Below are 57,671 nucleotides of genomic sequence, written 5' to 3' on the forward strand. Positions count from 1 at the left end.
GAGTGTACTTCAAATTACTGCTTACAAGGATCATACAAAGCTCGGTAACAGTACAATCGAGATCAAATCTGATGAACACCATAAATACAAAGGAAAACTAACCAACTGACGGAATGTTTAAAGCAATTGAATTATCTCACTTAAGGATATATCCCCTCCTCGAGGAGGAGGATGGATATATACCACTTGTTGCGTTGGCTTCTTCGCTGGTTCAGGTTGTATAACCCTTTCCTTTTTTCACCTTTAATATTATGGTATTAGACTGTAATGTCTGTGTGAAAAAATGGAAAGCAGGACATCCCATGTAGAATTATACCGTATATTGGAGGGGAATTGAACCTGAAGGTCAGCAAACAGATACCGATCGAGATGCGGATTAAGGGGCTCAATTAGTATTCTACGGATGATGCAGTTATAATGCGTTGGTGGATACGAAAACCATATTCCATAGTAGGACGATTGGACAAGGAGAATTTAGCCCGCTAATATGGCCAAACGATTCCGCTCCGTTTTTCCCTGCCCGCGAGGTGATAGTAGAAATAATACCAGAGTAAACAGTAAACAATCGATCAATCGATTAATTAGGAGTTCTTCTCCTAGATGTCCTATAAACTAACGAAAATCAAATCAAGAAACATACAGAGAAAAGTGGCAATTCGTTCAGAACCGAACAAATTGCCACCTACTTAATTTGAGTCATACTTATTGGTTTTAAAATTGAAGCTTTTCAGTGCTTTTTTTAATTATTGGTTCTATTAGCTGGCATGGGGAATTATTGTTCTAATACATGCTTCTTTAGTTCTTCTAATTCTGCCTTATGATTGGAAGTCCATTCATTGAAATCAAGTGTACTTTTAGTTGAGGTTACATTATTTTTATTGTCGCTTAATATTACAAGTGCTTGGAATAAATTTGAATCAACAGATTCAACCTCTTCCAATATAAATGGCATCGCAGGAGTCCCTAGTTCAACGAGTTGGTTTACTTTTTCATCTGTGTTTAAATTATTGTCTGAAGCAATAGATTTTACAGCAGCAGGAATGGTTTTTAAATGTGCTTTCCATTTAGTATTAAATGATTTCGCGGTGTCCCATTGGGTAGATTCTTGTTTTTTTAAGTCTGTCTTGGAGATACGTTCAATAGCAATTGCAATAATATATTCTTGCAAACCATCATTTGGGCTTTGCTCTAATTTCTTTTGTAATATCGGTAGTACTTCATTTCCTAGGAGTACTATTTCGTTGAAATCAGTATTATTTTCGATGTAATCATAAGGATTTGAACTTGTTGAAAGTTCAGTTCTTAACGCGACTTCCTGATTGATTTTCTCGGTAATGGAATTCATTCTGGTATCAATCTGTTGTTCAACTGAGGCACTTACTCCACTTTGTTTCATAAAAAATACCACCATAAAACTACATGCGAATAGTAGCATAAACATCATCACTTTACTTTTCATTATTAATACCTCCTAATTATTGAATAGCCGCTCCGTATCCGGGGTAGATGGGACAAGGCTTTCCTCCCTCCTACTTCGTATGGGGATTTTTAAATTTATTTTTTTAGCATAATGGAAATAATCTCGCATTCTTACGCGAATCAGAAAACCGAGTTGCCCTTCGATCGATTATAAACAAGCGTACTTTTGATTCTCATGACCGGAGGATTCTCGTTAGCATCCATTATTGGCTTTAGTTCTAACCGGACTTCAACTCAGGTTAGAACAGTGTTCGTGATGAATTCTTTAACTGCTACCACTTGTACATGACCTCCGACCGGGACCATTTAATTACGAAAGACTAGCATATTTACGATATGCTGCACCATATGTCCCATTTACTGTATATGGGTCCCAACCCAAACTTTGTAGTCTTTCTGCTGATCCCCACTTTGCATTTGAATAATTTGAGGATCCCACTCGGGCCGTCCCTACTTTAGAAAAATGATTGATACTAGAAGAAGTACCGTAGGAAACTATAGCATAGTCACCGGGAGTGGTACTACCATAAGCTGAACTAATTGTATAGCCTTGTCCAGATAAATAAGTATCTACTTGAGAGGATGTTGGATTGCCGCTCCATGGCCATACCCAGCTTGAATGGTTACCTAGTGCGTATGCCAGGCAGTTATAATTAGGAGTTGCATCGGCTAACCAAGCGTAATTACCTGCAGTTTTTAACTCAGCGTTCAGAATAGTTGCAGGTGTAGTAATCCCCGCGAAAGCTGTTGTTGCACCGCCAACAATTGCAGTTGTAGCAATTATGACCGAGATTAATCCTTTCTTTACCTTTAAACTCTTAAACATTCCCAAAATTATCATCTCCCTAATAGAAATATGAAACTATTTACTATAATATTTTAATAGTTATCATATGTAAAATATTAATTAAATTGGGAGTTTTATACACGACTAATTCATGAACATGACTTATGCAGTTCACGAGATTAACTGGTAATTGTGAGAATCTATGCTTGAATAAACGGGCCACCAAGTCATGAGCAGATTCTTCGGCCAGTATGCGGAAATAAGACTTGCAAAGCGCCGTGCGTCTATGTCAAAATCGATATAGATTCGTTCAATGCCCTTGTGGTTTCTGGTTCGAACCTGGCAACGAGTTTTGAAGAGTCCGCAAACCATTTCGCCGTGGGTGCAGCTCTCATCATTCGTTTTTTCTTTGTTTACTTGCCACAGGGCGTAAGCTAGGAGGGTTTCGGTCGCGAATAATAATTCCATGTGAGCATGCTGATGAGCTTCTGAAGTCGAGTGGCACTTTCCAAATGCGAGATCTTGCTTGGCCATCCGAAAGAACACTTCGATGCGCCAGCGCTTTCCATAGACTTCAAGCGCTTTCTCAGGTACATCATGACGATTGCTAATAATCAGATAGGCTCCTTTGTATACGGCAGGGCTCTCCTCATTTTCTTCTAGAAGGACAATACCATCTTCATCTTCTTTCAATCGAATAGCTGTAATGGCAGCGATTGGCGCGAATTGGAATTTTTTCGTTGCCTGGCCCTTTCGTCCGATCGCTGTGTACGGGAATTTCATATAGACATCGGGTATGGAGACGGCTGTGAGTCCCGTTTTCCCCGTAGAAACGAGTGAAGGATACATCTCCCAAATCAATTGCCGAGCAGAGACGGGAATGTAACGATCTCTTCGCCTGGAACACGAGACTTTTCGATATAGGGCCGTGTTTCGTTTTGCTTTTGTTACCCAGTCATATCCGTGTAATTCTAAGAACGCCATGAATTCTTTTTTCAGATACCACCGATCCATCGCTACCCAGAGACGACACTTCACCGATTCACGAAGCATCAACAAGAGCTGCTGAGAAAGCTCGTATTTGGTCAACCCGGAATCGTCATCGGTCTTCCGCCAGTATCGATAAAGCAAGGGATACTCCAAGCCATTTTGAAGCACAGCTTGAATAACCACGGCATTCATACACCAACTGTAAACCTTGGAAGAGGAATCGAACAACCAGCAAAGAAACGGAAGTTTTTTGGCATAAGGGTGTGCAACATGCGTGTCATCCAAATTAATAATATCGCCTTCCCGAAGCATGGTGTCGCTATCGCATTGCAATCTTTCCACACGCCTAAGACCTAATGTCAGCCAAGCGAACGGGGTAGTGAGAAATCGGCTTAGTGTATACTGCGCCAGCTTGTAGGGCTTGAACATCATGGAAAGCAGCGCATCTTTAGCTGCCAAATGAGACATCTGGTTTACTGAAGTACAGTTCGAAACGAGACCGATCATATACATAAAGCAGAGCATCCAAGAAGGTACACCGTTACGTTTCACAATGCCGGACTGCGTTAACAGCAAAGAATAATCAAATCGATCCCAAAGCGAACGCAAAACAGGTGCTCCTGCACATTGACCTTGATTCAGATCGCGAAATTGAGGTTGCTCCAGAGTTTCCTTCATAAAAATCACCTAAAATCCTCTAAGATATACCTAGTTGGAAAGGTATTCTTCGTGATTATTCTGGTGATTCGAAAAAGTCAAGAGGTTCTCGGTTATTTTGTTCACATCTTTATGACTTTTGATTGACTACCGAGTTTTGGGTTGAACTGCATAAGTCATGAGTAGATTTCATGAAGGTCTGCGTCCGTACACAGAACAATGATGTTCTGTGATGACCTCCATAAACAAGGAAGCACTCCATAAAGTGTAAAGATTCCCCATGGAATCCTCACTTTATGAAGTGCTGGAATATTAACTTTCGAGTATCGCGCTGCTTATCATATCCTTGCGTCGATATACGCTTAGGATCAAGCCAATTGCGGCAAACTCAAAGATCGTATTGATTCCGGAATAGCCGATAAAAGGAAGCGAGATACCCGATATCGGCAGCCATCCAACTGACATCGCAAGGTTCCAAATCCACTGAATACCGATGATGCCGAGCAGACCGATAACAATGGCTTTGGCATGCGAATCCTTCAGCTTAGTAACCATGCCGATCATTCGGCTGATTAGCAGCAGTGTGAAGCCGACAATCACGACTCCTGTCACCCATCCGAAGCTGTATATAGAGTAAGTAAATATCATCTCATTATAAATATAAGGCAGAGAATCGTTCTTCACCCCTATTCCTTGGCCCCACATGCCGGCAGCTCGAATAGCTTCTATTGAATTGTTAAGCTGGTAATTCACATCTCGTGAAGCGCCAGAACGATCAAAGAAAGCAATAATTCTGCTAGAAACGTATTGATAATAGGGATTCCGGAATATCCATATTCCTATAGGAACCATAGCAGCCACGGTCGCTGCCAGTACGCCCCATTTTCTACCTACGACCAAGAGCATAATCACCAGTACGAAGCCATAGATCGCTAATGATACAAAACTTCGAACAGACAATAGGAGTAGTCCAGGAATAACAGCATAGATTGCGATTTCTCTGACTAGCTCTACGATTGTGCGCAGCCAATGGTTGGATACAGATTTCTTATCCGTGAGCATTCCAGCATAAGCGAGTATGAACAAATAAATAGCCATCCACACGGCATTGAAAGTAATCGGTCCAATCTGCAGCCAGCCGCGTACGCCATTCACAGATAAGTCTTCAACATGCGTCATGAATAGAAGAATAATCGCCGCGCCATACAAGTACCAGGAATACTTCTTCAAAATTCGATAATCCATATAGTACAGAGCAACCATAACAACCAAACCAATCGCCGAATACGCCATTTTTTTAGCAAACAGTAAGTTCTGATCACCCATTGCCATTTGTACCGAATACATCACAATGAAGCCAATCGCTAGGAATACGGTCAACAAAGCGATCAGTCCCCACTCCACTCTCGGCTTATGTGCCGCATGCAGCTGTCTCCCGATCTGCTCCGGATCACCCATCTGCTGGATCGCCCACTCTATGGCCTCATCTTCAGTTAAGCTGCGCTCTTCCAGTCTCTCCTCCACAAGCTCCTCTAGATGATTAATGATCTCATGGCGTATGTCCTCATGGACATCCTTCGCTCTAATAGGAACACACACTTGCTTCAAATATTGCTTAACCTTCTCATTGTGAACGATGCTTAGACACATAATTAGGCTTGTCCCTCCCCTATTACGCGGTCTACCGTAGTCCGGAACAGCGACCACTCCCGCTTCTTATCCGCAAGCTGAAGGCGCCCTTGCTCGGTAATGCGATAATATTTGCGTTTGCGCCCACCCTCTTCATTCCAATAGGACTCTACCATATGCTCGACCTCGAGGGTGTGCAGAATAGGGTATAGGGTCCCCTCTTTGAAAGTAAACACGCCGCCTGAGCTTAGCTCTATTTCTTTCGTCATTTCATAGCCATACATTTCCTTCCGCTCCAGCAGCGTCAGAATTAAGATGACCGTACTGCCCTTCATCAGCTCTTTATTAATGGCCATTTGATCTTTACCTCCTCCTCTCAAAATAACAGAATACATCGTATATCTATGTATTGAATATCTAGGTATTAGTATAGAAGCATTTCCCTATTTTTTCAAGCATGAAAAAGGCCCTCTCTAAGGTTTGCTAACCGTTCGAGACAGCCTATATCTAAGCGTCAATCTTTGTTCATCGGATATATCCCGGATTTTCGTATTCCGCACCTTGTGCTCGGCTTGAATCGACCTTATTCCGCCGCAATTGCTGCACGCGCGGCAATACGCGATGTAATAATCTCATGGCTCTCATGAATCGCATCTGGCTCACAGGCCGCCTTAAGCTCGTATACCTTAACTGGCGCTTTCGCGATTATGTCGAGGAAGGAATCAAAGAACTCATTGTCTTTGCTGTGTACATACGGACACCAGTGATCCGATAAGCCAATCGTTTCGTGAATATGAACGCCAACGATGTCATCAATCATAGCATTCGCTTCCTTCACATTGTCATATAAGCCCATCCGATCCATCATCATGCCATGTCCGATATCGTACCACAGACCGACAGGAGCCCCTTTCATACCATCAATGACCGTCTTAGCCTCTTGCAGCGTCGGCATTTGATAACAGCGGGAGCGTGTCTCAATACCGAAGTTCACCTTGAACCCCTGCTTCTCAGTCCGCTCGCATACCTCCTCCAAGCTTTCTCGAATACGCGTTAAGTAATGCTCGCTGAGTGATTCCCGGCGCTCCAGCATTTCCCGCCATAGCTGCTGGTAAGCAGCTGAACCTGCTCCCTGCTCTTTATATATCCCTTTTAGCTCTTCATCTATGTTATAAGGAAACGGCGCCTCACCTGGATGAACAACGACAGCCTTCGCTCCGTAACGATGCGCATATTCTGCTGATAGGACTAGCAGGTCTATCGCTTTGTTCCGTCTGCCCTCATCATCAAAGCCTAGCAGCACAGAGTCCGTACCATAATCCGGATCTGGGACATGCGGGAACGTATTATGCACACTGGAAATGCCGATTTCACCGCGTTCTATCATCGGTTCTATCGTCGTAAGAAGCTCATTCGTCACATTATAATTGAGCTCTACATATTGAAAGCCGAGGGTCTTAATCTCCTCGATCATGTCACTTCCCGTCTTATGCCGCTTAATATTCCAGCAAGTCGAGAAAGAATATTCCCCTTTAGTTGTCATATCTATCAGCCTCCTATTCTCTTTCCTACTATAAAATATGGAAAGAGGCCTGTCCATAAGGCCATGGTTCTCCCTTATCTTAATAGAACCTTGCATTACATCGCCGATATTCATCGCTTGTCGTCCCAATGTGTCGATAAATACTTGATTCCTGTAAGCAAGCTATGACAAACATTGCACAGCTTGTCTGCTAACATAATAGTTGTGTTTCGGAAGACAACAAATAATAGGAGCGATACAATGCAGACCATCTCGAACCAAAATTTCAGCAACGAAACAATCGGGTTTGACGGATTTAGCTTCATCAGCTGCACCTTTACCAATTGTGTCATCATTATAACGAGCTTGGAATTTGATTTCCAGCAATGTTCTTTCTATGATTCAGCTATCCATGTCAACCCTAACCTGCCTATCTTTGAAATCTCGCACCGCCTCTCTCAATCATCCTATGATTCAAGTACGAATTGCTTCAGAGATAACTATGAATATCCTAGAACCGTAGTCCAATTGCCTGTCACTGCTAACAACTAATAAGAAATAAGATAATAAACGAAGGGGGTATCCCAAAGGTCCAATGACCTCTGAGATACCCCATTTTAATTAAGGAATATATTGTTGGATGATTCTTATGATCTGACCATCTTCCACAGTGAAGTGATACGGGAAGTCTCTTAGATTGAAGCCATCATCCTCGTTCAGGATAGAAATAAATTTGTCCAGTGTAATGGGTTCATTCCAGACGATGTCCGCCTCATTGATATTTCCTGTGCGGTTGTAGATCTGCATCAGCACTTGAACATGATCCGCTACTGGCAGCTCACTTAGCTCTGTGTCGTCATTGACGATGTAATAGCCATCCGGTGGACCGTCCAGCTCTAAATCACCCTCATGCGTAAGGAACTGCTCCGTCGCTTGCTCCCCCTCATACCAGTTAATCTCGTCATAGGTTATCACATACTTGCCATTCTTCTCTATAATATCGCCCTCTATATATGCCGTCTTCAGATCATCTGACTTCGGTACTGGCGCGTAATCTCGGCCTCCTGCAATGGTAAAGCTGACTGCTGTCAAGCAAGCTATCGCTACCATAATTCCAATCGTTGTTAATTTTCTGGTCAACCTATTCAGCCCCCTTACTTAGATGTATATCATGTTTGCTCTTCTTATATGATATAACGTCATAAGCTAGCTTAAAGTTACAAAATAGAAACAAGACCAAAAATTTATTTTCTTCTTGTCAATTAACCTTCACGTCTTGGATTGAATCAATAATGCTAGATGATTTTTACGATACTGCGCAGGTGTCTGCCCCATCATTTTCTTGAAAACAGCATTGAAGGAATCAACGTCACGGTACCCTACAAGAGCAGCAATGCTGCTTATCTTCTGCTCGGATATTCGCAGCCATTCGCAGCTCTTGCTGACCCGTGCATGCTGCAGGAATGAGCCAAATGACTGTCCGGTCTGACGATAGAACATCCGCTGCAGATGTCTCGTACTCCACCTGGAAATCGCAGCAAGATCAGACAAGGTAATCGTCTCCATCAGATTGTGTTCCACATACTGAATGACTTGATCGAAGCTCGCGAATTGTGCAGAAGATTTGCTTGATTCGACATGCTGCTGACGATAGATATGAACAATTAATTGACATAACAAGGTGTGCAGCAACGTCTTTGTACCTATCTGAGGAACAGCTATTTCCCGAAAAAGCTTTTGCATCAAGCTCTCAATAGAACCACCATGGTCAATCAGCGAGAGATACGGTACAGCTCTGCTTCCAAGCCCAGTCAGAAATTCAACAATCGGAGGATCCTGCAGGATAATCTCCAATTGATTGACCATATAGGCATCGAATAGACAATTATAAACAAAAAGTCCCATAGAATCAGGCGAGGTCGGACGAAATACATGGGGAACCCCTATCGGAATAACAAAGAAACATCCTTTACTAACGGGAATCGTCTCGCTGCCAATATGATGATAGCCTTTACCCTCAGCGACATAGCAGAACTCCATATAATCATGCTCATGGAATGGAACTGTGAAGTCCTCTGTGTAGCGATTCACGAATAGATGAAGGCTCTCTTGTAAGAAAGCTTCGCCTTTGAATAATTGAGATGTCTGGTTCACGATAGCCCTCTTCTCCATAAATATGTCTTTATTACAGGGTTATTTGGTCCTTACTCTCGGGTGTTCAACGCAAGCCCCTAGCTATAATTATAGTGTAACCATCAGAATAGCGTAAACATAAATCAATCTAGGAGGTTAGCTCTTCGAATGAATATTACTCAATTGCTGGTTCAATATTTACATAACCCACTCGGAATAGAAAACCCACACCCCGTGCTCAGCTATACTCTTGAGTCCGATCAGCAGAATCAGTCACAGAGTGCCTATCATATCTTGGTAGCATCAACGGCTGCGTTATTGCATGCTAACATTGGGGACTTATGGGATTCAGGTAAAGTCGTTCATCCGAATAATTATGCTATCGAATATGCTGGTGTACCACTTGCATCAAGGCAAGAAGCTTGGTGGAAGGTTAAGGTTTGGGACACGCAGGATATTGAATCCGAGTGGAGCAGCATGGCTTCATGGGAGATGGGGCTGCTTAACGAGGAGGATTGGACAGCAGCTTGGATTGGGCAAGGCGATTGGGGCGAATACAACAAATCAGCAGCACCTGATGTAGCCATTGACTTTCATGTGCCGGACTATAATCATATGGTAAAAGCTCGCGCTTATATTAGCGGTTTGGGCTTATTCCAAGCTAGTCTGAACGGACAGCGTTTAGATGATGCTTTTTATAACCCGGGTGAGAGCGACTTCTCTAGGACCGTATATTATGTCACGTACGACGTCACTCCATTACTGAGAGATGGCTCCAATGCGATCGGAATTAGAATCGGCAATGGGCAATATGTGAACTTCATCGTTAATCCCGTTATGATGCTGGATGCTGCTACCGGAGCGCCGGAGCATAGATATCAGAAAAACGACGGAGGGTATGTAAGAAAAGGCATTTATGGGGATAAAAAAACGATAGCCCAGATTGAGGTGACTTATGCAGACGGTCGAACGGAAATTGTAGCGGCTACGGACGACAAGTGGAAGTTAACTGACAGTCCTATCACGTTCAATGACTGGTATGGCGGCGAGGATTACGATGGAACTATGGAGGTTGAAGGCTGGGACAAGCCTGGCACCAACCGAACGAGCTGGATGAATGCAGAGGTGATGAAGAAGCCTCTAGGGCGATTAAAAGGGAGGGCCTTCAAGCCTGTTAAGATCATGGAGAAATTCCCAGCCGTGTCCGTAACTAAGCTGGCTAACGGCAATCTGCTGGTCGATATGGGCAGAAACGTAGCTGGATTCCCTGAGCTCGTGCTGCGGGACATGACGGCGGCCGATAGAGGCAGCACAATTCGCATGTATCCAGCTGAGATGCTGAAGTCAGACGGATCTGGCGTTGATCAGTCTTCTTGTACACAGAGCTGGTCTGAGAAATATCATTGTCAGATTGCGAACAGTTATAGGGTTAAAGGTACCGGGGACGAAACGTGGCATCCTACCTTTTGCTATCAAGGATTTCGGTATGTGGAGGTTACGGGATTTCACTGGGAGGCTAGCGTACGGAATTTCAATTGCTGCGTGCTAAGAGCTGCCAATGAGAAGACTGGCGCTTTTGAAACCTCTAATCCTGTATTGAATCAAATTAATGACATAACGGAGCATGCGATTGAGAGCAATATGTTCTTCTCCTTCACAGATTGTCCGCAGATTGAGAAATTAGGCTGGCTAGAGACCTCTCACCTTATGTTCCGCTCCATATCGGCAGGCTATGATATCCGTTCATGGATTCCGAAGATTGCACAAGATATGATCGATGCGCAGACAGACAGCACGGATATTCAGAATGGCGATCCCGAAGGCTTGGGCTACATCCCTGCTATTGCTCCTGAATATCAGCGTATTGTCGGCTTGCATAGAGATCCCAATTGGGGTGGTGCCTGTATTCTAACGCCTTGGGAGTATTATCAGGTTTATGGTGATATTGCTGTGCTTAAGAGCGCATATTCCACGATGACAAGCTATCTGTCTTATCTAGATACCCATGTGGAGAACGGTCTATTGCATAACTATGCGCAGATGGGAGATTGGGGACAGTTAAACGAACAGACGCCTATCGCGCTAGTTGAGAATTGTGCTTACTATTATTTGCTGAGCACGATGACGAGCATTGCTTCATTAATCGGGCATGAAGAAGATGCAGAGAAGTTCTCCTCTCAGGCTGCTCTTGTCCAGAATCGTTTCCATAGCAGCAAGATATGTTATCAGCCTGATACGAAGCGTTATGGGAACTCCAGTCAAGCGAGCTACGGATGTGTGCTGTTCAGTGGAATTATTTTAGAAGAAAATAAAAAAGGTGCGATTGAAAAGCTAATAGAAGCTGTTCAACTACGCGATAACCACTTATCCTCGGGCGAGGTCGGCTTGAAACAGGTCTTTGCCTCGCTTGGTGCTTACAAGCGCAATGAAATTGTCTATCACATGGTGATGAATGATACGCAGCCTAGTTATAAATTTTTCGTTGATCATGGGCTGACGACATTGCCAGAGTATTGGAATTATGAGGAGCTGTGGCTGGGTACGATGGTACGTTCGCGGAATCACGCGATGATGGGACATGTGAAGGAGTGGCTTACTAGTCATGTCCTTGGAATTAGAGTGGCTGCCCCAGGTTACAGGCATTTGATAATAGAGCCGGGGTTAACTGCAATAATCGAAAAGGCAGCAGGAACAGTAACCAGTCCGTATGGTGCCATTCGCATGGCGTATACCCGTTATGGCATGGGACTCAGCCTAGAAGTCAATATACCGGTAGGAACGACAGCCGCAATCGGAATGCCCTACATGGGTGCGGGAATATTATCTGAGAATTGTCACCAGTATACTGTAGAAAGACGAGATCAGACGTATTGGATTCAGAACGTCGGCTCCGGAAGTTACCATTTTACGATAAGCTGATTACTTTCTTGTAGTGCTCATCAATAACAAGAATCACAATCTGAACACTAGTCATAAGGGAAGCCATCTGTAAAGACTGAATAATAGGTGCACCAACGAAATAATACATCACAAGCCAAATGGCAAGAAAATAACTGCCTTTCTCTAGAGCTATTCTAAACATAGCATTAAGCCTCCCATCTAATGCGTTATCTACCAGCTTTCATTTGATAAGCTTTAAGATGACATAAGCCGAAATAAAAGAGATTTGAACAGAAATGACGATTGCTAGGATGACTAGTGCGCCACTATCTCCTTCAACCTTTAGAACAACAGCTAACACAACAAAGAGCACTGTTGCAAGCAGAATCTCACCAATGAAAAGGGCAAACAGCCTGAAGGCGCTCAACCTCTTTGAGTTTTTCAACATGCTCTCACCTCATATTCATTCGTTATATATGATACCAACAACAAGAAACGCCAGCATGGAGCTCTTGCAAAAGAAAACTTTTGCCAATGACCTCTCATGCTGACGTTCCTTATCCTTGCTGAGTATTAGAACCAATGCCATGAAGAAAGACTTCTATGGATCTCCGCGACAGCTGGAGCGCTTCCCCCTCGGTCAGCTTCCGGCACATCTCGCCAAGCCCCAGAACCAGACTCTCAAGAATTCGAGCTAACAGCTCCGCGTTATCTGACTTGAACTCCCCTGAATCCATTCCCTGCTGCAGCAAATTCTGATTGAACTTAATATGCTCAGCCTTCATGCTCGATACTCGCTCCTGGACGTCGCTGTCCACCCACTTGTTGTTATCAAAAAACTCATCTGCCGCTCTTGTTAGTGGATGGTTCAGATCACTTATAACCAGATGTTCAGCGAATCCGTACAGCTTGTCGGTTACGGTTGGGAAGAGATGCTGCTTCAGCGCCCATTGCTCCTCCCACTCCCGATTCCATTCATCTAATAAATAGAGGAACAGCCCCTCTTTGCTTTTGAAATGATAATATATATTTCCTTTGCTGCTCCCTGTTGCCGCTACAATATCCTCAATAGAAGTTGCCGCATAGCCTTTCTGCACGAAGAGAGCACGTGCGCTGTCAGCAACCCGCTTCTTCGTCTGCTCACTTTGCAGTTGTTTCTTATTCACTAACTTCACTCCGATACTGGCATTTATCTATATTATAAATGAGTATTCTGCTTGGCGGGAGTTTTTTTATAATTTCTACTCCAAATAATAGTGACAATTAAGCAAATAAATAGCACAACAGCTGCAAAAATATACGGTAAATCCACATTAATATCGAACAGCATTCCTGCTACCAAGGGGCCAATAATGTTGCCGAGACTTGTATAGGATGAATTCATTCCCGCTACAAACCCTTGATCCTCCCCTGCCAGCCTCGATAAAAAGGTACTGATTGTTGGACGCAATATGTCTGTCGCGAGGAAAATAATAAAGGTAACCGCCATAATCATCCAATAGCTGTGAACGAAAATGGTAAGATAAATGAACAGTCCCGCGAAAGCCAGACAGGTAAGAATAACTCTTTGCTCGCCGAACTTGTTCAATAACGCACCGAACACGGTTACTTGAACGAGAGCGCCTAATACGGTACCGAATGTAATGATAATGGCAATATCTTTGGGGGAGAAGCCATGCTTATGATCAACATATAGACTGAATACGGTCTCGAAGTTGGCTAAGCCAAATGCAAGTACGAATACGATAACGAGTCCGATAAAATATGGCGCTTTATAGGATTTGATGAACTGCTTCACCATCCCATTCCCCTTTTCGAACAATGGGCTGCTGCTTCTAGCTTTCAGCTGCTGTTCTTTACTTAGCGATTCCGGCAGAATGGCTATCGTAATGAGACCACCAATAGCTGCCGCCACAGCCGCTGTGAAGAATGGCACTCGAATCCCGAAGTCTGCGATGAAGCCGCCTATGCCAGGTCCGATGATAAAGCCCGATGAGATCGCTGCTGATAAGAAGCCCATCCCTTTTGCTCTTTCTTCCTTGGACGTGATATCGGCAACATAGGCCATTATGGATGGCGTTATGAAGGCTGCGCCGATCCCTCCTAGCAGTCTCCCGACGAGGAGCACCAGCAAGGAATCCGCAAGCCCGAATATTAGTTCAGATAAGGCAAATATGAATAAGCCTATAATGATCATTTTCTTTCTTCCGAATCGATCCGACAATCTTCCAGCCATCGGTGAGAACAAAAATTGTGTTACAGAGAAGGCCGCTACGAGAAACCCTAGTGCTCCTCCGCTTAGTCCCAGTTCATTCATAAACGCAGGCATGACGGGGATAACTAGTCCGATACCTACAAAGGCTATGAAGATGTTGAACATGAGCAGCAGCATAGCACCTTTATTTCTTGTTAATAATGACATGATGAAATTTTCTCCTAATCCATAAAGTTGAGAGCAAGATGAATAATTCTAGAATACTGAACGTTCGTTATATTTAATACATTGAGGTTGCCCTCCGTTTCTCTCATCTATACTGCCCACTAATAATACTGAACGTTCGTTCTGTAATATTAGCAGGTTTTCTACAGGAGTACAATAGTTTGGATTGTTGACTTTTCGTAACTGACCTCAGGTCATTACTGCTCCACTATCCACCATGCGCATACAAAAAAAATTGCAGCTCATCAATAGAAGCTGCAATTTCACCATCACTCTTACCCCTCGAAACCGATCAAACGAACGGAACCGTCCTTGTTGCCAATAATGACTTGATCCGCCATACCGGTAAACAATCCATTCTCCACTACGCCTGGAATTTGATTCAGGGCCAGATTCATCTGTGCAGGGTACTTAACATCCCCGAAATAACAATCGATAATGTAGTTCCCGTTATCCGTTACATATGGCTTGCCTTCAGCCATTCTCTGCTCTGTACGGCAAGGATACAACTTCTCTATTTGCTTCTGCGTCATCTGCCAACCGAACTGCACCACTTCGACTGGAAGCGGGAACTTTCCTAAGTGGTCGACGTACTTACTCTCATCTGCAACAACTACAAATCGGCGTGAAATAGAAGCCACCATTTTCTCTCTAAGAAGCGCTCCTCCTCCGCCTTTGATAAGCTCTAGCCTTGAATTCACTTCATCCGCACCATCAATCGTAAGATCGATTTCATCAATTTCATCTAATCCAACTAAAGGAATACCCAAGCTTAGCGCCAGCTTCTCCGTCTGAATGGAAGTAGGAACACCTCGGAAAGTAAGACCTTCTTTGCTCAATTGACCTAACTTCATAATCGTCCAGTAGACTGTAGAGCCAGTGCCTAGACCTACGATCATATGGTCTTGTACGAGCTGTGCCGCTTGTTCTCCTGCTGCTTGTTTGCCGTCCATGAATGTTCGCCCGCCTTATAAGTTGTATAAATAGTTACCTCGGCATCGTTAGCGTGAACGAGCCCACATCTATTGTAGTCTTAGGCTTCAAGTAATTCAATACACAATAGCACCTGACTCTACCGAACTGTCTATCGCCTGCTAACAGCATTAACGATGTGCCTCATACTGATTCGGCTTGCTCATGAGTTGAATTTGTTCATATTCCTCCGAGGTTAGCGACGGAGCTTCTCCTGCTTCAATGTTGCTGATAAGCTGCTCCAGCGAGCTCGCCCCAGGAATCGCTACAGCCACTGCTGGATGAGTCAGAGCATAACGAATCGCAAGCTTGGACAAGCTTCTCCTCTCGCTCTCACCACTCAGCTCAATCAGACTCCTATGCAGCTCGATAAGCTCCTCGCTGCTGTAGTTCAAATACCCTTTGTCCGCTCTCTCGTAGCCATGATCTGTCAGAATGCCTTTGGCGACTGGACCGCGTGCAATAAGGCTGATCCCCTTCTCTGCAAGCAGGGGCAGCACCGTCTCCTCGGATCGTCTATCCAGTATGCTGTATTGACTCATTACACTAACTATATTCGAACGCTGTGCGTATTCACGAATCACATTCGGACGTATCGAGGAAATCCCATAATAGCGAATGACGCCTTCTCTCTTCAGCTCCTCAAAAGCTTCGATTGTCTCATCAATCGGATCTTCAAGTGTCCCTCCATGTAGCTGATACAAGTCAATATAATCGGTTTGCAGACGCTCGAGGCTTTCTTTTACCGCTGATTTGATATAGCTCTTGGAGGGGTCCCACGTCCAGCCATCCTTGCCAGCAATAGTTCGATTGCCTACTTTTGTCGCCACAATGATCTCTGACCTGCGCCCTTTCATAGCTTCCCCTACGATTCTTTCATTGTTGCCATTATCGTACAGATCTGCTGTATCCAAAAAGTTGATGCCCTTATCTAGAGCTTCATGAATAAGTCCAATAGCCTTCGCTCTATCCGTTCCAAGTGACATACAGCCGAGTCCGATTTCACTAATGTGCAGGTCTGAATGGCCGAGCTGATTTTTCAACATGACTTCACTCCCTTTGTTCATCTATTCCAGTTGGTGTAGGCTTGTCTATTAAATATACGCCAATCCTGCTGCGAGAAGCTAGTGCCATCCAACTTACTGCTGTGCATGTGAACATGCCTAACGTATTATCCAAAATAAAAAGCACCGCTAAGGGTGCTTGCTCTTAATCGACTATAGAAATCTTAAAGGCACTAATATCTGATCTTTTCAAGCTGACGCAATGCTTATTGTCAGCAGATGTCAGATGGAGTGCAATAATATCTTCTCCCTGGAGGGTATGCGGATTAAAGATCAGATCAAATAGCTTTTCATGATATTCTTCAAAGGAATCGGGACTTTCTCGGCGGATTTCTACAACAGCTCCGCTCTTCATGTAATACACTTCATCGTACAAAATAGTGCTCACCCCCTTATTCGACAAATTATACCTAAATTCTGACATTTCATCTATGAGCACAACGAACTAGTCCCTCCGCCTTGTACATCCATATGAACGTTACTATGCAGCAGGATCGTATGATTATTAAGCATGATCGTTACTTCTTATTGCCGGCAAGTCCCTATATACTATAGCTCTAATGCACAGCTGCATGACATTCACACATCGTGACAAGGGGGACACTCTTAATGAATTCAATACATAAGCTGGATGTACAAATGTCTTGGTGGGGAATGACCTCATTAGGAGACAATGGCAGGCTATGGACAGCCGAGGAGAAGGTTAGACAGATAGCAGAGGCAGGCTTCAACGGCATTAACGGCTTCACACCAGCCCCCGAGACTGCCGAGAGCTGGAAAAAGCTTTTGGAGTCATACGGCTTAACCTTCAGTGTCAACGCCTTTCCGAAGACCCCCAGCGATATGGAGCAGGCTCTCCTTGCTGCCAAGCAATGCGGATCTATCAGTTATATCAATACGCAGGTTATGACCCCCTTCTTAACAGGAGAGGCCGCAGTAACGCTATTGCAGGAAATCAACCTCTTGTCCGAGCAATACGACATGCCAGTGTATGTGGAGACGCACCGTGGAACGATTACGCAGGATTTAATTCGAACCGTGCAGTATGTCAAGCAGCTAGCTAAGCTGAAGCTAACGATCGATTTCTCTCATTATGTTGTTGCAGGTGAAATGCATACGGTCTCCGATGAAGCAGAGGAGCACTTGCAGCTCCTGCTTGCACGTACCTCAAGCATTCATACGAGGGTGTCGAATGGTGAGCAGATCCAGGTTGATATCGGAGAATATGGCGAGCATTCCATGGTCCCTCTGTATAGACGCTGGTGGAAGGCTGGTATGCGACAATGGATGCAGCAGTCCGAACCCGGAAGCACCTTGCCTGTCGTTATTGAGCTAGGCCCGCCAGGTTACGCCATAACAACCGATGAATCCGCGGCACGCTCTAACGAAATCAGTGATCGCTGGCAGCAATCGCTGCTGTTCCAGCGGATGATTCGCTCGATCGGGAATGAGCTGACTGAGGAATACTCCGTTATATGAACGCTTACGTGAAGGCAGCTAATCGATTGCGATTAGCTGCCCTCTCCATCATAATTGAATGTTAAGGCGTCCACGAAGTTAAGCTATTGGGCCTGTTGTTAGACTCATACCAATGATAAAAACTTTCAAGATTACGTACATGGCCATCCAGAACGGACTGATAGATGTAAATGGAGGGATACTTCTCTCCGCGCAGCATCAGCGCTTCTTTGATTTCGATAATGGCTTCACGAGTCTCTACAGTAAGAGCATTTAACATGGGAGTCAGGAAATCTCTAGCGGTAGGGCCTGGATGGTTATCGGCTAGTAGCCACATATCTATTTTCCAAAGAGCATCTGAATGCAGGTACTTGATTTGAAAATATAGCCCCTGGTCGGCAGTGTCCATTGCGTTTTTGAATTTTATTTCTTTAATGTTAGGCAGCCTCGAGATAGCTGTAAGGATTGCAAAACCATCTTCAGCTTTCGGTTCATCACAGTAAACCTCAATATCGATGTCGGGGTTCACAACTAATCCGTATGCAGCTGCCCCTACGACAATGGGTGAACCTATTTGAGCTAATCGACTCAATAGCTGAAGTTCCTGCAAGATCACTTTTGCTTCTTCCAGCCGTTTGTCAGCGCGGTCATTACTGGTTTCCATTCCATTCCCCCACTATCATAATGTTTAATCCTCCACATAGTAGCTGCGTACGACGATATCCTGATCATAGTTGCCGAAGCCTTTGCCATACAGCGTTAGTCCGCCACGGCCGCGGGCAGTATCCTCAGCACTGATGCGCAGAGTCCATTGCTTGCTGTCGCCTTGAACATCATGAATAGTTACAGCTGATATTTGCTCACCATCAATGAACGTCCCCTTCTCATTAATGCGAATAACCTTCATTAATCCATATTGGTTCACATCCGTGTGCCACCATTCTGGAGAGAACCGTCCTCTCATCCTGCCGAAATCACCAGGACTTGTCCATACACCGAGCCGCTTATGATTCAGAGTAAATTCAATATCAGAAGGCCAATTGTCGTTCACATGCGGAGCCTCCGACCCGATCTCGAGCGAAATCTCGATTTCCGTCAGCACTTGATCCTTAAATAGATAATTAGGCACTTTATACTCTACAAATCCTCTAGCGAACCACAGAATTCCGGCATGAACGCGTTCCGGGTCCAAGAAATAGGTCGGGTTATCGTAATGTCCAATCATCTTCTCTGTCGTAGCCATACCGCATGTTGGTGTCGCTTCATAGTCTGTATAATGCCCGACAGGAATGGCTACCTCAGTGAACTTTCTAGTTGCTTCTGTGGAAGGCGACAGCTTGATTTGCAAATATTCCGTAGATATCGAGCAGTACTTGTAGGTTCCACCGTTGATACGCTTCATTTTACATTGGACAAGACCTGCCTTCTGCAGCTTATTCACATGCGTACTTACTATGGCACTGCTAAGATACAGCTGAGAGGCCAGTTGTTTAATATGCATTTCTTCGGTAAACAATAAGTCGATAATTTGCAAGCGAACCTCGCTAGCCAGCGCTTCATATACGTGAAGTGATTCTGAATTCGTTGTGAGATACATACGTAACACCCGCTTTTACAATTAGTAATTTACTTAATCCTGAACTTTACCATCATTCAGATATTGATTGTATATAGCTATTATGATAAAAATTATAGTATAAATCAATGAAACACCAAAAATAAGAATTAATTAATTAGTTAATTCTAAATCTGGAGGCAACACATCATGTCTAATAAATCGACTATGTTAATTGATAAGAACTTCAAGATCTCCGAAGTAGATCCACGTCTATACGGATCATTCATCGAGCATCTAGGACGCGCAGTCTATGGCGGCATCTATGAGCCAGGGCATCCAAGCGCCGACGAGAATGGCTTCCGACGCGATGCGCTTGAGGCGATTCGTGCGCTCAATGTTCCAATCATTCGCTATCCGGGCGGGAACTTCGTCTCCGGCTACAACTGGGAGGATGGTGTCGGTCCTAAGTCAGAGCGCAAGCGTCTTCTGGAGCTCGCATGGTGGACTACGGAGACGAACGAGATTGGCACGAATGAATTCGCAGATTGGGCTAAGATGATTGGCTCTGAAGTGATGATGGCTGTTAACCTTGGCACACGCGGCATTGATGCGGCAAGAAATCTGGTTGAATATTGCAACCACCCATCAGGCTCCTACTGGAGTGATCTCCGGATCTCTCACGGCTACCAAGAGCCGCATAAGTTCAAAACCTGGTGTCTCGGCAATGAAATGGACGGCCCATGGCAGATTGGCGCGAAGACAGCTGTTGAGTACGGCAGACTCGCTAATGAGACAGCCAAAGCGATGCGTTGGGTTGATTCCAGTATTGAGCTTGTTGCATGCGGCAGCTCCTCGAGCGGCATGAGCACATTCGCGGATTGGGAAGCTACTGTACTGGATCTGACTTATGATCAAGTCGACTTCCTGTCGCTGCACACTTATTACGACAACAACGAAGGCGACACGTCCAACTTCTTGGCCAAATCGCTCGATATGGATCAATTCATCTATAGCGTAACCGCAATCTGCGATTATATGAAAGCGAAGAAACGCAGCAAGAAGAAGCTCATGCTCTCTCTGGATGAGTGGAATGTATGGAAAACCGTCGGAACAAGCCGCAACTCCGATCTGTGGCAGATTGCACCTCCTGAGTTCGAAGATGTCTACAACATGGAAGACGCACTCGCCATTGGCTGCTTCGTCATTACTCTGCTGAAGCATGCTGATCGTGTCAAAATGGCTTGTCTGGCTCAATTGATCAACGTTATTGCTCCGATTATGACCGAGAATGGCGGCCCGCTCTGGCTGCAAACGACTTATTACCCTTATATGCATGCATCAGTCTATGGAAGAGGCACTGTGCTTCAGCCGATTATCTCTTCGCCGAAATATGATTCCAAGGACTTCACAGATGTTCCCTTTCTTGAAGCGATCAGCGTGCACAATGAAGAGCAAGGAGAAGTAACAATCTTCGCTGTCAACCGTCATCTAACGGAGGGTCTTGACCTGGATATGAACCTTCGCAGCTTCGGTGATATCAGCTTGATTGAGCACATTGTCATGGAGAATGATGATCTCAAGTCCTATAACTCCAAGCTTAACCCCGACAATGTAACCCCTCACAACCGCGGCAATGCTAAGGTTGATGCAGGTCATGTACATGCACAGCTGGGCAAAGCATCATGGAACGTTATTCGCCTCAAAATCAACGAGTAGAATCAAGAAATAAATTAGCAGCAAGAAATCACAAAATAGCGGTTCAGGGATTAACCCTGCACCGCTATTTTCAGAGTGCCAAGAAAGTCCAAGGGACTTTTTGGCACTTTTTTATTTGGTGGTTCTCGTGTCGTCGAAGTGAAATCGATCTAAAACGATCTGGGAGCTACTGGGGATTTTTCTACAGAATGCGGTTGTATGAAATGCAAAATAAGCGGACTTCTAGTGCCGTTTCTGCTAATTTGATTGCACTACTGGACCTCTGTCAAGAAAGTAGACACCCAATCATACATCTGACTTACTGGTTTGTCATACATCGATTCGAATAGAATCAGCGTCAGACAACCCACAGTACCGGCTCATAATGCTGACCTTTGTGCATCATTACATGATTCTAGAGCTCTCTTTCAGTTGATAATGCTGACCATTTGTACTACATACCATGTAGCTCCAACTCGCACAATAATCATCTATCTCGCGTGATGCAGACTGTATTTCATACAACCTTATGGCGATATATGAACAACAGTTTGCTATACACTGTACTCACTGCAACTTGGATTCCTGAAATTTACTTTTATACGCCAAAACAACAGATTTGGTTGTATGAAATGCAACCTAAACGCACTTCTCGTGCCGTTTCCACTGATTTGATTGTACTACATACAATGTAGCTCCAGCTCCGCGGGGGTTGAACAACGTAATGGAACAAGCGTTGATGACCGCCGCAGTTCAGAACATGAAAAAGATTGCTCTCCATCTTGAACGGAGGGCATGAATGGTGAAAACGCTGTAAACCAAAAGAGAAACCCCTCATTAAAAAAACATGAGTTTCTCTACATTCTGAAAATAGCGGTGCAGGATTAACCCCTGCACCGCTATTTTTGTGAATAATGATATGAAGATACTCGACCTCAAGGTCAACTTTTTGCAAGGCCCGAAGCAGGAATCTGCGAAACCCTCGGGTGTTTTTGATTCGGCCAGACGCACTTTCTGATTCATACATCCGTTGACCATGGTATATTCGTTTCGCTTCTTTTTGCTTGTCTATTTAGCTTGTAATTGACAGGTTATAGCAAACGGAGTCATTCGAATGATTCTGGAGAAGCGTCAGCGTTCGTTTTTGTGAGGGGATTCCAACGTTATTTCGTTGATTCAGGGGAATCCCCGAGCAATGACGATCGGAAGAACATTCGAATGCGCAGGCTGCTGTTTAACCCAGGGACTGGTCTATAAGATCAATGTGGATACAACGCTTCGAATTCAATGCCACAAGGTCCGCCATCAGGATTGTTCACCAGATCAACCTGAGTACCGTCACCTTTGAACAATGGACGATAATGGCTGCTAATATGTGTCGCGGATTCATTGGCATAATGACAGATGAATGCCCTTCTGAACCGATCCTTCGACTTATTCCGGTAAGAGCCGTGAATGAGATTGCCATTGAAGAACAGCACATCCCCTTTATCCATAATGGCAGGGAGAGCCTTCTCCTCTTTAGGCGGCTTCACGTAGTGGGTCGTGAACGACTCATTCGAATCGGCTAGCTCAGGACAAGAGATTTCATGCTGGCCTGTCTTAGGAACGACGAGCAGCCCGCCATTTTCCAGATCCGCGCTGTCAACGGCTGTCCAAGCTGCAATACAGTTGCCCGGCTCGACCTTCAGATAGAAATTATCCTGATGCAGCGCTTGGCCGCGTGAGCCTGGTGGCTTGTAATAGAACATGCTCTGCGCAGCCAATGCAGGCTCCCCATACAGATCGGCAAGCACATCCATAACAGGCTTATGCAGCATATATTTCTTAGCCGTTTCGTTGAATCGATGTGGGTGCATGACTCGTGGATACCTGCTTAGCGGATCACTAGAGCCACCGTCTAATTTCGGCTCAAAATACCCCGGCACAGGTGTCAAGCTAATCTGTTCGAAGGTTTCTTCGATCTCTGCCAGGTTCTCAGGTGAGAATAACCCCTTCACTATAATGTAGCCTTCCTTGTTGAACTGCTCCAGCTGCTCCTCTGTCAATACACGTCCTACTTGATTCATAATCGCTCACTCCTATAGCAGTTGTTGTTATTGATCTACTGTTACTGTTATCATAATCATTCACGAAGCTGTACAGAAGTAAGGACTCTGTCATAAACTATCTGGATTCTGCTATCTTGCTTATCAGGAGGAATCGATGACAAACCTGTATCCTTCGCGTTATAATGGTTGAAAATTATCGTCTACAGCTTCAACCATCATCCATAATAATGGAGGAAAACAATTGCCTACCTACGATACATTCCAGCATAGCAATCCACCTAACGATCGTCCCATCTTCGCTGGCCGCTTCAATGAATCCGACGAATATATGACTAGTCGTCCAGCTGGCATGAGCGATTGGCTGCTTACTTACACGGTAGACGGTGAAGGTTATTTCCTTACAGCCTCCGGTGAGAAGCGATGTGCAGCAGGAGATGTGACGCTGCTGCGCAGCCATATCCCTCATCAATACGGAACGGTGCCTGGCTCCCGCTGGAACTTCATCTGGGCACACTTCCCGGGTATGCCCGAGACGAGCTATTTGCCGAATGAGGAGGTGCTGGTTCAACCAATCGCGAACGGACATATCCGCAAGCGCATCTACCGTGCACTCCGCAGCGTGCTGGAGGACTCCCGTGAGCAGCGGACCCTATGGCATCCGCTATGCGAGAATGCGATTCGAGAGGTGCTGCTGCTCGTAGCTGAACGGCAGGTGAAGCAGATCGATCCGCGCATTGAAGCTACCCTCCACCTTCTATCCAGACAAATGAGGGAGCCGCTGCGAATCGAAGATATCGCCAAGGAGGTCAATCTCTCATCATCTCGATTGTCACATTTGTTCAAGAAGGAGACGGGCAAATCTATACTAGACACGCTGAACGGGATGCGCATCCATCAAGCTGCTCTGCTTATTGCCCAATCGGAGAGGACCGCCTCTGAGGCAGCGCTTGATGTTGGCTTTCAGAACTATAATCATTTCGCTGCGTTGTTCCGCAAGCATATGGGTGTTAGCCCTCGAATCTATCGGAACCGACTTACTCCCGATTAATCCTCTCTACACAGCAAAAAACCTTCAACACCACTGCAAGTGGGATTGAAGGTTTTTTGACTGAAATCTCATTTATGAATGAATTAAGAGAACTTAGGAGCTTTGGCCCAATCTGCTGCGAACTTCTCCATCCCTTGATCCGTAAGCGGATGCTTGCTCAGCTGTTCAATAACGCTGTACGGGATCGTCGCGATATGTGCACCAGCCATCGCTACGCGAGTGACGTGATCAGGATGACGTACAGAAGCTGCGATAATCTGAGCATCCAGATTGTGAATGCGGAACAGCTCAGCGATCTTCGCTACCAGCAATACGCCATCCTCCGAGATGTCATCCAGACGGCCAAGGAATGGCGAGACGTAAGTTGCACCAGCACGTGCTGCAAGCAGTGCTTGGTTGACCGTGAAGATCAACGTCACGTTCGTTTTCACGCCTTTTTTAGTCAAATAACGGCAAGCCTCAAGACCTGCAAGCGTCATCGGCAGCTTAATGGTAATATTCTTATCCCCGGCATTAATCTTAATCAATTCATTAGCTTGAGCTATCATTTCATCGGCGGTAATGGCATCAGGAGTTACTTCAGCTGATACCGATTCAACTTCAGGTACTAGCTGCAAAATTTCAGCGATTCGATCCTCGAATTTCACGCCTTCTTTGGCTACAAGCGACGGGTTCGTCGTTACACCTGACAATACACCCGTTTTATATGCTTTCTTAATATCCTCTACGTTCGCAGTATCAATGAAAAACTTCATTATCCATTACCTCCATTTATTATGTTCTATTCAATCTAGCGTTTCAGTAGATCTACTTCGTTTCTACAGCATGTCCGCCGAACTCATTACGAAGCGCAGCTACGACTTTACCTGTGAAGGTATCATTCTCTTGTGAACGATAGCGCATCAACAAGGACATTGCGATAACCGGAGTCGCCGCCTGTAGATCGAAAGCTTCTTCTACTGTCCATTTTCCTTCGCCAGAAGAGTGCATAATCCCTTTAATTTCATCCAATTTGCCATCTTTGGAGAACGCACGCTCCATAAGCTCAATCAGCCATGAACGAATAACCGAACCATTATTCCATACACGTGCTACTTTCTCGAAGTCATAATCGAATTGGCTCTTCTCAAGCACCTCGAAGCCTTCACCAATAGCAGCCATCATGCCGTACTCGATGCCGTTATGAACCATTTTCAAGTAATGGCCGCTGCCTGCTTTACCAGCATACAGGTAACCATTCTCTACAGATGTATCACGGAAGATTGGCTCAACGATTTCCCAAGTTTCAGGATCTCCGCCTGTCATGTAACAAGCGCCGTTGCGAGCACCCTCCATACCGCCGGATGTACCAACATCCATGAAGCTAATGCCCAGCTCTCTCAGCTCATCGTAGCGACGAATTGATTCTTTGTAATGCGAGTTACCCGCTTCAATAATGATATCGCCTTTGGACAATAGCTGTTTCAATTCACCAATTACATTATCCACTACACCATGAGGAACCATGATCCACAGAATTCTTGGCGTCTCGAGCTGTTGCACGAGCTCTTGCAGCGTGTGAGCGCCAGCAGCGCCGAAGCCTTTCATTTGATCAACTGCTGCTGTATTCAGATCGAATGCAACAACCTCGTGTTTGTTATCAAGCAAATTCTGTCCTAAGTTCATACCCATTTTTCCTAATCCAATTAATCCAACCTTCATGTGATTCCCTCCGAAAAATATATTTATGTGTGTTCGAAATGTTAGACTTAGCCTATAGCTGCTTTGCTTTCTCCACGATTGCTGCTGCCGAGAATCCAAAGTGCTCCATCACAGCATTGCCGTTGCCTGATGCACCGAATGTATCAATCGCAACAATTGCTCCTTGCCCGCCTGCATAGCGTTCCCAACCAAGCGATACGCCTGCTTCAATTGCAATACGTTTCGTGACAGCTGCCGGAAGCACGGATTCTCTGTAGCTGGCCGATTGCTTCTCGAACAGCTCCCAGCTTGGCATTGCAACGACACGTACGGACTTATTCTCCTGCTCTAGAGCGGCTTGTGCTTGAAGCGCAAGAGATACCTCAGAGCCTGTTCCGATTAGTATGACCTCAGGCTTGTCATTCGTCTCAGACAATACATATGCTCCTGCTGCAAGCTGCCCCACATTCGCCTTCGTAGCTTCTAGCACAGGAAGGTTCTGACGGCTAAGCACAAGCGCAATTGGACCATCTGTTTGCTGTAAGGCGTAAGCCCAAGCATTGGCTGTCTCATTCGCATCACTTGGCGAATGACTGTCAGTCCAGGAATCGCACGTAGGGCAGCAAGCTGCTCGACTGGTTCGTGTGTAGGACCATCTTCGCCGACTGCAATAGAGTCATGCGTGAATACATACGTAACAGGCAGCTTCTGAATGGCAGCTAGTCGAATCGATGGACGCAAGTAATCATTAAATACGAAGAACGTACTAACGAATGGCTTAACGCCTCCATGAAGCGCCATACCATTGCCTGCTGCGCCCATTGCATGCTCACGAACGCCGAAGTAGATGTTGCGGCCACTGTAGGTTTCAACAGCGAACGTTGGGTCACCTACAATATCAGTCATCGTTGAATGAGACAGATCCGCGCTTCCGCCGAATATGGAAGGAACGATCTTCACAAAATGATTGATCGCCTCTCCGCTCGCAACACGAGTCGATATCGACTTCGATGCATCGAATGTCAGCATATCCTCTGCATTCAGCAGCACTTTGCCAGAGACAGCATTCGCCAGCTCCTTGCCCAGCTCCGGATGCGCAGCTTCATAAGCAGCGAGCAGCTCATTCCATTTCGCTTCTTCACCTGCTCCAGCTTGCTTCAATTGCTCGAAATGAGCTTTTACTTCAGCAGGTACATAGAAGTTCTCGCTGTAGTTCCAGCCATAAGCATCCTTCGTTGCTCTTGCTTCCTCTTCGCCAAGCGGATTGCCGTGCGCTTTATTCGTACCAGCAACCTTCGGACTTCCGAAGCCGATGACCGTCTTGATCTCAATAAGAGTAGGCTGCTCGGTATGAAGCTTAGCCGCTTCAATCGCCTTCGCGATAGCCTCAATGTCATTGCCATCTTCAACGAGCAGATACTGCCAGTTCGCAGATTCTGTTCTCTTCTGAATGTCTTCAGAGAAGGAGAGGTTCAATTCACCATCAAGTGAAATCGCATTGGAGTCATACAGTGTAATCAATTTACCAAGCCTCATGTGACCAGCCATGGACATGCTCTCGTAAGAGATACCTTCCATTAGACAACCGTCACCCACAAGCGTGTACGTATAATGATCAACGACCGGATATCCTTCACGGTTAAACTTCGAAGCCAGATGCGCCTCAGCCATTGCTACACCTACTGCCATAGCAATACCTTGACCCAGTGGGCCGGTCGTTGCTTCAACACCATCGGTATGACCAACCTCCGGGTGACCCGGAGTCAGACTGTTCAGCTTGCGGAACTGCTTCAGATCATCGATAGATACTTGGTAGCCAGTCAGGTGAAGCAGGCTTTACAGCAAGCTCGAGCCATGCCCAGCGGACAGGATGAAGCGATCCCGGTTGAACCACTGTGAATGACCAGGATTATGCTTCATATGCTTCGCCCACAGCGCATAAGCCATAGGCGCGGCGCCCATCGGCAGACCCGGATGTCCCGAATTTGCCGCATTAATAGCGTCAATCGACTACGTACGAATCGTGTTAACCGCTAGCTGCTCAATCACATCATTAGTAGACATATTGTTCTCCTTTTACTTCTGAATTAACAGCCTCTTCTTCATCCAACCACCATTTGTGATCGCCAAGAAGCGTATGTGCGGCTGCCGGTCCGTAGGAGCCTGCTGCATAAGAATGTATAGGCATCTTCCCTTGCTCGATTAGATCGAGAATCGGTTGAACCCATTTCCATGACAATTCCACTTCATCCCAATGAGCAAAGAAGGTCGCATCACCGCGCATGGCATCATAGATCAGGTTCTCATAAGCTTCCGGAACATCCTCATTGGAGTGGAAATGAATCGGAACAGGCTTGAACTTGCCTTCATGCAGCGGATCTTTGCTGTTCAATTGAAGTGTAATGCCTTCATTCGGACTGATCTCAATGACCAGCAGATTCGGGAAGGCCGTCGCATCCTCAGGATGAGGAATTTGCTTCAATGGCTCTTTGAACTCTACAACAATCCGTGTAGACTTCTCTTTCATTCTTTTGCCTGTACGAATATAGAACGGAACATCATTCCAATAATGATCATCGATCCACAGCTTGGCAGCAATGAACGTATCATTCGTTGATGCTGCTGGAACACCCGGCTCATCTGTATAACCAACAACCGGCTGGCCTTTCATCTCACCTGCTCCGTATTGACCAAGTACAATGTTCGATGTGATATCAGCAGCCAGCAATGGCCGCAGTGATTCCATGACCATTTTCTTTTTCTGACGAACATCCTCAGGCGTGCTGCGCTTCGGAAGCTGCATTGCTGTCATCATCAGCACTTGAAGCATGTGATTCTGGAACATGTCGCGAAGCGCCCCAGAGTTATCATAATAACCGGCACGATCCTCGACGCCGACTGTTTCGCTCGCTGTGATCTGAACATTATCGATATAACGGTTCGACCAGATCGCACGAATAACCGGATTCGCATTCTCCAGCACTTCAAGGTTCTGAACCATCGGCTTGCCAAGATAATGATCGATTCGATAAATCTCTTCCTCCACAAAAGCTTCACTAAGCTTCGCGTTCAATTGTCTAGCGGATTCCAGATCTCTGCCGAATGGCTTCTCAATAATGAGTCGCTTCCAGCCTGCTGTCTGGCCTAGTCCGCTGGCGAGAATATTGGAAGAGATCGTCTCGAAGAATTCAGGCCCTACAGATAAGTAGAACATCCGGTTCTGTGGAATGTTCAATTCTTCTTCACGCTGCTTCACAAGCTCTAGCAGTTTGCGGTAATCTTCAACATTACCTACATCTAACACGCTATAGCGAAAAGCACTCAGGAACGCCTGCAGCTTCGCAGAGTCACCGACTGCTCGTCTTGAGAAGGTATGTAGCGATTGCTCCACATTCTTCTGAAAAGCGTCGTCCGTTACCATTCTTCTGCCTAGTCCTATCACGGAGAAAGAGCTTGGCATCTTCTGTTCAAGATATAAATTATATAAGGCAGGGTATATTTTGCGTTTGGCCAAATCCCCTGTCGCACCAAACAAAACAAAGGTCATATCCACGTTAGTTCCTCCTGCAAATAGGTTACTTTTAATCACCAGTTCACTTTCCGTTCACAATCATACTTCTAGAATTTCTATACGTCAATACGATATTGTCGATATTGTGACTATGATTCTATGCTTTATTTGCAAGGGTTTAATGTGATATTGTTATGTAACAGCTTACATTACCTTTAATGATAATCTGTTGATATTAAATAACCTGTATACTTCATTGATTCATTTAGAAAGCGGTTGCACAATGCGGATATGAGGTTTACTATGGTAAAAGGGGGTGGAGGACATGACGGAGGACAAACACCAAAAGCTTGTATGTGATAAGGTCGAGACGGCCCATCAGCTAATCGGCAAAAAGTGGGTAAATCTTATTATTCACACGCTAATGGAGGAACCGAAACGGTTCAGCGAAATACAAAGCTATATCCCAGATCTGAGTAAACGAGTGCTTAACGAGAGAATGAAAGAGCTTGAAGAATATGGCGTTGTTATTCGGAATGTCATTACCGATCGCCCCATTCGTACGGAATATTCATTAACGAGAAAAGGCACCGATCTTGGGAAAGCATTAGTAGCCGTAGAAGACTGGGCCAATAAGTGGCTGTAATGTATTCAGGGGGTGAAGCCATCATGGCTTCACCCCCTTTTCTGTCCTCATAATGAACATCAACAAGTAGCCTTGTGCTGCTCAGCAGTGAATAAAACACTTGACTTTTCACGTAGATCAGGCAGGTACTTGACACCCATATGCTACTATTAAAAAAGATATTTCAAGCAGACCATTAGCTCGTCATAGGAGGACCACATGTTTCAGCATATTAATCAAACCTATACAGGAGTAGACTTCGGTACACAAGACTTAAGATTCGGCGAGCTCATTGGCTGTACATTTAGTCGCTGCTCGTTCTCTAACGGATCACTGGAGGAGCTTACCTCCACCAACTGCCGATTCGTTGAATGCGATTTCCGCGGTGCGCTGTTGAATGGTTCCATCCATACAGAATCCGCGTTCGTGAATTGCAACTTTAACGGAGCCAATCTGTTTGTCTCGAAATTCGATTCCTGCAAAATGACAGGCTCGGACTTCTCCGGCTCTACGCTGGATGGATTCACCATTGTTCAAGGCGACTGGTCCTACACGAATCTGAGAAATACCCGATTAGTGAAACAGGACCTGCGGGGAATTAAATTTCATGAAGCGGACTTCTCTGGAGCGAACCTAGACAAAGCCGATCTAAGAGATTGCGATTTGTCCATGGCCTTGCTCTCCCGAGCCAAATTACAGGGCACGGATGTCAGAGGCGCCAATATGGAAGGCGTCGACTTCAAAACATTCGCGATTACTGGTATGCGGATGGATAGAGAGCAGGCTGTGCTGTTCGCACTCTCTCATGGAGCCAAGATAGGCTAAATTTAGTGAAAATGCTATAGGTGAGTACTGCACCTATTCCGCCACATTACGCTATCCTCGCTCATGCATGCTATCCCCTCACCAATAGTGAAATTCCTTTCGCTGCTGGTGAACCTCGTTTCGCTAATGCTCCCCCACTCGCTTGCCTGCTCATGGGTTAGAGTAACTAATTACTTTATTCGCGCAGCCACTTTCGCTAATACGGTAATTGGGTTCGCTATCCTCGCTCATGCATTGCTATCCCCTCACCAATAGCGAAATTCCTTTCGCTGTTGGTGAACCTCGTTTCGCTAATGCTCCCCACTCGCTTGCCAGCTCATGGGTTAAAGTAACTAATTACTTTATTCGCGCAGCCACTTTCGCTAATACGGTAATTAGGTTCGCTATCCTACCTCATGCATGCTACCCCCTCACCAATAGCGAAATTCCTTTCGCTGTTGGTGAACCTCGTTTCGCTAATGCTCCCCACTCGCTTGACTGCTCATGGGTTAGAGCGATGAAAAAAATGCTCTTCAGGTCGCCGTTCACATGACCCTCTGAGCATCTTAAATGTACAGCGATTTAGTTGGTTTTGAGTGGTTTGAGATTCGCCTCAATGGATTCACGCTTATCCTCTAGGAATGGCGGCAAGGACAGTGACTCGCCTAACGTCTCGACTGGCTCATCCGTTGCGAAGCCCGGACCGTCTGTCGCAAGCTCGAACAGAATGCCGTTCGGTTCACGGAAGTACAGGGAGCGGAAGTAAAACCGTTCCACGAACCCAGAGTTCGGCAAGCCCGCTCTATTCAGAACACCCACCCATTCCATTAGCTCCTCTTTATCCTCTATCCGAAAAGCAACATGATGAACGCCGCCGGCACCTTGACGCCCCACATGAAGATCGCTTCGCGGCTCCACATGCACCTCTGCGCCCGATCCTCCTTCTGCCACTTCCATCACGATGATATCCTCTTGACCTTCAACAAGTGCAGGAATTCGGTTCTTCTCGGTGAATCCAAGCAGACGAAGCGCAGCAATCGTTCCTTCCGGTTTCCTGACCGTTAGCTTAACAGGACCAAGCCCCGTAATGCCGGACTCTACAGGAACCGGGCTTTTAGCCCAAGGCTTACCGCCTTCCACGCCCGTGTTCGTCTCATCAGATACGATGGATAGCTGCTGACCCTCTGGATCCTCGAACTGAATCACCTTACGACCAGCGAACTCAGCAATTGGGGAGTGCTTCACTCCTTTTTCTGCGAAACGCTCCAGCCAATATTGCAGTGCAGCGTCATTAGCTACGCGAAGTGAAGTGCCTGAGATACTGCTGACGCCTGGCAGGTTGCGGCCTACTCCCGGGAAATCGAAGAACGTAAGCTCTGTACCTGGATTGCCGATCTCATCCCCATAGAATAAGTGGTAAGCCGTTGTATCATCTTGGTTGACTGTTTTCTTAATGAGACGCATGCCAAGCACCTCGGTATAAAATGTATAGTTATGCGATGCGCTCCCTGTCATTGCGGTTAAATGATGAATGCCTTTTACGTTCATAGTGAACATCCTCTCCGATTTAGGTGGACCGATATTTTCCCTAGTATGGTCCATCCTTTTGTTTTTAGCCTCTATTTCGATACTGTGCCTTAGAGTTGTAACAATCTTAATATTAAGATATTAGCCAAGCCTTAAGGGACTTAATGACCCTCTCTGCTGCGTTTAATAAATATCTTAAATTTAAGATACTTCAAAATGAGATAAATGTCAACAGTCGAGCTTCAACCTTTTTTAAGAGCACAGTTAGCGTTGACGGTTTATGTAGAAAAAATGTTATTAAAGTCCTCCATTTTCGACAAACAATTATGAACTTGGAAAATTGGGTTGAGCAGGGAGCGTCCGAGCAAGGAGGGCGTATAATTTATGTGCGAAGTTGATTAGAAAATTGATATTCTAATTGAATCCCCTTATAATTGCTTTGATTTCATAGAAAAAACCGCGTCCATGTACGAGGTTTTTTCTATTTCCTATTGTTATAAACTATCCAAATTCAAATCATAAAATACTACTTACTGGACATATAAGTCCAAATACTATGGTCAAAAAATGCTTTAGGCACGTTTAATATATCAGCAGCTGAATTGATAATGTCTTGAATCTCTTTATAATCTAAAGCTTCAATATCAGCTAGTTTCAAAAAGTTCACTATATGACGATCGATTGCGCTAGTGTCTTGACCAACCAATATCCCAAAATAATCTACAGTCTTATCTTTGATACCTTTTATTTTCATAAGTCTATTTTTGTTTTCCGTACTTTCCAGCCATTTACGCAAATCACTTGTGGTTTCTATGCCTTCTAATCTGAAGAAACATGTTACTTCCAATAATCGCATTGGTTTATCACCACCAAAATCCAATAACTTTGATGGAGCAATATCCGAAAGGATTTTTAGAAATTCAGTCGTTTTTTTAGCTTCAGGATATTCGTTCCTTACTTTTTGAACTCTTGGTTTAACAACAGTCTCATACTTAATTCCAGATTGTAAAATTGCGTCTACAATCACACAACCCATATGATCATAGGTATCCAATTCGTCTACTATAACGAAATCTTGCAAGGCTGAGGTAAATTCAATAAGTTGTTGTACCTTCTGATGGTTCACTGTAAGCACTCTCCCATGGTAAGTTGAATGGACTTGTAGGATTCTGTAGTTATTTGTATCATTTTGTATTATATATCCAAAAATAAAAACATCATAGGAGATTTGTATGTACACCGCATCACACGCAAGCTGCGCCCCTATGAACGTCCACTCCCGCATGATGCAGCTCTTCACATCCTACAAGCCCAGCTTATGCCCCTTCTCCAGCCGCTGAATCTGCTGCTCGCCTTCCTCTGCTAATTCACGGAACTGATTAATCGTATCACGCATCTTGGGCAGTGCTTCCTGCTTATAGGTGCTAATGGAATCAAGTGCCGACAGCACATCGGTAAAAGCTACCTTCAGCGTATCTACCGAAATGCTTGCTTCGAGCGATTGCTTATGAATATCTGCACCTTGGTTCTTCAGCATTCTAGACGTGCCGGCAATCAGCTCGTTGGTGGTCTGATTGAGGAGTTCGATTTTCCTCAGAACGATCTTCTGATTGTACAGTGCGCTTGCTACCGTAACCGAAATTTTGAGCGCTGAGATCGTCACATTTTTGGCCCGATCAACTCCACGAATCAGTTCCTTGTTGTTCCTCATCACCACTTCGATCGCCATAATCCCCTGCTGGTTGACGACCAGCATCTGCTGCAGATCCATCACCCGCTGACGCAGGGGGAACAGCACCTCCTCGGTAATGAATCGAACCTTGTCAGGATCTTCATTGCGATACTGTGCCGCCGTTATCTGTGCTTCAATTGATTCGTCCATCAATACGCCGAGCTGAATTTCCTTCTGCAATCTTTTCGTTAGATCCCGAAGCGCCTGCTGCTCGATATCCAGTGTCGTATTATCGTTCCGAAGTGTCGTCTTGCCTTTATCTAATGAAAGGACTATATCCGCAATGACGGCATCTGCTTTTTGATACTTAAGGAAGTACGCACGGAGTGGATTGAACAGCTTGCCTAGCAGCCCTCCTTTGGCAAAATCGACTGCGCTTGGGTCCAGATCCTTCAGCTGAATATGTAGATCAGCGAGCCCCTTCGCCACTTGACCACCCTCGTCACCCGTCTTCGCAAGATTTCCTACCGAAACCTGTAACAGCGCATTTTTATCTGAGGATGATCTCATCGTATTCAGACCGAACGTATCAATCGATTGCAAAATCTCTTTCCTTTTGTCCAATGAATCGATATCCAGCTCCATAATCATCGCCACATTCGATTCCGCAGCCTCCCTCAGCTTCGCAACTTCCTCAGGAACAGGCTTAGCCTCTAGTTCAATTACCGCCTTGATCTCATCGGGACTTACCACTTCCATTGAGAATGACATCGTTATTTATTCCCCTTTCGGATAAGCTACATTTGAACATTGAACAGGTTGCCGATTTTGTAGACCACATCATCTGTATCTGCATTAATACTAGCCGCCTCATTAATGCTCGATATACTCTCAAGCGCCTTAATATTGGCATTATAGCCGATCGTATAGATAGGAACGTTGTAGGTCTCAATGAGCCCCTTAATATCATCCAGCGAATAACCTTCATTCGTCTCCCCATCACTTAGCACAAAAATAACTGGCTGAACGTTAGCATTAAGCGCAAGCTCATCCTCCAGCATTTTGAGCGCGACGACGATTCCGTCGAAGGTAGCCGTTCCCCCGCTTGCTTGAAGACTGTTGACCGTCCCTACGAACATGGACTGCTGGTTCGTATCGTACTTCCCAATAGGGAGATTGATTGTAACACCACTTGAATAAGAGACAAGTCCGATGCTGTTATCTCTTCCCAAGTATTTTTGACCCTTCAATAAGGACTCTTTCAACCGATTCAGCGGCTCGCCTGCCATACTACCTGACACATCGGTGACGAACACAGCCGCAATCGGCTTACTGCCGTTCTTCTTCTCCTTCCACAGCTTCTGTGCCGAAGATAGTAGACTGCCCTCAACCTCTCCAAGCTCCGATTGGTAATCCTCCAGATTATTGAACCCTTTGTCCTTCGCTAAGCTCTGATACTCCGCTTGCTGGACGAACTCAGCGAATCTCTTGATGATGTCCAGCTTATATTCCGGCACATCTCCTAATGCATATAGCGGACTGTCATGTCTAACACCGAATGGAGTGAATACATAAGACCCTTTGAGGTCAGCGGCATTCACGTAGGTTTGGTACTCCAGAACAAATCCGTCAAGCATCCCGGACTTCGCTGCATCTCGCATTTGAATCGTTGTAGAGGCAATGAAAGGTACATTGGCTTGGAATTTTTCGAACCCTTGAACGGCTGTTTCTCCCAAAATATTCGTGCTGTCGAACGTATTCAGCGCTGTTATAAGAAAATTCAATCCCGTCGAGCTCGCGAACGGATCCGTATACCCCATCGAGAACTCGTTGCCCGCTATCGTCTCCGTCACAGTCTTCACATTCACTGATCCAAATTTCTCTATAAGCTCATCGTACTTGGCGCTCGCGATCACGATACCAGGTACATTCCCGACGAGACGCTTCGCTATAAGCTCAGTCTTCACCCCGCTCGCCTTCACCATCTCTCCCCATAGCTCATTAGAGGGTGTGTAGGCATCGGGCACATATTTGCCGGATTTTATATAATCTGCTGCTGTGCCGGAGGCGATATTGCGGAGCTTCACAGAGACAGGTTCGCCATTAATGACGATATTCGCTTGATTGAACGCAGCCGCAACCTCCGTCAACCAGCCGTCCACACCTGTACCTGATTTCTCCGTGGAGGAGAAGATTTCTGCATATTGGGGTGTCGTGTTCTCAACCGATATTGGGAATTTAGATATATCCGGTAGGGACTCGGCAACATCAATGGGATCAAGGTCAATCTGTCCCTTCACGGGGGGCTCTGTCTTAACGGAAATTTGAGCATACAGCTTGCTAAGTCGCTTGCCTGCATCCTCCGAAGCAACCTGTGTAGTGGTCTTGCCTAGGTTAGACGTTAGAGTGATTCCTACATAAACAATGGCGAATACGAATACTAAGATGACACCAGATACTAAGACAAATCTCCCCCTCTTTGCCATTCTCTGCACCTCTCACTGTTTATAAAATTTGGTCTGCTTAATTAATAAGTCTATTTCTTGCATACAAGTCATATTCTCAATATCTCCCGGCTCCAAGTTGTCCAGGCGAGATATTTCGAGCAGGAGCTTATCCAGCTTCAACAATATCTCCTCATTAGAAGCCAAAGAGCCTTTGATATAGGAGAGATGCTCGTTATATAAATCTGTTTTCTCTTGAAGCAGCTGTTTGGACAATGCTGTTGACTTGGCAGACATCACTCTTCTGAACTCTGACTCATCGAATATGCCAAGCCTGTTCACAATTCCCCTCACATTCAGATAAAAGAGCTTGCTGACCTCACCGATGACAGAAGCAAACTTCTTGTAGCTTAATTCGGTCCTATCAAATCGCTGATCGAGGACTTGGAATAAAAGCTCTCTTTTTCTCAACAACCGCTCCATCTGCTCCGCGGCCAGTGCGATGTCATGCTCAAGCCCCTTTACACGTCTATATCGCATTAGCGCCTCTACGTAGTCCTCATGCGACTTCAATGGAATAACCGGTCTAGCGACGGGAGGATCGACTAGCACAAAATAGCTCCCATATAGGAGTACAAGCACATTGGCAAGCAGGAACGTAACCCCGAACGCCGCCGAGAGTGCGCTCCCGCCAAAGCCTACTCCAAGAAATCCAGGCGAGAACACCACAATATTGAGAGCCGCTACACCGACAACCATTCCTATGAGCTTGATGTACTTTGTACCGGCCAATTGTCGTCCCCCCTCTTACCTCTATTAGGAATACGTATACGATTCTGCTTACATCTAGAACAACAACAGCGTACAGCCTGGTGGAGATTAATGAGTAGTCCGCTTACTCAAAAAACGTCAAGCAGAAGCTTAGCTTCGTGCATGTAGAGTCCATCTCTCATTCACGCCATTCGGCCACCAATAGCGAAATCACTTTCGCTGTTGGTGAACCTCGTTGCGCTATTGCTCCACACTATCTGCCTGCTCATCCCTGTAAAGTAACCAATTACTCTACTCGCGCATCTACTTTCGCTAATACGGAAAATGCTTTCGCTGTTTCCGAGCATTCGCACCATGCAGCCACGAATAGCGAAATTACTTTCGCTGTTGGTGAACCTCGTTGCACTATTGCTCCACACTATCTGCCTGCTCATCCCTGTAGAATAACCAATTACTCTACTCGCGCAGCTGCTTTCGCTATTACAGTAATTGCGTTCGCTATATCCGAGCATTCACCCCATTCGGCTACCAATAGCGAAATCACTTTCGCTGTTGGTGAACCTCGTTTCGCTATTGCTCCACACTATCTGCCTGCTCATCCCTGTAGAATAACCAATTACTCTACTCGCGCAGCTGCTTTCGCTATTACAGTAATTGCGTTCGCTATATCCAAGCATTCACCCCATTCGGCCACCAGTAGCGAAATTACTTTCGCTGTTGGTGAACCTCGTTGCGCTATTGCTCTCCAACTGTACTCCCCGCAAAAAACGGTCATTTCCAACAGTATAAGCAATGCCATTTCCGCTAGTCGCTTAGTGAATGGTCTTGTCTTAACAGCATCGCTGCGCCAACCTCCTAAGCCTTACTCCCATAGTCGTGAAAAAACAAACAAAATCATAAATTTACGGCATCGTCATAGATAGGCTGCAATCATTAAGATGAAGATATATTGTTTGTTGTGCTAATTGCAGCTGCTACAGTTGGAGGGGATCTATGAAACTATGAAACTTCATAACAAGGTCGTCTTTATAACGGATGCCGACAGCCTGTCCGGCAAAGCCCTCATACGTCGTTGTGCCGAGAATGGCGCGAAGCTTCTAGTGAACAGCGTCTCGGATGGCGAAGACATCCAAGAGGAGCTGCGTCTAATCGCAGAGTCTCAAGTATTCCTAACGAATACCGACTTGTGCAGCAGCCGTGAGCTCGCTGCGATGCTAGAGCAGGCAGAAGCTCACATCGGAGCCGTGTCCGTACTGATTCACAACAATGACTATCTGCAAGCCGTATCCGTTGAAGGCTGCACAGAAGAAGACTTCCTAGACATACTAAATAGGAACGCCAAATCTGCCTTTCTATGCACACAAGCTGCAGGCAGACAGATGGCAGCTGTGCAGTCAGGCTCGATTATTTATGTTTCTTCCATTCATGCTGAGAAGCCGACAGGCTCGTCTTGGGCATACAGCTCCTCCAAAGGAGCGGTGAAGATGCTGGCCAAGGAAGCAGCTCTCGTCTTGGGTCGCTCAGGCATTACAGTCAATACTATTGAGCTTGGCCCCCTCTCGGGGGATCATGAACGGTTCCATAGCGAGATCTCCACTCTATATGATCATTACGAGTACAAAGTTCCTAATACCGTTTTAGTCGATGTTGAAGATCTAGCAAGCCTCGCACTCTATCTCTCTTCAGATGAGGCACGTCACCTGAATGGTGCGGATATCAGATTGGATGGCGGCTTTCTGCTGCATTATATGGATTTCAAAATGAAGCGGCCGTAACCGCAGGCGAGGAGGATTGCGATGAGCAGTATAGCAGGCAAAATAGCTCTCGTTACCGGCGCTGGTACTGGTATCGGTCAAGGAATCTCCATTGAACTAGCCAAGCGAGGCGCCAATGTCGTCATTCATTATAATCAGAGCGATGCTGGTGCGCAGGAAACGAAGCGGCAGATCGAAGCTGCTGGCGGCAAAGCCTTCATCGTTCAGGCCAACGTTGCGAGCAAGCAGGAAATCGAGCGAATGGTGAAGGAAGCAGCTGATTATTACGGGGGCATCGACATTCTTGTGAATAATGCCGCTCTTCAGCTGAATTACGGCTTTTTCGAGCATGATGAAGCGTCATTCGACCGGATGATGCATGTCAATCTCAAAGGCTACTGGCAGTGTATGCAGGCTGTGCTTCCCTATATGAAAGAACAGCAGCGCGGCGGCAGAATCATTAATATCTCCTCTGTGCATAGCAAACGTCCGACCGACTTCGACGTCATCTACTCGATGACTAAAGGCGGCATTCGTATGCTGGGCAGAGAAAGCGCCATTGAGCTCGCAAAGTATGGCATTACGGTCAACACAATTGAACCAGGGCAAATCCATGTTGGTATTCAGTCGGCTCGAGACTCCAAACCGATTATATCGGTCGAGGAATTAGAGAAACGCAAGCACATCAAGCGTGATATTCGCACAAAATTCCCCCTCGGCCGTGTAGGTAAGCCTCAGGATGTGGCTCAGCTTGTCTGCTTCATTGCTTCAGACAAGAGCGAATTCATGACAGGTGCGGCTATCCGGCTGGATGGTGCCAGCATGCTGCTGTAAGCCTGTTATTACTATTGGGTTCAACCAAATTCGGAAAAATAAGGAGTGAATCATATGATTAATGAACAATCCTATGAAGAAACGCTAGCGCATGTGAATACACATTCCAATCCGTCTCAGTTGCGTATTACAGATATCCGCTTTACGGATATCGTTGGAGGCCCTTTCCATAGCAGCTTAATTAAAGTGTACACGAACCAAGGTCTGGTCGGATTCGGAGAGGTTCGAGACGGGGCGGATAAACGATATGCACAGCTTCTCAAAGGAAGGCTGCTTGGCGAGAACCCCTGCAATATTGATAAAATATTCCGCAGAATCAAGCAATTTGGCGGCCATGCCCGTCAAGGCGGCGGGGTTAGCGGACTGGAGATTGCCTTATGGGATCTAGCTGGAAAAGCTTATGGCGTACCTATCTATCAAATGCTTGGCGGTAAATTCCGGGACAAAATCCGGATGTATTGCGATACCGAGGTTGTTGGCAAGGATACCGGAACAGCGATGGGCGAAGCGCTCAAGAAGCGAATGGACGCAGGCTTCACGTTCCTGAAGATGGATCTTGGCATCGGCCAGATTATTAATGAGCCCGGCACACTAAGCGCTCCCTTAGGCTTCCTCGAGGAAATGAGAGAGAAATCCCGCAATCGATATAATCAGAATTACGACAGCATGACGGATGATGAGATCAGGGAGATAACGAACCGACATTACGATATTTACAATATCCCTCACCCATTCACCGGCATTCAAGTGACAGAGAAAGGGCTTGATATGCTGGAGCAGTATGTCGCAGACGTACGTGGCGTGATCGGCTATCAGGTTCCTCTTGCGATCGATCATTTCGGCCATATTGGATTGGAGAATTGCATTAAGCTCGGACGACGTGTGGAGAAATTCAACTTGGCTTGGATGGAGGATATGCTTCCGTGGCAATACACGGAGCAATACGTCAAGCTATCGCAGGCTGTTGCGACCCCTATCTGCACAGGCGAGGATATTTATCTGAAAGAAAACTTCAAGCCCCTTCTAGCAGCGGGCGGCGTCTCTGTCATTCATCCGGATGTCCTAACATCTGGCGGTATTCTGGAAACGAAGAAAATCGGCGATATGGCGCAGGATTACGGAGTAGCAATGGCTATTCATATGGCGGAGAGCCCTATTGCCTGCCTGGCCGCAGCACATGTAGCCGCAGCTACCGAGAACTTCCTCGCACTAGAATATCACTCCTGCGAGGTACCGTGGTGGGACGATATCATTATCAGCAGCAAGCTGCCGAAGAAGCTCGTGCAGAATGGTTTTATCACCATGTCGGATGCGCCGGGACTTGGCATTGATGACCTGAATGACGAGGTTCTCGCCGAGCATCTCCATCCTGACATTCCTGGCCTATGGGAATCGACTGACGACTGGAACCACTACCGCTCGAATGACCGTTTGTGGAGCTAGCAGGCACAACGTAATCTATATATCTCAAAAAAAACCTCTCCTTGTAGGTATGGAGCGCCATCGCCCGCCAACCATGGAGAGGTTTCTTTTATTAATTGTAATAGGCTCTATTATGCTGATCCCGAGAAGCAGACTGCCTCTGCTTCTCCTTCAATTCAACCAGCAGAGCATGAAGCTGCTCTGTAGCAAGACCATGCAGCACTAACCGAAATCCTGCTCGGAGTGTAGTGAGCGGCACCATCGGATGCTTGTTGTTAATAAGCGCAAGCCGATCGTTGCTGCCAATGATTTTGGAGGCTAGAATGCCTACCGTTTCATCTAGCTGAAGGGAATTAGTAGCCCGCCAGAAGTCGGTATCCGTCAAGAATAATTGATAGATAGGCGTGAAGCATTCGATGGCAGTCGTTAGATCGAGAAAGTTCGTCCAACGCTTCGGCATTTGCTCAATGGGTATTCTGGATGACGTAATCGCATCGAAGTTAAGCCAGTCCCGTTTCGTTACCTCCAGCTTTTTATCACGAAGCTCCGTATTCAGATTAATGACGAAATTATACAAGTTCAGATCATGTATGAGGAACAAATCATCCTTCACAGGCTCTAGATTAGTCGGCTTAAGCGGATTCATCGTCACCTGTACACCCGGCACGTTGTCTCGAATAAATTGCAGCACCTCAGAGCCAAGATAGAAATGTCTGAGGATCATATAGTTGGCGCCCGGGCTGACGAACGTCTTCATCCCCCAGTAGAGCACGCAATGCAGCGCTTTGGATGAGGTAAATGCCTTCGGAATGATACTTTTGTAGATTTGCAGCACGATAATGAGCAATCTTGCGAAAGGTCTCAGCAGCGGAAGCAGGAATTGCCGCGTCTTGCTCGAGCAGTCCTTGAGATACACGGCTTTGGCTTCCTCATTGAATGGAATGCTCTGGTCCATATAAATCGCGAGAAAAGGATTCGGATCATTCTTGTCATGCGGCATGTTATTGAAATAATCAGCTTCACTCATACGTTGCCCAGCTCCTCTAATTGCAGAAGATATAGCCGTGCCGTCGTTTTGGCCGTCTTGACTATTCGTGCTGCAATGTCCGCTGTAAGCATCGGATGCTGAACAACCGTCTCCAGACGCTCAAAATGCTTTTCATCCGAATCGCTATGATATAACAGGAACGAGACCTTCTCATCATCTAGCCCCAGCTGATCACGTATCATTTCACCCCAATATCGTGCCATCCTGCAGCCAAGTCCTTCGATAATCCACATCGCCCCTATCAGATCGTACGGGTTGTCACGGCTTGCCCGTTGGAATAAATAAGCCGACAGCGCCTCACTGCCGATATTCTTCTCCCCTGCCTGAATAGCAGCCAGATCACCGCCAACAGCAACATAATTCCGCTCTAATATTTGAAAGTCTCGATGCTCATCGCGCGCATGTGCGATAAAGGTGGAACGGAGCTCGATGTGTTCAATTGCAATATAGGAAGCCGCACGCGCAATCCACTGAGAGCCGTCGATGACCTGCTGCCGGAGATTCTCCATCAGCCGTTTATAATCAGCGAGAGTGAATTTGTGATGATACAGCTTATGAATAATGGGAACATGCGCCAGCTTTTGCTCAAAATCAATCCATACCTGAACAAGCTGTCTCACTAGCTGCTCTTGTACAGCATTAGCCTCATCATATTCCAGATGTGGCGCTGTAGGCAGGCGCTCCATGAAAGCTCCGAGCTCTCTCTTTCCTTCGTCTGCGGGACCTTCGACGGTACACAGCATATAAGAGGTTTGAAATCTGCCACTCTCCGGTACCATGCATAGGATCTGCTCACCTGGCGAGAGCTGTCCTTCATTCAGCAGCTCCTCGAGCATAATGTAGATGGATGCTGCACCTGTATTTCCTTTGGTATACAGATTCGTGAACCATTTGTCCTCTGGAATAGTCATCCCTCCCAGCTGCAGCAGCCGGAATATCTCATCACGGAAAAAATGAGAAGAGTAGTGACAGACCATCCAATCGATTGCCGAGGGATTGATTCGCCCTTCCTCTACCAGCTCGAAGAAGCGGTTAACTCCAACCTTCGGCATTTCATTAACGAGACGAATATCCTGCTTCAGATTAACAGCTCCAGCATCTGCCGCCTCATGTATAGAACCATAGTCCAGCCAAGAGGCAGCCTGCTCATTGTCCTTATTCAATCCCGCATACATACAGACATCGTATTTGTTCGCGTAAGACTGATTGTCAATCCATTCAATTCGAAGTGACATGCCGCTCGTGGAGGGTTTGCTCTGCAAGACAGCCGCACCGGCGCCGTCTGACAGCATGAAACGGAGGAAATCCGTATCGAAGGGCACCGGGCTAGCTTCATAAGCCGATTGCGCTTCGAAGCGAGTATGCTTGAATGCACGGCTAGGGAATTCACTGGCACAAGCAACTGCCGTAGTATGCTCACCGGATTGCACATGGAGATAGGCATTCTTAAGGGCTTGCATACCGCTTGCACAGACACCGTGATGGGTGGCGATTTCCATGACAGGCAGACGGCTCTCCGCATGAACCATACTGGCGAAGCCGGGAACGAGCAGGTCACCTTGCGTTGTAGCTGCTGCGAGAAAGCCGACTTGATCATCAAGCGACTCCGCATTCCGCTCTAATGCATCATGAATAGCTAGCGAAGCCATCTCAGCATTCGTGTATTGGCTCTTCTGCTCCTTATCTATCGCATAATGCCGATATTGAATCTGATTCTGCTCCAGAATGCGGCGTTTCAGCTTCGAGCCTTTTCCATTGATTCGACCAAGATAATCCTCTATTTCATCATTGCCTATCGGTGACCCAGGAAGAAACTTCCCCATACTGGTTATATAGACGGAATGATTCATCGCACACCTCACTAGTAGTAAATTGTGGTTACACTCTATATGATCAGCTTTGCCGGACTTAGCGTCTAGTACTAACAATAGTTAGTACCCAGCTACCTTAGAGTGAACACAGCACAAAAGAGGCTGACTTAAAAGGTCATATTTGACCTTTTAAATCAGCCCCATTTCAGCATTTCAATACTAGTGAATGGTGTACTTAGCTTACTTTTTTTCTTTAGCTACTGCCTTTATTTCTTTCCATTTCACTCATGTAGTCCCTATTAACACAAAACCCACCCACTACTGCTGTTTTTCCTTGTTGGGTAATGAAGTTCTGCTGTTACTGTTATTTTTTCCTTATGGTCTTAGATACCATAGTCTGTGTAGCCAAGCTCCTACCCTACATCCCTTGCGATGCGGCCTCCATCAGTCCTCGAATATATCCGACTCCGTACAGCCTGCCAAGCAGCTCATAGCCCGGATTATCGTTGCGCTCGCCTTCCATCGTTGGTACATGATCGGGTCTCGCCGGACCGCTGAACCCAACCTCGTAATAGGTTCTCATCGCCTCTAGCATGTTGGTCTTCCCATCGTCGTGGAAGGTCTCCTCGAATTTCTCTGGTGTCCCCCGTACGTCACGGAAATGAACGAAGAATAGCTTATCCTGCTCGGCGAACCGGCGGATAACGGATGGGATATGATCACCTGCTGTCGCGAGCGTCCCTTGGCATAGCGTAATCCCATTGTAAGGGCTGGGCACCAGCTCTATGGCACGCTGCAGAGCATCCGCGTTCCGCAGAATACGCGACACTCCTCGTATCGGCGAAATCGGTGGATCATCCGGATGTAACGCAAGCTTCACTCGCGCTTTCTCCGCAACCGGCACGATACGCTCCATGAAATATTGCAGATTTTCCCACAGCTGCTCCTCTGTCACTATCCCTGCCTCTGTGAGCGGAGCATCCTTCATGAGACTGTGATCATAGCTCGATACAAGCGCTCCCCCACGCGTGCGTGTTGTCGTAGAAGTGCGGAACCAGTTGAATTGTGCCATGAAGTTGTAGCATAGGACAGGAATCCCTGCCGCCCCCATATTCTCAATAAATCGTTGGAACCGCTCGATCTCCTCGTCACGTCCCGCTGTTCCAAGCTTAATCTCATTGCTCGGAGGCATCGATTCAATAACCGATAGCATTAACCCATTGTCGGCGAACCGCTGCTTCATGCGAATAAGCGGCATCAGATCCCAGGGCTTATCTGTCTTCTCTTCCCAAGGAAGCCCGCCAACCGCGTAATTGACATTCATCTGCTTGGCAAGCGGCCATAATTGGTCAGGCTGTGAGGTGAAAAATTCGGCTAGCTGCATATTTTCTTCCCCCTGAATAAGTGCTGTATTAGCCTGCTGCTTTGGCAGCCAGCTCTTTGCCTAGCTTATCGATTTTGTTGAAGGCATCCTCAATGGATTGCTGTCCGAAGGTAACCGCATCCATCTCTTTTTTGTACGTATCCACCCATTCCGAGAAGCCTGCTGCAGGAGCATAGAATGGCAAAGCTTTGTCGAGTGAGAGATCATAAATTTCTTTACCAAGCTTATCCTTAGCCTCTAATGTCGGCTCCAGCTCTTTATAGATTTCCGGGTTAATCGGCAGGCCTCGGGTGAGTCCTAGTGCTTTTCCCGCTTCTTTATCGGTGATGAACCATTTCACGAATTTCTTCGCTTCCTCTTTATTCTTGGAATTCGCGCTCACGCTCAGGAAGATCGTCGATTGTGCCCAGCCTCCGCCTGATGGTCCTATCGGTAGATTGACAACCCCGACCTTGCCAGGCATGAGCTGCTCAAGCGCACTAACGGAGCCAGTCGTTGCTCCCCGAGTCATAACAACACCGGATGCCATAGGATCAGCCTGCGGGTCATTCTCGAGGAATGCCGCCGCTTTCTCAGCTGGAGGAACGATCTTTGCTGTGCGGAATTCTTCATAGATACCGTAGAATTTCATGAAGAGCCCTTTATCAAGCGTGAAGGTTTTGCCTCCGTCAGCCATGATTGGCGGCTTGCCCATTGCCGTCTGATAATAATTGAAGGCATCCCATGTTGTTGTATCGCCTATCGGGTATTTGCCATCTGGAAGCTTCGCCCGCGCATCCCTTGCCCATTGGAAATATTCATCATAGGTCCAGTCTTTGTGCGGCAGTGGTATGCCATATTCCTCAAGCTCAATCTTGTTAAATGCTGTACCCTGTGCATTCTGGCTGAGCGGAATGCCGTATAATTTGCCGTCAATTTTCAGATTCTCAATGACGGTCGGATCAACAATTCCACTGAGGTCAATATCCGACAGATCCTCCAGCTGTCCGCGAGATACATATTCCTGAATGTACGCCGCATCCATCTGGAGCACATCCGTAATGGATTTGGAAGCGGCAAGGGTAGGAAGCTTCTGCCAGAAGGCATCCCATGCCATGAATTCAGGCTTGAATTTCACATTCGCATTCTGCTGGGAGTAGATATCCAGAGCTTGCTTCGTTGCCTCATGGCGTGCATCCGTGCCCCACCACATCATACTGAGCGTAATGCTGCCGCCGCCCGTCCCCTTGTTATCTCCACCATTTGCATCGGCATTACCTTCGGTATTGCCATTGCCATTCCCGCCCCCGCCGCTGCATGCCGACAAGACGAGCATGAGGGCCAGCACCATGCCAAGCAAGCCTCTTAACTGTTGTTTCTTCATCCATACCATCCCCTTAATCAATTGGTGGTGATACTGTTAACCCTTCAGCCCAGTTGTTGCGATGCCCTCGACAAAATGCTTCTGTGCCAGGAAGAAAATAAGGGCTGACGGCACTATCGACAGCAGGGACATCGCGAGCAGCTGCCCCCACTGAATATCGAATTGATCAATGAACATTCGCAGCGCAAGCCCTACCGTGAACTTGTCGACGGAGCTCAGATACAGCACCTGAGCAAAGAAGTCATCCCAGCTCCATATGAAGGTGAAGATCGCTACCGTTACAAGCGCAGGTCTCAGCAGCGGAAAAATAATCCGAAGAAAGATGCCGTAGACGGAGGCTCCATCGATCTTGGCTGCTTCATCCAGATCCCGCGGTATTCCGCGGATGAATTGTACGAGAAGGAAGATGAAAAAAGCCCCTCCACCGAAGAAATGAGGCAATACGAGCGGCACATAGCTGTCGACAAAGCCTAATTTGTTGAACAGAATGTACTGCGGTACGACCGTTACCTGCCCTGGCAGCATCATCGTCAAGAGCAGAATCGAGAACCAGAAGCCTTGGAACTTGAAGTGTAGACGCCCGAAGCCATAAGCGACGACAGCAGCAGTCAATACGCCGCCCGCCACATTGCCAAGCTCCATCAGCAGCGTGTTTCCGAAGAAATGGGCGAACGTGTATTCACCGGAGAACTTCCAGCCGCTGCTGTAATTTTCCCAGATAGGGGTGGACGGCCATATCGTCGGCAGGCTCAGCTCCTCGGTTTTTTTCAAGGAAGCACCTACCCACCAGATGACAGGATAGATCATGATGAAGGAGAAGATCGACAGGAACAGATGGTCCGTTAGCTTCGTGCGGAGCCCATTCATTTCGTTTCCCCCCCATCCGATTCATAGAACACCCAATAGCGCGAAGCGAAGAAATTGATTATCGTCAGAATAGCCACGATAGCTAGCAATATCCAAGCCAAAGCGGAAGCATAGCCCATCTGATAATGTTTGAACGCTTTTTCATATAGGAACAACGCATACACATAGGTCGAGTTGATCGGGCCGCCCTTCGTAATGATGAATGCGGACGTGAAGGTCTGGAAGGAGCCGATAATGCCGAGCACCAGATTGAAGAACATAACCGGTGACAGCATGGGCAATGTAATGCTAATGAACTTTCGAACCTTGCCTGCTCCATCCACAGATGCTGATTCATAGAGCTCTTGGGGAACCTGCTTCAATCCTGCTAGAAAGATGACCATTGTCGATCCGAATTGCCAGGTGTTCAATAGAATGAGTGTGCCTAGAGAGGTATCTGGATTGGAGATCCAGCCGACTCCTTCGATGCCGAACCAAGCAAGCACTTGATTGATATAGCCGTCCAGTCCGAACATATTACGCCATAAGGCGGCTACCGCAATGCTTCCGCCAATCAGTGACGGGAAATAAATCGCGGTTCGGTAGATGTTCATCCCACGCAGGTTTTTGTTAAGCGCAAGAGCTACCATAAGTGAGAAAAACAGCTTCAGAGGTACAGAGAACAGCACGAATAGAAAGGTTACGCTCAGTGATTTGGTGAACGTCGAATCATCGGTGAAGATTCTGGCATAGTTGTCTGTTCCCGTCCATACGGGGTCCTCAAGCAGCGAATATTCCGTGAAAGATAAATAGAATGACTGTGCGATCGGCCACAGCGTAAGTAGCAAGAAACCAATTAGCCATGGAGAAATGAAGAGATATCCGGCCAAATGAGTGGCTTGGCTATTCTTGCGCTTCCGTACGGTACGCTTCTTTCTATTCTCGACCTTCGCTAACGTTTCAGCTGTCACCCATTATTCTCCTCCCCTTTTCATCGAGTGAAAGCATTAATTGCTTAGTCATACTTTATACGAAAGCGATTTCATGATTAAAGGTGATGAATTTATGAAATGGTTTGATTTTTTACTTCCCCTAAAAGATTGGCACAGGGGTTATCTCTAGTGGGTGGAAAAATTATAGTGTACGGAGAAAATGCTTAAGATCGTCGCATCGACAAAACCTGAATTGTCCCTAACAATAGATTTAAGCAATGAGATAGTGAAGCTCCGACCAATACATGATCTGAAAGAGGTGCCCGAAGATGAAATTCGATAATCCTGAAGATATTAGACAGCTTACACCGCTCTGGGAAGGTGAACGTTACCCGAATGGCAGGCCTAAGGTACCGGCAGATATTCTGCGACGCATCAGAAAAATTACGCTTGAAGAAGCATGGGGGCCATTATGGCACCGGGGCTACACCTTTCAATTCGAAGGAGATTTCCGCATTATTCATCCGAATCAAGTCATGGTCGGACGTGCCGTTACAGCTGTAATGGTGCCCAAGCGCCCTGATCTGCATGAGACACTGCTGCGTTACGGTCATGAGGAAGAGGACCGCAGAGGGTTTTTCAATCAATGGGTGATTGATTCCCTAGGGGAAGACGATGTCGTAGTCGTTGATATGTTCGATAAAGTCCACTTAGGCACTTATGTTGGGGGCAACCTGTCTACTGCGATCTCTACCCGAACGAAAAGAGGCGGCGCCGTCATCTGGGGGGGCATTCGCGATAATCAGCAGGTATCGGAGATCGATAACATTAATGTCTTCTATCGGGGCAGTGACCCGACAGCTATTGCAGATGTGACGATGGTCGGCATGAACGTGCCCACCCGTATTGGCAAGGCGATATGTCTCCCAGGGGATGTCGTCCTAGGTACCCCAGCAGGTGTCATCTTCATTCCGCCTCATCTGGCAGAGCTGACCGTTGTACAAGCGGAGAAATCGCAGGTCAGAGATGTGTTCGGATTCGTCCGTCTGAGGGAAGGCGTCTATTCGACCGCGCAGATCGATGCCTCTTGGGGTACCGCGCTGTGGCAGGACTTTATCGATTGGTTCAATCAAGATGAGGCTGCCTCCGAATACCGCCACTTAACCTGGCAATCCGAGCTGGATGAAGCTCACAGAGCGGAGAAGAATGGGCCGCAGAATGATGTTCGTCTCTAGCTTTGATTTCTTATTTCTAAGGCATTCGTATACAAAAGCGGCGATCCTTCCCTTCAGCTAACAAGGGAGCGATCGCCGCTTTATGATTTCTATCCTCTATTTGCCAACGGATTCCCGATATTCACTAGGAGACAGACCTACCCGCTTCTTGAAAATCTGACTGAAATAACGCGGGTCCTGATACCCTACCTTCTCCGCTACCTCATAGTTTTTGTAATGCGTGCTTCTGAGCATATCCTTCGCCTTATCTATACGGATATCGGTAAGATGCTCGATGAACGTCTTCCCGGTGTTATTCTTGAACAGCAGACTTAGGTAGGTCGGTGTCATATATACCTTCTGTGCAACACTTTGCAGCGATACATGCTGGCATTCCTGCTCCATATAATACATCGTTTTTTTGATTATGCTCCGATGGCTTTCCTTCTGATGAGGGGATACGACCTTCCATAGATCAATAAGAAATCCACTCACATACCGGATAATTTCCTCCAGCGTCTCCATCTTCAAGATGGACATAATTTCGTACCGATGATTCATGTTCACATTGCTGGCCTCTGCAAGCACCCGCTTCTCCGTGCCCACCAGAAGCCTTAAAGTAAGCTCATACATATGATGAACATCAATTGGTCCGTCTCTCAGCACCCACTTATAAAAGGCATGAACCGCTTCATCAATCTCTAATTCGGATACAGCCGCCTTGAAGACATCGAATAATTCCTTCTCCTTGTCCGCCGGATATTCACTCAGCGTCTCGTAGAGTCGAAGCTCGCTGTAGTAAATAATTTTCCCCGTTCCTCTATAAAATTTATTGTGCAGAGAACGGATTGCCTGCTGGTAGGAATGCCGAACATCATGCAGATAGCTGCATGGCTTCCCTACCCCAATATTAACCGGCTGCGCGAAGCGTTCGAGCAGGTTGGCCTGCAGCCGCTCTATCGTCTCTTTGGAGACCCAAGAGAACAACAGCCCTACGCGGCTTTCCTCATCAACAAATACAACACAGTTATCGGGAATATACTGCTGCAGATAATCTCGCATTTGCTCCACATACCCGATTCTCTCATGCTCATCATGGAACGTGACCGTCGGCTCTATTAACGCAACTGTGGGGTAGGTGTAATAGGGATTAATGTTCAGCTTTGACAGATTTTCTCTCAAATTCGAGCGTCCAGCCCCTGCATCCGACACCAGCTCCCGCAGCAGTCGATCTCTCATCCAGGTCATAATGACATCAGCTTGATACAATAAGCCTTCATTCAGCATGCTCTATTTCCCCTTTTTTGAAAGGATGGCAACACGAGATGCATGAGACTACTCTACATGAATAATTTTGTAAGAATGCATATGATCGACAAAAGCCCTCTCCGCCTCTTCCGGATCTCCTGAGCGCAGCGCTTCAATGAGTATGATGTGCCACTCGGCCAGAAGCTCGGTCGTATAATGCCGATTAGAGATCGCCATGAATCGCATCACCTTCGTCTTCATGTCATTCCATAGAGCAAGAACAGCTTGATTGTTGCATCTTCTATAGAAAAAGCCATGGAAATCCATGTCCAGCTCCAGAATGCTGAGAAACTGATTATGCTTCACTGCCTGGTCCATCTGCTCAATAATATTTTCTAAATAGTCATAGTCATCATCCGTCATGTGGGACATGGATTCCTTAACCGCAAAGCCCTCGATAATTTCTCTGAGCACGAACAAATCCTTGATTTCTTTGGCTGTAATATTGGATACGACCGAGCCCTTATTGGGAATACCCGTAATCAAGCCCTCCTGCTTCAAGCGTTCCAACGCCTCCCGTACAGGTGCCTGGCTGATCTTATATTTGTTCGCAATATCAAGTACAATTAAGCGCGTTCCTGGCTGCAGCTCCCCTGCAAGGATGTCTTTCTTCACATTGGCATAGACATGGGTGCTTATAGAATGGACAGAGGAGAATAGCGGGATATCTTGCAATAGACTCACGTCTCCATTTCCTATTATCGATTATCGATAATACCAGTTGGCAAAAAGTAAACGCTTGCATAATTAAATCTACGAAGCAGCCACGTCCTTTATTCCACCCCCTGTCAAATTATCGATAATTCATCTAGCTCTATTATAGAAGCCTATCCACCTGTTCAACAACCGATTTAAATAGCGTATTTTGTCTTTCTTTGACGATTCAGCATGAAGACAACACCAACAAGCCGACTCCCGTTTCCCGGAGCCGGCTTAATTAGAATCTATAGCGATACTGGCTTCAAAGGATCTTCTGCGGGACCTTCCATAACCTCGCCATCTATGCCGAACCTGGAGCCATGGCAAGGGCAGTCCCACGTTCGATCCCCATTATTCCATTCCACTTCGCAGCCAAGATGCGTACAGGTTGTATCGACCAGATGCAGCTCCCCTTGATCATCCCTGTATGCTCCAGCCCGTTTGCCATGAATGCTTACGACAGCACCTTCATCGTTCGCTAGATCCTCTGGCTGACGGTACACCATCTCCAGCTTACCTGCAATAAGATGCTTGGCGACATCCAGATTGTCTGCAATTAAATTTTTGACCACTGTCATCGTAACCGAGCGTGAAGGGCTGAATAGCTGCTCGTAAGGATTGCTCTTATCTAAAATAAGATCCTTAATTAATATAGCGGCTGCCGTCCCGTTCGTCATCCCCCACTTATGGAAGCCTGTAGCCACATATACGTTAGGGGAGGAAGACGTGATACGTCCAATGTATGGAATCTTATCTCCTGTAACCAGATCCTGTGCGGACCAGCGATACGCGATATCTCGAATGGCAAAATGCTGCTCTGCAAAGCTCCTCAGCTCCTCATAATGATTGAACGTACATATGCCTTGCCCTGTCTTATGGCTCTGTCCGCCAATGAGTATAAGCTTCGAATGATCGTCTGTCTCTACACAGCGAATGGAGCGCTTCGGCTCCTCCGCACTTAGATACATGCCGCCCGGATACGCATCAGGCTCCTCATGGATGCCAAGGACATAGGAACGATCCGCATGCATCCTTGCAAAATAAAACCCCATCCCATCATAGAAGGGATAGTGTGTACAGGAGGCAACATGCTTGCAAGCAATCTGCTGGCCTGCTCTTGTGATAACCTTCGTCTCTGAGCCATAGTCTACATCAACTGCTGTCGTGTATTCATATATGCTCCCGCCCGCCTGAATGAATGCATCCACCAGCGAGGACAAATAACGCAGAGGATGGAATTGCCCTTGATCATGCATGACAATTGCCGCCTTCATCGGTATATGCAATGGCATATGCTCGGTATAAGAGCTCTTAATCCCTAATCTTGAATAAGCTTCCATCTCCTGTTCCAGCTTGGGAAGCGAGTCTGCCGCATTGGTGTAGATATAAGCATCCTGTAAGGAGAAGCCGCTGTCGATGTTATGCTTGTCCAGCGTATCTTGGATGAAGGCAAAAGCCTCTGCATTCGCTTGATAATAGAGGGACGCTTTCTCTTCACCAGCAGTGTGAATCATATTTGCATAGAACAAATCATGCTGTGCTGTGATTTTGGCTGTCGTATGCCCTGTTGTTCCATTCAGCAGCTTCCCTGCTTCGAGTAGAACGACCTTGAAGCCTTCCTGTACGAGCAAATAAGCTGTTGTGAGGCCTGCTATCCCTCCGCCTACTACGACAACATCAGCACTAATATCATGCTCTAGCTTAGGGAATGAGGGCAATGTCGTTGAATCTGCCCAATAAGACTCTGGAAATTGTGGAAAGGGATGAGCTGCTGTCAATCTTAACGCCTCCTGATGAATGGTAGTAACGTTAATTTATACCAAATCATCATCAAGCATACAAGAACAGTCAAATTAAAGGTGGCTGACCTGCCCACCCGCCTGTTCCCTTGTTTATCTCAGTGGCAGAAGCCATGCCGAATAAGGCTTCAGTCGGACAGTGAAAGTCCCATCGCTACCTACTGTTATGGAATCACCGGATAGCAGCTCAGTAAGCTCCCTCTCAGAAGTAGTCTCGCCGTTTGGAATTGTGAGTGTCAGCTCTCTCTCCATTGGGCTGGAGTTAATGATACAGCCAACCGACTCCGTATCCGTACTGCGGATATATCCAAGCACATTGTTCGCGGTATCCTCGAACCAACGCTTATAGCTGCCAGTACGAAGAGCACTAAGCTGTTGGCGATGCCTAATCATCGTCTGATAGAACCGGAATATCTCTAACTGGCTCTCATCCCTATCCCAGATCATCGTTCTGCGGCAATCAGGATCTTCACCACCGTACATCCCAATCTCATCCCCGTAATAAATCATCGGCATACCGATGAATGTAATCATATAGAAGGCAGCAATTTTGAGTCTGTCTACCTCATTATGGTTCCCCCTGCCCCACTTGGACGAGAGGCAGGCGGTAATAAATCTTTTCGTATCATGGCTGCCCATTAGGTTGAACATCGCGTAATTAGCCTGATCGGAATAGGACATACGTACATGGTCGATTCTCGAAGCGAATTGCTGGACATCCATCGTCTGGTTAGCAAAAAACTCGATCATGGCATCTCTCAGCAAATAATTCATTACACCATCGAACTGTTCTCCCTTGAGCCAACGTCCCGAATCATGCATGATCTCTCCAATGATCAGAGCATCTGGCTTCACCTGCTTCACTCTGCGGCGCAAGATCCGCCAGAAATCATGATCAACTTCATTAGCTACATCAATTCGCCAGCCATCGATATCGGTCTCTCTAATCCAATATTCAGCAACATCAAGCAAATAGGCAATTAGAGCTTCATTCCTCGTATTCAGCTTCGGCATCGACTTCACGTTTCTGCCGAACGTCTCATAATTCGTCTCAGGCTGCCACTTCACCGGATATTCATGGATGTGGTACCAATCCGCATATTCGGACTGCTCTCCCTTCTCGATTACATCCTGGAATGCGAAGAAACGATCTCCAGAGTGGTTGAACACAGCATCCAGCATGACACGAATCCCTAATTCATGTGCTTCCTTAACCAGCATTCTCATCGTCTCAGTATCCCCGAAGGACGGATCGATACGGTAATAATCAATCGTATCATACTTGTGATTGCTGTCCGATGCGAAAATAGGCGTCATATAGAGCAGCGTGATTCCGAGCTCCTGCAAATAGGGAAGCTTCTGTCTAATCCCTTCGAGATCACCGCCATAATAGGTTTCTCGAGTTGGGTTGGCACCGTTCTCCCACACATCTGTTCCATCCGGATCATTGCTCTTGTCGCCATTATAGAATCGGTCCGGGAAAATCTGATACACGATGGCATCCTCTATCCATGAAGGAGCAATAACACGATCCATCGCCGAAATCATTGGACACTGGAACTCCCCTGCCGCATCACGCCATTCACTTACCGTCTGCTCGCCAAACCAGTACTGCTTGCCGGCATGATCTGTTACAAGAAAAGCGTATCGAATGCGCTTACAATCACTTTGTATCTCGGCCTCATAATAATCATGCAGCTCAGTCGAAGCAGTTTTGTTCATTCGAAGGGAAACTTCATTCCCGGTTGATAGATAACGATCGGCGTGCAGAATGAGACAGCTGGCCAAATCACCCTTTTGTGCGCGAAGTCTTATCTTCACTACATGATTCGAAAGCGCATTCAGATAAGGGCTCTCACTCGTATGATACAAGGCTTGAATATTCATTAACAGCTCTCCTCGGATACTGGATGGATAGATCAACAAACGATATTAAGCAAACAATTCTAGGAAACCGGTTTCCTAAAATGAAATTATCATATTGCACTCATAAAATCAACATAAAAATGACGGCTCTTCGCTTATTACGCATTGAACAGTTGTCATAACCTAGAGGGTTCATTATGATTAAGCCATAGAGCTCATATAAGGAGTTATAACGATGAAAGTAACGATTAACGATGTTGCACGTGCGGCTAACGTGTCCAAATCGACCGTTTCCAAAGTGTTGAACAATGCCTCCACGATTCCCGAAGCTACGAAAGAAAAGATTAGATCGATCATGAAGGAGCTTAATTATACACCAAGCAGCATGGCAACTCAGCTGGCTAGGCAGAGCAGCTTAACGATCGGATTCATTATGGATGCCGATCATAAGAAAGATTTCATTAATCCATTCGCATTCAGTATTATTAGCGGAGCCGAGAGCGTTACCTATTCTCGAGGTTATGAGCTTACCATCTCGAACAGTACCTCACATGATGCAGATTTCATGAATCGTTATGTATGGAACCGGAAGCTGGACGGCGTTCTCATAAGTACGTCCTTCATTACGCAGCCTATGATTGAGCAGCTCGAGCAGCTCAGCTTCCCTTATGTCATATTAGGACAGCCCAGCTGGGAGGATTCCGAGCGAGAGATCGCATGGATAGACTTCGATAATGTGCTGGCCGGCAAGCTAGCAGCCGAGCATCTGCAGAAGGAAGGCTTCGAGCGCATCGCCTTTATTGGCGGAATGCCCGATGAACCGATCTCAAGCAAACGCATAGAAGGCTACAGCTCAGTGTTCGCGACGCCCTCCGTGCAGTGGATTCGCAATGCTGCACCCGACGAATCTGGAGGCTATCAGGCTATGCTTAGTCTGCTTGATAGTGATCAGCCGCCAGATGCTGTGATTTGTGTCAACAACTTATCAGCCTTCGGCGCGATGAATGCTGTCAAAGAAAGGGGACTCTCCATTCCTGATGATGTCGGATTCGTTACCTTCGATAATTATCCGCTTGCTCCCTATCTTACACCTGCGCTAACGGCTATTGACTTGGACATGTTCAAGCTTGGCGTGACCGCTTGCAGCCAGCTGTTCGAGCGCATCGGCAGTATCGAGCAAGCAGCTGCTGAACATGAACATATAACCCGCAAGGAGCTGCTGCAGCCTGAGCTGCGAATCCGCGCCTCCAGCCGTAGACGATAGCTGCTCCAAACCTAACAAGCCCCCGAGGCATAAGCTTCGGGGGCTTGTTAGGTTTAATACTAGTGAACGATGACTTATGAGACAGCAGCTGCTTCCTCCCGCCTTGGCCGGAAGAACACTCCGAGTATCGCGAATAGGAAGAAGGCTATCCCAAGAAATAGAAAGATACTATGAATGGATACATAGCGAATGCCGAAGCCGCCTAAGGTAGGCCCAAGAATACTGCCGATGCTGAAATGAATGGAAGCAATCACATTCGCAGCAGGAAGAATGCCGCGGGGCAGAATATCGGCCGCATAGGCAAGACCTAAGGAATAGAAGGAACCAACTAAGCCTCCGCCAAGAGCAAATAAGAGGAATAATAGAGCGACATGATCCTCGGCGAGCGGAATAGCGAAGAAGACAAGTGATCCGCATAGCCCACAGGCAATTAGAATCGGCTTACGCCCTATCTTGTCACTCCATATGCCAAGTGGCAGCTGTAGAATGAGACCACCTATACCAAATGCAAGCAGCAGCAGTGAAATCCAATGCTGGCTTAATCCCGTGCGCAGCCCATAGAGCGGGAAATTGCTATTCATCGATGCCTCCATTAATCCATATAGGAAGCCTGGTATAAGTACGAACCATGCAAGACGGTAGGTGGTAATGAAGCGATTCTCCTTGTTCTGACTCTTGTGTATACGCTCCGGCATTTCATTCGGCATTCTAATAATGAGAAGCAGCACAA

Annotated in this window: 49 protein-coding genes and 1 pseudogene (2 of these 50 cut by a window edge); 12 read left to right on the plus strand and 38 right to left on the minus strand. The window is 46.4% G+C overall.

Going from position 1 to position 57,671, the window contains the following annotated elements; all coding sequences use genetic code 11:
• Positions 1 to 109, plus strand: the 3' end of a protein-coding gene (locus AC6ESP_RS20075) for a hypothetical protein (RefSeq protein WP_497098518.1). Its footprint begins 530 nt before the window's first position; only the last 109 of its 639 coding nucleotides appear in the window; the start codon falls outside the window, past its left edge; it ends in the stop codon at positions 107 to 109.
• Positions 110 to 772: 663 nt separating this feature from the next.
• Here the strand turns inward: AC6ESP_RS20075 and AC6ESP_RS20080 are convergent.
• The 8 genes from AC6ESP_RS20080 to AC6ESP_RS20115 form a co-directional block, all read right to left on the minus strand.
• Entirely contained in the window at positions 773 to 1,459 is a 687-nt protein-coding gene (locus AC6ESP_RS20080; protein ID WP_497098519.1) for a hypothetical protein, read from the minus strand.
• A 330-nt stretch (positions 1,460 to 1,789) separates the two neighbouring features.
• Positions 1,790 to 2,305, minus strand: a complete 516-nt coding sequence (locus AC6ESP_RS20085) for a DUF7689 domain-containing protein (RefSeq protein WP_497098575.1) — start codon at positions 2,303 to 2,305, stop codon at positions 1,790 to 1,792.
• 132 nt (positions 2,306 to 2,437) lie between these two features.
• Complete coding sequence (locus tag AC6ESP_RS20090; RefSeq protein WP_497098576.1) at positions 2,438 to 3,934, minus strand: transposase; 1,497 nt, start codon at positions 3,932 to 3,934, stop codon at positions 2,438 to 2,440.
• A gap of 291 nt (positions 3,935 to 4,225) precedes the next feature.
• Positions 4,226 to 5,563, minus strand: coding sequence for an FtsW/RodA/SpoVE family cell cycle protein (locus tag AC6ESP_RS20095; RefSeq protein ID WP_497098520.1), 1,338 nt, complete (start codon positions 5,561 to 5,563; stop codon positions 4,226 to 4,228).
• 2 nt (positions 5,564 to 5,565) lie between these two features.
• Complete coding sequence (locus AC6ESP_RS20100) at positions 5,566 to 5,898, minus strand: PadR family transcriptional regulator (RefSeq protein WP_497098521.1); 333 nt, start codon at positions 5,896 to 5,898, stop codon at positions 5,566 to 5,568.
• A gap of 227 nt (positions 5,899 to 6,125) precedes the next feature.
• A complete protein-coding gene (locus AC6ESP_RS20105) occupies positions 6,126 to 7,085 on the minus strand; it encodes a sugar phosphate isomerase/epimerase family protein (RefSeq protein ID WP_497098522.1) in 960 nt (319 codons plus the stop codon).
• Between the two features lie 600 nt (positions 7,086 to 7,685).
• Positions 7,686 to 8,204, minus strand: a complete 519-nt coding sequence (locus AC6ESP_RS20110) for a hypothetical protein (protein WP_497098523.1) — start codon at positions 8,202 to 8,204, stop codon at positions 7,686 to 7,688.
• Between the two features lie 129 nt (positions 8,205 to 8,333).
• Positions 8,334 to 9,218, minus strand: coding sequence for an AraC family transcriptional regulator (locus tag AC6ESP_RS20115; RefSeq protein WP_497098524.1), 885 nt, complete (start codon positions 9,216 to 9,218; stop codon positions 8,334 to 8,336).
• Positions 9,219 to 9,365: 147 nt separating this feature from the next.
• Here AC6ESP_RS20115 and AC6ESP_RS20120 point away from each other — a divergent pair, with 147 nt between their 5' ends.
• Entirely contained in the window at positions 9,366 to 12,116 is a 2,751-nt protein-coding gene (locus AC6ESP_RS20120; protein ID WP_497098525.1) for a family 78 glycoside hydrolase catalytic domain, read from the plus strand.
• On the opposite strand, the gene AC6ESP_RS20125 is transcribed toward AC6ESP_RS20120, so the two are convergent.
• The 7 genes from AC6ESP_RS20125 to AC6ESP_RS20155 form a co-directional block, all read right to left on the minus strand.
• Positions 12,103 to 12,279, minus strand: a complete 177-nt coding sequence (locus AC6ESP_RS20125; RefSeq protein ID WP_497098526.1) for a hypothetical protein — start codon at positions 12,277 to 12,279, stop codon at positions 12,103 to 12,105. The genes AC6ESP_RS20120 and AC6ESP_RS20125 overlap by 14 nt on opposite strands.
• Before the next feature lie 39 nt (positions 12,280 to 12,318).
• Positions 12,319 to 12,525 (minus strand): hypothetical protein, encoded by a 207-nt coding sequence (locus tag AC6ESP_RS20130; protein ID WP_497098527.1) that lies wholly within the window; start codon positions 12,523 to 12,525, stop codon positions 12,319 to 12,321.
• A 109-nt stretch (positions 12,526 to 12,634) separates the two neighbouring features.
• On the minus strand, positions 12,635 to 13,243 hold the full coding sequence (locus AC6ESP_RS20135; RefSeq protein ID WP_497098528.1) for a TetR/AcrR family transcriptional regulator: 609 nt from the start codon (positions 13,241 to 13,243) through the stop codon (positions 12,635 to 12,637).
• A gap of 32 nt (positions 13,244 to 13,275) precedes the next feature.
• Entirely contained in the window at positions 13,276 to 14,499 is a 1,224-nt protein-coding gene (locus AC6ESP_RS20140; RefSeq protein ID WP_497098529.1) for an MFS transporter, read from the minus strand.
• 293 nt (positions 14,500 to 14,792) lie between these two features.
• Positions 14,793 to 15,470 carry a ribose-5-phosphate isomerase RpiA gene (gene rpiA / locus AC6ESP_RS20145; protein WP_497098530.1) on the minus strand — a complete coding sequence of 226 codons (678 nt, stop codon included), beginning with the start codon at positions 15,468 to 15,470 and terminating at the stop codon, positions 14,793 to 14,795.
• Between the two features lie 150 nt (positions 15,471 to 15,620).
• Positions 15,621 to 16,535, minus strand: a complete 915-nt coding sequence (locus AC6ESP_RS20150) for an aldo/keto reductase (RefSeq protein WP_497098531.1) — start codon at positions 16,533 to 16,535, stop codon at positions 15,621 to 15,623.
• A 163-nt stretch (positions 16,536 to 16,698) separates the two neighbouring features.
• The gene (locus AC6ESP_RS20155; RefSeq protein ID WP_497098532.1) at positions 16,699 to 16,908 is read right to left on the minus strand and encodes a hypothetical protein; all 210 of its coding nucleotides are present in this window, start codon (positions 16,906 to 16,908) and stop codon (positions 16,699 to 16,701) included.
• 254 nt (positions 16,909 to 17,162) lie between these two features.
• Between AC6ESP_RS20155 and AC6ESP_RS20160 the strand changes: the two genes are divergently transcribed.
• The gene (locus tag AC6ESP_RS20160; RefSeq protein ID WP_497098533.1) at positions 17,163 to 18,032 is read left to right on the plus strand and encodes a sugar phosphate isomerase/epimerase family protein; all 870 of its coding nucleotides are present in this window, start codon (positions 17,163 to 17,165) and stop codon (positions 18,030 to 18,032) included.
• A 61-nt stretch (positions 18,033 to 18,093) separates the two neighbouring features.
• Here the strand turns inward: AC6ESP_RS20160 and AC6ESP_RS20165 are convergent, their stop codons facing one another.
• Complete coding sequence (locus AC6ESP_RS20165) at positions 18,094 to 18,675, minus strand: hypothetical protein (protein WP_497098534.1); 582 nt, start codon at positions 18,673 to 18,675, stop codon at positions 18,094 to 18,096.
• A gap of 24 nt (positions 18,676 to 18,699) precedes the next feature.
• The gene (locus AC6ESP_RS20170) at positions 18,700 to 19,608 is read right to left on the minus strand and encodes an ArsR/SmtB family transcription factor (RefSeq protein ID WP_497098535.1); all 909 of its coding nucleotides are present in this window, start codon (positions 19,606 to 19,608) and stop codon (positions 18,700 to 18,702) included.
• Between the two features lie 168 nt (positions 19,609 to 19,776).
• Between AC6ESP_RS20170 and arfA the strand changes: the two genes are divergently transcribed.
• Positions 19,777 to 21,285, plus strand: a complete 1,509-nt coding sequence (arfA, locus tag AC6ESP_RS20175) for an arabinosylfuranosidase ArfA (protein WP_497098536.1) — start codon at positions 19,777 to 19,779, stop codon at positions 21,283 to 21,285.
• Between the two features lie 1,238 nt (positions 21,286 to 22,523).
• On the opposite strand, the gene AC6ESP_RS20180 is transcribed toward arfA, so the two are convergent.
• Positions 22,524 to 23,333: a phytanoyl-CoA dioxygenase family protein gene (locus tag AC6ESP_RS20180; RefSeq protein WP_497098537.1), complete on the minus strand. Its 810-nt coding sequence runs from the start codon at positions 23,331 to 23,333 to the stop codon at positions 22,524 to 22,526.
• Between the two features lie 223 nt (positions 23,334 to 23,556).
• On the opposite strand from AC6ESP_RS20180, the gene AC6ESP_RS20185 reads away from it, so the two are divergent.
• The gene (locus tag AC6ESP_RS20185) at positions 23,557 to 24,363 is read left to right on the plus strand and encodes a helix-turn-helix domain-containing protein (RefSeq protein WP_497098538.1); all 807 of its coding nucleotides are present in this window, start codon (positions 23,557 to 23,559) and stop codon (positions 24,361 to 24,363) included.
• A gap of 83 nt (positions 24,364 to 24,446) precedes the next feature.
• Here AC6ESP_RS20185 and fsa read toward each other — a convergent pair whose 3' ends face one another.
• From fsa to zwf, 4 genes and pseudogenes are all read right to left on the minus strand, one after another.
• Entirely contained in the window at positions 24,447 to 25,118 is a 672-nt protein-coding gene (gene fsa, locus AC6ESP_RS20190) for a fructose-6-phosphate aldolase (RefSeq protein WP_497098539.1), read from the minus strand.
• Positions 25,119 to 25,170: 52 nt separating this feature from the next.
• Positions 25,171 to 26,064 (minus strand): phosphogluconate dehydrogenase (NAD(+)-dependent, decarboxylating), encoded by an 894-nt coding sequence (gene gnd / locus AC6ESP_RS20195; protein WP_497098540.1) that lies wholly within the window; start codon positions 26,062 to 26,064, stop codon positions 25,171 to 25,173.
• A 52-nt stretch (positions 26,065 to 26,116) separates the two neighbouring features.
• Positions 26,117 to 28,050: pseudogene (gene tkt, locus AC6ESP_RS20200) on the minus strand (transketolase).
• A gap of 46 nt (positions 28,051 to 28,096) precedes the next feature.
• Positions 28,097 to 29,590, minus strand: a complete 1,494-nt coding sequence (gene zwf / locus AC6ESP_RS20205; protein WP_497098577.1) for a glucose-6-phosphate dehydrogenase — start codon at positions 29,588 to 29,590, stop codon at positions 28,097 to 28,099.
• Between the two features lie 289 nt (positions 29,591 to 29,879).
• Between zwf and AC6ESP_RS20210 the strand changes: the two genes are divergently transcribed.
• A complete protein-coding gene (locus AC6ESP_RS20210) occupies positions 29,880 to 30,200 on the plus strand; it encodes a winged helix-turn-helix transcriptional regulator (RefSeq protein ID WP_497098541.1) in 321 nt (106 codons plus the stop codon).
• Positions 30,201 to 30,398: 198 nt separating this feature from the next.
• The gene (locus tag AC6ESP_RS20215) at positions 30,399 to 31,004 is read left to right on the plus strand and encodes a pentapeptide repeat-containing protein (RefSeq protein ID WP_497098542.1); all 606 of its coding nucleotides are present in this window, start codon (positions 30,399 to 30,401) and stop codon (positions 31,002 to 31,004) included.
• Between the two features lie 561 nt (positions 31,005 to 31,565).
• On the opposite strand, the gene AC6ESP_RS20220 is transcribed toward AC6ESP_RS20215, so the two are convergent.
• From AC6ESP_RS20220 to AC6ESP_RS20240, 5 genes are all read right to left on the minus strand, one after another.
• On the minus strand, positions 31,566 to 32,531 hold the full coding sequence (locus tag AC6ESP_RS20220; protein ID WP_497098543.1) for a ring-cleaving dioxygenase: 966 nt from the start codon (positions 32,529 to 32,531) through the stop codon (positions 31,566 to 31,568).
• A 505-nt stretch (positions 32,532 to 33,036) separates the two neighbouring features.
• Positions 33,037 to 33,636 (minus strand): DUF8548 family protein, encoded by a 600-nt coding sequence (locus tag AC6ESP_RS20225; RefSeq protein ID WP_497098544.1) that lies wholly within the window; start codon positions 33,634 to 33,636, stop codon positions 33,037 to 33,039.
• 177 nt (positions 33,637 to 33,813) lie between these two features.
• Complete coding sequence (locus AC6ESP_RS20230; protein WP_497098545.1) at positions 33,814 to 34,953, minus strand: toxic anion resistance protein; 1,140 nt, start codon at positions 34,951 to 34,953, stop codon at positions 33,814 to 33,816.
• Between the two features lie 26 nt (positions 34,954 to 34,979).
• A complete protein-coding gene (locus AC6ESP_RS20235; RefSeq protein WP_497098546.1) occupies positions 34,980 to 36,668 on the minus strand; it encodes a vWA domain-containing protein in 1,689 nt (562 codons plus the stop codon).
• Between the two features lie 12 nt (positions 36,669 to 36,680).
• Positions 36,681 to 37,418 (minus strand): hypothetical protein, encoded by a 738-nt coding sequence (locus AC6ESP_RS20240; protein ID WP_497098547.1) that lies wholly within the window; start codon positions 37,416 to 37,418, stop codon positions 36,681 to 36,683.
• A 980-nt stretch (positions 37,419 to 38,398) separates the two neighbouring features.
• Here AC6ESP_RS20240 and AC6ESP_RS20245 point away from each other — a divergent pair.
• Genes AC6ESP_RS20245 through AC6ESP_RS20255 form a run of 3 tightly spaced genes read left to right on the plus strand, consistent with a single transcriptional unit; the run spans position 38,399 to position 41,428 of the window.
• Positions 38,399 to 39,172: an SDR family NAD(P)-dependent oxidoreductase gene (locus AC6ESP_RS20245; RefSeq protein WP_497098548.1), complete on the plus strand. Its 774-nt coding sequence runs from the start codon at positions 38,399 to 38,401 to the stop codon at positions 39,170 to 39,172.
• 21 nt (positions 39,173 to 39,193) lie between these two features.
• Complete coding sequence (locus AC6ESP_RS20250) at positions 39,194 to 39,985, plus strand: SDR family NAD(P)-dependent oxidoreductase (RefSeq protein WP_497098549.1); 792 nt, start codon at positions 39,194 to 39,196, stop codon at positions 39,983 to 39,985.
• A gap of 54 nt (positions 39,986 to 40,039) precedes the next feature.
• Positions 40,040 to 41,428, plus strand: coding sequence for a mandelate racemase/muconate lactonizing enzyme family protein (locus AC6ESP_RS20255; protein ID WP_497098550.1), 1,389 nt, complete (start codon positions 40,040 to 40,042; stop codon positions 41,426 to 41,428).
• A gap of 91 nt (positions 41,429 to 41,519) precedes the next feature.
• Here the strand turns inward: AC6ESP_RS20255 and AC6ESP_RS20260 are convergent, their stop codons facing one another.
• The 6 genes from AC6ESP_RS20260 to AC6ESP_RS20285 all read right to left on the minus strand — a co-directional run bounded on the left by AC6ESP_RS20260 (position 41,520) and on the right by AC6ESP_RS20285 (position 48,749).
• The gene (locus AC6ESP_RS20260; RefSeq protein WP_497098551.1) at positions 41,520 to 42,434 is read right to left on the minus strand and encodes a DUF6999 family protein; all 915 of its coding nucleotides are present in this window, start codon (positions 42,432 to 42,434) and stop codon (positions 41,520 to 41,522) included.
• Positions 42,431 to 44,305 carry a 3-oxoacyl-[acyl-carrier-protein] synthase III C-terminal domain-containing protein gene (locus AC6ESP_RS20265; protein WP_497098552.1) on the minus strand — a complete coding sequence of 625 codons (1,875 nt, stop codon included), beginning with the start codon at positions 44,303 to 44,305 and terminating at the stop codon, positions 42,431 to 42,433. The genes AC6ESP_RS20260 and AC6ESP_RS20265 overlap by 4 nt, the downstream gene beginning before the upstream one ends.
• Positions 44,306 to 44,684: 379 nt before the next feature.
• A complete protein-coding gene (locus AC6ESP_RS20270) occupies positions 44,685 to 45,650 on the minus strand; it encodes a mannonate dehydratase (protein ID WP_497098553.1) in 966 nt (321 codons plus the stop codon).
• 28 nt (positions 45,651 to 45,678) lie between these two features.
• Entirely contained in the window at positions 45,679 to 47,013 is a 1,335-nt protein-coding gene (locus AC6ESP_RS20275; protein WP_497098554.1) for an ABC transporter substrate-binding protein, read from the minus strand.
• 36 nt (positions 47,014 to 47,049) lie between these two features.
• Positions 47,050 to 47,880 (minus strand): carbohydrate ABC transporter permease, encoded by an 831-nt coding sequence (locus AC6ESP_RS20280; RefSeq protein ID WP_497098555.1) that lies wholly within the window; start codon positions 47,878 to 47,880, stop codon positions 47,050 to 47,052.
• On the minus strand, positions 47,877 to 48,749 hold the full coding sequence (locus AC6ESP_RS20285; RefSeq protein ID WP_497098578.1) for a carbohydrate ABC transporter permease: 873 nt from the start codon (positions 48,747 to 48,749) through the stop codon (positions 47,877 to 47,879). Before AC6ESP_RS20285 ends, AC6ESP_RS20280 begins: the two co-directional genes overlap by 4 nt.
• 371 nt (positions 48,750 to 49,120) lie before the next feature.
• Here AC6ESP_RS20285 and AC6ESP_RS20290 point away from each other — a divergent pair, with 371 nt between their 5' ends.
• Positions 49,121 to 50,026, plus strand: coding sequence for an RraA family protein (locus AC6ESP_RS20290; protein WP_497098556.1), 906 nt, complete (start codon positions 49,121 to 49,123; stop codon positions 50,024 to 50,026).
• A gap of 96 nt (positions 50,027 to 50,122) precedes the next feature.
• Here AC6ESP_RS20290 and AC6ESP_RS20295 read toward each other — a convergent pair whose 3' ends face one another.
• The 4 genes from AC6ESP_RS20295 to AC6ESP_RS20310 form a co-directional block, all read right to left on the minus strand.
• Complete coding sequence (locus AC6ESP_RS20295; RefSeq protein WP_497098557.1) at positions 50,123 to 51,292, minus strand: helix-turn-helix domain-containing protein; 1,170 nt, start codon at positions 51,290 to 51,292, stop codon at positions 50,123 to 50,125.
• A gap of 48 nt (positions 51,293 to 51,340) precedes the next feature.
• Positions 51,341 to 51,997, minus strand: coding sequence for a GntR family transcriptional regulator (locus AC6ESP_RS20300; RefSeq protein ID WP_497098558.1), 657 nt, complete (start codon positions 51,995 to 51,997; stop codon positions 51,341 to 51,343).
• A gap of 260 nt (positions 51,998 to 52,257) precedes the next feature.
• Positions 52,258 to 53,790 (minus strand): FAD-dependent oxidoreductase, encoded by a 1,533-nt coding sequence (locus AC6ESP_RS20305; protein WP_497098559.1) that lies wholly within the window; start codon positions 53,788 to 53,790, stop codon positions 52,258 to 52,260.
• A 114-nt stretch (positions 53,791 to 53,904) separates the two neighbouring features.
• Entirely contained in the window at positions 53,905 to 55,698 is a 1,794-nt protein-coding gene (locus tag AC6ESP_RS20310) for a glycoside hydrolase family 13 protein (RefSeq protein ID WP_497098560.1), read from the minus strand.
• 214 nt (positions 55,699 to 55,912) lie between these two features.
• Here AC6ESP_RS20310 and AC6ESP_RS20315 point away from each other — a divergent pair, with 214 nt between their 5' ends.
• Positions 55,913 to 56,941 (plus strand): LacI family DNA-binding transcriptional regulator, encoded by a 1,029-nt coding sequence (locus AC6ESP_RS20315; RefSeq protein WP_497098561.1) that lies wholly within the window; start codon positions 55,913 to 55,915, stop codon positions 56,939 to 56,941.
• A 74-nt stretch (positions 56,942 to 57,015) separates the two neighbouring features.
• Here AC6ESP_RS20315 and AC6ESP_RS20320 read toward each other — a convergent pair whose 3' ends face one another.
• Positions 57,016 to 57,671, minus strand: the 3' portion of a protein-coding gene (locus tag AC6ESP_RS20320) for an MFS transporter (RefSeq protein WP_497098562.1). Its footprint extends 535 nt past the window's final position; the window shows 656 of its 1,191 coding nt (coding positions 536-1,191); its start codon lies beyond the right edge, outside the window; its stop codon occupies positions 57,016 to 57,018.

It is taken from the genome of Paenibacillus xinjiangensis (assembly GCF_059686975.1).

Excerpts from the sequence above, each read along its gene's own strand:
- AC6ESP_RS20080 (WP_497098519.1), bottom strand. The coding sequence starts at position 1,459 with ATGAAAAGTAAAGTGATGATGTTTATGCTACTATTCGCATGTAGTTTT.
- AC6ESP_RS20085 (WP_497098575.1), bottom strand. The coding sequence starts at position 2,305 with ATGTTTAAGAGTTTAAAGGTAAAGAAAGGATTAATCTCGGTCATAATT.
- AC6ESP_RS20090 (WP_497098576.1), bottom strand. The coding sequence starts at position 3,934 with ATGAAGGAAACTCTGGAGCAACCTCAATTTCGCGATCTGAATCAAGGT.
- AC6ESP_RS20095 (WP_497098520.1), bottom strand. The coding sequence starts at position 5,563 with ATGTGTCTAAGCATCGTTCACAATGAGAAGGTTAAGCAATATTTGAAG.
- AC6ESP_RS20100 (WP_497098521.1), bottom strand. The coding sequence starts at position 5,898 with ATGGCCATTAATAAAGAGCTGATGAAGGGCAGTACGGTCATCTTAATT.
- AC6ESP_RS20105 (WP_497098522.1), bottom strand. The coding sequence starts at position 7,085 with ATGACAACTAAAGGGGAATATTCTTTCTCGACTTGCTGGAATATTAAG.
- AC6ESP_RS20120 (WP_497098525.1), top strand. The coding sequence starts at position 9,366 with ATGAATATTACTCAATTGCTGGTTCAATATTTACATAACCCACTCGGA.
- AC6ESP_RS20125 (WP_497098526.1), bottom strand. The coding sequence starts at position 12,279 with ATGTTTAGAATAGCTCTAGAGAAAGGCAGTTATTTTCTTGCCATTTGG.
- AC6ESP_RS20130 (WP_497098527.1), bottom strand. The coding sequence starts at position 12,525 with ATGTTGAAAAACTCAAAGAGGTTGAGCGCCTTCAGGCTGTTTGCCCTT.
- AC6ESP_RS20140 (WP_497098529.1), bottom strand. The coding sequence starts at position 14,499 with ATGTCATTATTAACAAGAAATAAAGGTGCTATGCTGCTGCTCATGTTC.
- rpiA (WP_497098530.1), bottom strand. The coding sequence starts at position 15,470 with ATGGACGGCAAACAAGCAGCAGGAGAACAAGCGGCACAGCTCGTACAA.
- AC6ESP_RS20150 (WP_497098531.1), bottom strand. The coding sequence starts at position 16,535 with ATGTTGAAAAATCAGCTCGGCCATTCAGACCTGCACATTAGTGAAATC.
- AC6ESP_RS20155 (WP_497098532.1), bottom strand. The coding sequence starts at position 16,908 with ATGAAGAGCGGAGCTGTTGTAGAAATCCGCCGAGAAAGTCCCGATTCC.
- AC6ESP_RS20160 (WP_497098533.1), top strand. The coding sequence starts at position 17,163 with ATGAATTCAATACATAAGCTGGATGTACAAATGTCTTGGTGGGGAATG.
- AC6ESP_RS20165 (WP_497098534.1), bottom strand. The coding sequence starts at position 18,675 with ATGGAAACCAGTAATGACCGCGCTGACAAACGGCTGGAAGAAGCAAAA.
- AC6ESP_RS20170 (WP_497098535.1), bottom strand. The coding sequence starts at position 19,608 with ATGTATCTCACAACGAATTCAGAATCACTTCACGTATATGAAGCGCTG.
- arfA (WP_497098536.1), top strand. The coding sequence starts at position 19,777 with ATGTCTAATAAATCGACTATGTTAATTGATAAGAACTTCAAGATCTCC.
- AC6ESP_RS20180 (WP_497098537.1), bottom strand. The coding sequence starts at position 23,333 with ATGAATCAAGTAGGACGTGTATTGACAGAGGAGCAGCTGGAGCAGTTC.
- fsa (WP_497098539.1), bottom strand. The coding sequence starts at position 25,118 with ATGAAGTTTTTCATTGATACTGCGAACGTAGAGGATATTAAGAAAGCA.
- gnd (WP_497098540.1), bottom strand. The coding sequence starts at position 26,064 with ATGAAGGTTGGATTAATTGGATTAGGAAAAATGGGTATGAACTTAGGA.
- zwf (WP_497098577.1), bottom strand. The coding sequence starts at position 29,590 with ATGACCTTTGTTTTGTTTGGTGCGACAGGGGATTTGGCCAAACGCAAA.
- AC6ESP_RS20210 (WP_497098541.1), top strand. The coding sequence starts at position 29,880 with ATGACGGAGGACAAACACCAAAAGCTTGTATGTGATAAGGTCGAGACG.
- AC6ESP_RS20215 (WP_497098542.1), top strand. The coding sequence starts at position 30,399 with ATGTTTCAGCATATTAATCAAACCTATACAGGAGTAGACTTCGGTACA.
- AC6ESP_RS20220 (WP_497098543.1), bottom strand. The coding sequence starts at position 32,531 with ATGAACGTAAAAGGCATTCATCATTTAACCGCAATGACAGGGAGCGCA.
- AC6ESP_RS20230 (WP_497098545.1), bottom strand. The coding sequence starts at position 34,953 with ATGTCATTCTCAATGGAAGTGGTAAGTCCCGATGAGATCAAGGCGGTA.
- AC6ESP_RS20235 (WP_497098546.1), bottom strand. The coding sequence starts at position 36,668 with ATGGCAAAGAGGGGGAGATTTGTCTTAGTATCTGGTGTCATCTTAGTA.
- AC6ESP_RS20245 (WP_497098548.1), top strand. The coding sequence starts at position 38,399 with ATGAAACTTCATAACAAGGTCGTCTTTATAACGGATGCCGACAGCCTG.
- AC6ESP_RS20250 (WP_497098549.1), top strand. The coding sequence starts at position 39,194 with ATGAGCAGTATAGCAGGCAAAATAGCTCTCGTTACCGGCGCTGGTACT.
- AC6ESP_RS20255 (WP_497098550.1), top strand. The coding sequence starts at position 40,040 with ATGATTAATGAACAATCCTATGAAGAAACGCTAGCGCATGTGAATACA.
- AC6ESP_RS20260 (WP_497098551.1), bottom strand. The coding sequence starts at position 42,434 with ATGAGTGAAGCTGATTATTTCAATAACATGCCGCATGACAAGAATGAT.
- AC6ESP_RS20265 (WP_497098552.1), bottom strand. The coding sequence starts at position 44,305 with ATGAATCATTCCGTCTATATAACCAGTATGGGGAAGTTTCTTCCTGGG.
- AC6ESP_RS20270 (WP_497098553.1), bottom strand. The coding sequence starts at position 45,650 with ATGCAGCTAGCCGAATTTTTCACCTCACAGCCTGACCAATTATGGCCG.
- AC6ESP_RS20275 (WP_497098554.1), bottom strand. The coding sequence starts at position 47,013 with ATGAAGAAACAACAGTTAAGAGGCTTGCTTGGCATGGTGCTGGCCCTC.
- AC6ESP_RS20280 (WP_497098555.1), bottom strand. The coding sequence starts at position 47,880 with ATGAATGGGCTCCGCACGAAGCTAACGGACCATCTGTTCCTGTCGATC.
- AC6ESP_RS20290 (WP_497098556.1), top strand. The coding sequence starts at position 49,121 with ATGAAATTCGATAATCCTGAAGATATTAGACAGCTTACACCGCTCTGG.
- AC6ESP_RS20295 (WP_497098557.1), bottom strand. The coding sequence starts at position 51,292 with ATGCTGAATGAAGGCTTATTGTATCAAGCTGATGTCATTATGACCTGG.
- AC6ESP_RS20310 (WP_497098560.1), bottom strand. The coding sequence starts at position 55,698 with ATGAATATTCAAGCCTTGTATCATACGAGTGAGAGCCCTTATCTGAAT.
- AC6ESP_RS20315 (WP_497098561.1), top strand. The coding sequence starts at position 55,913 with ATGAAAGTAACGATTAACGATGTTGCACGTGCGGCTAACGTGTCCAAA.